This window comes from Streptomyces sp. HUAS MG56, from assembly GCF_058673395.1.
This window is the reverse complement of the sequence record NZ_CM178722.1, coordinates 6,548,669-6,605,032: the sequence shown is the minus strand read 5'-3', so window position 1 is coordinate 6,605,032 and position 56,364 is coordinate 6,548,669. Positions and strand designations below refer to the sequence as shown.

General features: G+C 70.8%; 52 protein-coding genes and 1 pseudogene (2 of these 53 only partly in view). 20 read left to right on the top strand and 33 right to left on the bottom strand.

The window, feature by feature from the left end; genetic code table 11:
- Both AC4OXY_RS31270 and AC4OXY_RS31265 read left to right on the top strand, forming a co-directional pair.
- On the top strand, positions 1-595 hold the 3' portion of the coding sequence (locus AC4OXY_RS31270; RefSeq protein WP_356029089.1) for a DUF1003 domain-containing protein. The gene continues 11 nt to the left of window position 1, outside the view; 595 of the gene's 606 nt are visible here — the last part of the coding sequence; its start codon lies off the left edge, out of view; it ends in the stop codon at positions 593-595.
- Positions 596-638: 43 nt separating this feature from the next.
- Positions 639-1,772, top strand: a complete 1,134-nt coding sequence (locus AC4OXY_RS31265) for an Mrp/NBP35 family ATP-binding protein (protein WP_356029091.1) — start codon at positions 639-641, stop codon at positions 1,770-1,772.
- An 84-nt stretch (positions 1,773-1,856) separates the two neighbouring features.
- Here the strand turns inward: AC4OXY_RS31265 and AC4OXY_RS31260 are convergent, their stop codons facing one another.
- From AC4OXY_RS31260 to sigE, 5 genes are all read right to left on the bottom strand, one after another.
- Positions 1,857-2,522 (bottom strand): hypothetical protein, encoded by a 666-nt coding sequence (locus tag AC4OXY_RS31260; protein ID WP_356029093.1) that lies wholly within the window; start codon positions 2,520-2,522, stop codon positions 1,857-1,859.
- Positions 2,523-2,751: 229 nt separating this feature from the next.
- The gene (locus AC4OXY_RS31255) at positions 2,752-3,222 is read right to left on the bottom strand and encodes a sec-independent translocase (protein WP_356029095.1); all 471 of its coding nucleotides are present in this window, start codon (positions 3,220-3,222) and stop codon (positions 2,752-2,754) included.
- Positions 3,223-3,306: 84 nt separating this feature from the next.
- Positions 3,307-5,082, bottom strand: a complete 1,776-nt coding sequence (locus AC4OXY_RS31250) for a S1C family serine protease (protein WP_491991450.1) — start codon at positions 5,080-5,082, stop codon at positions 3,307-3,309.
- Between the two features lie 135 nt (positions 5,083-5,217).
- Positions 5,218-6,297: a zf-HC2 domain-containing protein gene (locus AC4OXY_RS31245; protein WP_376288823.1), complete on the bottom strand. Its 1,080-nt coding sequence runs from the start codon at positions 6,295-6,297 to the stop codon at positions 5,218-5,220.
- The gene (gene sigE, locus AC4OXY_RS31240; protein WP_356029101.1) at positions 6,294-7,004 is read right to left on the bottom strand and encodes an RNA polymerase sigma factor SigE; all 711 of its coding nucleotides are present in this window, start codon (positions 7,002-7,004) and stop codon (positions 6,294-6,296) included. The genes AC4OXY_RS31245 and sigE overlap by 4 nt, the downstream gene beginning before the upstream one ends.
- Positions 7,005-7,238: 234 nt before the next feature.
- Here sigE and AC4OXY_RS31235 point away from each other — a divergent pair, with 234 nt between their 5' ends.
- Positions 7,239-7,937, top strand: coding sequence for an O-methyltransferase (locus AC4OXY_RS31235; RefSeq protein WP_356029127.1), 699 nt, complete (start codon positions 7,239-7,241; stop codon positions 7,935-7,937).
- 108 nt (positions 7,938-8,045) lie between these two features.
- Here AC4OXY_RS31235 and AC4OXY_RS31230 read toward each other — a convergent pair whose 3' ends face one another.
- The gene (locus tag AC4OXY_RS31230; RefSeq protein ID WP_003985072.1) at positions 8,046-8,213 is read right to left on the bottom strand and encodes a DUF3117 domain-containing protein; all 168 of its coding nucleotides are present in this window, start codon (positions 8,211-8,213) and stop codon (positions 8,046-8,048) included.
- 371 nt (positions 8,214-8,584) lie between these two features.
- On the opposite strand from AC4OXY_RS31230, the gene chcB reads away from it, so the two are divergent.
- On the top strand, positions 8,585-9,388 hold the full coding sequence (chcB, locus tag AC4OXY_RS31225) for a 2-cyclohexenylcarbonyl CoA isomerase (RefSeq protein ID WP_356029103.1): 804 nt from the start codon (positions 8,585-8,587) through the stop codon (positions 9,386-9,388).
- Positions 9,389-9,392: 4 nt separating this feature from the next.
- Here chcB and AC4OXY_RS31220 read toward each other — a convergent pair whose 3' ends face one another.
- Together AC4OXY_RS31220 and AC4OXY_RS31215 are read right to left on the bottom strand one after the other, a co-directional pair.
- Entirely contained in the window at positions 9,393-9,989 is a 597-nt protein-coding gene (locus AC4OXY_RS31220; protein ID WP_356029105.1) for a DNA-3-methyladenine glycosylase I, read from the bottom strand.
- The gene (locus tag AC4OXY_RS31215) at positions 9,986-10,342 is read right to left on the bottom strand and encodes a DivIVA domain-containing protein (RefSeq protein ID WP_362818490.1); all 357 of its coding nucleotides are present in this window, start codon (positions 10,340-10,342) and stop codon (positions 9,986-9,988) included. Before AC4OXY_RS31215 ends, AC4OXY_RS31220 begins: the two co-directional genes overlap by 4 nt.
- A gap of 123 nt (positions 10,343-10,465) precedes the next feature.
- Between AC4OXY_RS31215 and folP the strand changes: the two genes are divergently transcribed.
- Positions 10,466-11,326 carry a dihydropteroate synthase gene (gene folP / locus AC4OXY_RS31210; RefSeq protein ID WP_491991449.1) on the top strand — a complete coding sequence of 287 codons (861 nt, stop codon included), beginning with the start codon at positions 10,466-10,468 and terminating at the stop codon, positions 11,324-11,326.
- A gap of 22 nt (positions 11,327-11,348) precedes the next feature.
- Here the strand turns inward: folP and AC4OXY_RS31205 are convergent, their stop codons facing one another.
- Both AC4OXY_RS31205 and dapE read right to left on the bottom strand, forming a co-directional pair.
- Entirely contained in the window at positions 11,349-12,107 is a 759-nt protein-coding gene (locus AC4OXY_RS31205; protein ID WP_376288821.1) for an LOG family protein, read from the bottom strand.
- A 98-nt stretch (positions 12,108-12,205) separates the two neighbouring features.
- Positions 12,206-13,285 carry a succinyl-diaminopimelate desuccinylase gene (gene dapE, locus AC4OXY_RS31200; RefSeq protein ID WP_356029113.1) on the bottom strand — a complete coding sequence of 360 codons (1,080 nt, stop codon included), beginning with the start codon at positions 13,283-13,285 and terminating at the stop codon, positions 12,206-12,208.
- 118 nt (positions 13,286-13,403) lie between these two features.
- On the opposite strand from dapE, the gene AC4OXY_RS31195 reads away from it, so the two are divergent.
- A complete protein-coding gene (locus AC4OXY_RS31195; RefSeq protein WP_362818483.1) occupies positions 13,404-14,396 on the top strand; it encodes a VldE C-terminal domain-containing protein in 993 nt (330 codons plus the stop codon).
- A gap of 287 nt (positions 14,397-14,683) precedes the next feature.
- A complete protein-coding gene (locus tag AC4OXY_RS31190) occupies positions 14,684-15,106 on the top strand; it encodes an ATP-binding protein (protein WP_356029117.1) in 423 nt (140 codons plus the stop codon).
- Between the two features lie 70 nt (positions 15,107-15,176).
- On the opposite strand, the gene AC4OXY_RS31185 is transcribed toward AC4OXY_RS31190, so the two are convergent.
- Both AC4OXY_RS31185 and fdxA read right to left on the bottom strand, forming a co-directional pair.
- On the bottom strand, positions 15,177-16,268 hold the full coding sequence (locus AC4OXY_RS31185; protein WP_491991448.1) for a bifunctional succinyldiaminopimelate transaminase/glutamate-prephenate aminotransferase: 1,092 nt from the start codon (positions 16,266-16,268) through the stop codon (positions 15,177-15,179).
- 107 nt (positions 16,269-16,375) lie between these two features.
- The gene (fdxA, locus tag AC4OXY_RS31180; protein WP_356026564.1) at positions 16,376-16,702 is read right to left on the bottom strand and encodes a ferredoxin; all 327 of its coding nucleotides are present in this window, start codon (positions 16,700-16,702) and stop codon (positions 16,376-16,378) included.
- Between the two features lie 140 nt (positions 16,703-16,842).
- Here fdxA and AC4OXY_RS31175 point away from each other — a divergent pair, with 140 nt between their 5' ends.
- Entirely contained in the window at positions 16,843-17,874 is a 1,032-nt protein-coding gene (locus tag AC4OXY_RS31175) for a GNAT family N-acetyltransferase (RefSeq protein WP_491991447.1), read from the top strand.
- Between the two features lie 7 nt (positions 17,875-17,881).
- The gene (locus AC4OXY_RS31170) at positions 17,882-18,748 is read left to right on the top strand and encodes a transglutaminase family protein (RefSeq protein ID WP_491991446.1); all 867 of its coding nucleotides are present in this window, start codon (positions 17,882-17,884) and stop codon (positions 18,746-18,748) included.
- 18 nt (positions 18,749-18,766) lie between these two features.
- On the opposite strand, the gene AC4OXY_RS31165 is transcribed toward AC4OXY_RS31170, so the two are convergent.
- From AC4OXY_RS31165 to AC4OXY_RS31130, 8 genes are all read right to left on the bottom strand, one after another.
- Positions 18,767-19,381: a response regulator gene (locus tag AC4OXY_RS31165; RefSeq protein WP_356026559.1), complete on the bottom strand. Its 615-nt coding sequence runs from the start codon at positions 19,379-19,381 to the stop codon at positions 18,767-18,769.
- Positions 19,378-20,562 carry a sensor histidine kinase gene (locus AC4OXY_RS31160; RefSeq protein ID WP_491994667.1) on the bottom strand — a complete coding sequence of 395 codons (1,185 nt, stop codon included), beginning with the start codon at positions 20,560-20,562 and terminating at the stop codon, positions 19,378-19,380. Before AC4OXY_RS31160 ends, AC4OXY_RS31165 begins: the two co-directional genes overlap by 4 nt.
- Positions 20,563-20,567: 5 nt before the next feature.
- On the bottom strand, positions 20,568-21,308 hold the full coding sequence (locus AC4OXY_RS31155; protein ID WP_491991445.1) for an ABC transporter permease: 741 nt from the start codon (positions 21,306-21,308) through the stop codon (positions 20,568-20,570).
- Positions 21,305-22,258, bottom strand: coding sequence for an ABC transporter ATP-binding protein (locus AC4OXY_RS31150; RefSeq protein WP_376288818.1), 954 nt, complete (start codon positions 22,256-22,258; stop codon positions 21,305-21,307). The genes AC4OXY_RS31155 and AC4OXY_RS31150 overlap by 4 nt, the downstream gene beginning before the upstream one ends.
- Before the next feature lie 167 nt (positions 22,259-22,425).
- Positions 22,426-24,720: a hypothetical protein gene (locus AC4OXY_RS31145; RefSeq protein WP_402063841.1), complete on the bottom strand. Its 2,295-nt coding sequence runs from the start codon at positions 24,718-24,720 to the stop codon at positions 22,426-22,428.
- Between the two features lie 154 nt (positions 24,721-24,874).
- Positions 24,875-25,291, bottom strand: a complete 417-nt coding sequence (locus AC4OXY_RS31140) for a DUF6113 family protein (protein WP_356026551.1) — start codon at positions 25,289-25,291, stop codon at positions 24,875-24,877.
- Positions 25,288-26,145: an N-acetyl-1-D-myo-inositol-2-amino-2-deoxy-alpha-D-glucopyranoside deacetylase gene (mshB, locus tag AC4OXY_RS31135; RefSeq protein WP_402063844.1), complete on the bottom strand. Its 858-nt coding sequence runs from the start codon at positions 26,143-26,145 to the stop codon at positions 25,288-25,290. The genes AC4OXY_RS31140 and mshB overlap by 4 nt, the downstream gene beginning before the upstream one ends.
- Before the next feature lie 85 nt (positions 26,146-26,230).
- Entirely contained in the window at positions 26,231-26,425 is a 195-nt protein-coding gene (locus AC4OXY_RS31130) for a hypothetical protein (RefSeq protein ID WP_356026547.1), read from the bottom strand.
- A 164-nt stretch (positions 26,426-26,589) separates the two neighbouring features.
- On the opposite strand from AC4OXY_RS31130, the gene AC4OXY_RS31125 reads away from it, so the two are divergent.
- Complete coding sequence (locus AC4OXY_RS31125) at positions 26,590-28,710, top strand: S9 family peptidase (protein WP_362823623.1); 2,121 nt, start codon at positions 26,590-26,592, stop codon at positions 28,708-28,710.
- 128 nt (positions 28,711-28,838) lie between these two features.
- Here the strand turns inward: AC4OXY_RS31125 and AC4OXY_RS31120 are convergent, their stop codons facing one another.
- The 6 genes and pseudogenes from AC4OXY_RS31120 to AC4OXY_RS31095 all read right to left on the bottom strand — a co-directional run bounded on the left by AC4OXY_RS31120 (position 28,839) and on the right by AC4OXY_RS31095 (position 34,606).
- Positions 28,839-29,909, bottom strand: a complete 1,071-nt coding sequence (locus tag AC4OXY_RS31120; protein ID WP_356026543.1) for an ABC transporter ATP-binding protein — start codon at positions 29,907-29,909, stop codon at positions 28,839-28,841.
- Positions 29,893-30,876, bottom strand: coding sequence for an ABC transporter ATP-binding protein (locus AC4OXY_RS31115; protein ID WP_356026541.1), 984 nt, complete (start codon positions 30,874-30,876; stop codon positions 29,893-29,895). Before AC4OXY_RS31115 ends, AC4OXY_RS31120 begins: the two co-directional genes overlap by 17 nt.
- Before the next feature lie 7 nt (positions 30,877-30,883).
- Positions 30,884-30,991, bottom strand: a pseudogene (locus tag AC4OXY_RS31110) (ABC transporter permease); the annotation flags it as partial.
- A gap of 92 nt (positions 30,992-31,083) precedes the next feature.
- Entirely contained in the window at positions 31,084-32,064 is a 981-nt protein-coding gene (locus tag AC4OXY_RS31105; protein ID WP_491991444.1) for an ABC transporter permease, read from the bottom strand.
- Positions 32,057-32,980, bottom strand: coding sequence for an ABC transporter permease (locus AC4OXY_RS31100; protein ID WP_356026537.1), 924 nt, complete (start codon positions 32,978-32,980; stop codon positions 32,057-32,059). Before AC4OXY_RS31100 ends, AC4OXY_RS31105 begins: the two co-directional genes overlap by 8 nt.
- A gap of 6 nt (positions 32,981-32,986) precedes the next feature.
- Complete coding sequence (locus tag AC4OXY_RS31095; protein WP_402063849.1) at positions 32,987-34,606, bottom strand: peptide ABC transporter substrate-binding protein; 1,620 nt, start codon at positions 34,604-34,606, stop codon at positions 32,987-32,989.
- Positions 34,607-35,071: 465 nt separating this feature from the next.
- Between AC4OXY_RS31095 and AC4OXY_RS31090 the strand changes: the two genes are divergently transcribed.
- The 6 genes from AC4OXY_RS31090 to AC4OXY_RS31065 all read left to right on the top strand — a co-directional run bounded on the left by AC4OXY_RS31090 (position 35,072) and on the right by AC4OXY_RS31065 (position 42,270).
- Complete coding sequence (locus AC4OXY_RS31090; protein ID WP_356026533.1) at positions 35,072-36,103, top strand: ABC transporter permease; 1,032 nt, start codon at positions 35,072-35,074, stop codon at positions 36,101-36,103.
- Between the two features lie 76 nt (positions 36,104-36,179).
- Positions 36,180-37,964 (top strand): ABC transporter substrate-binding protein, encoded by a 1,785-nt coding sequence (locus AC4OXY_RS31085; RefSeq protein ID WP_356026531.1) that lies wholly within the window; start codon positions 36,180-36,182, stop codon positions 37,962-37,964.
- Between the two features lie 82 nt (positions 37,965-38,046).
- Positions 38,047-39,027: an ABC transporter permease gene (locus AC4OXY_RS31080; protein WP_356026529.1), complete on the top strand. Its 981-nt coding sequence runs from the start codon at positions 38,047-38,049 to the stop codon at positions 39,025-39,027.
- Between the two features lie 9 nt (positions 39,028-39,036).
- Complete coding sequence (locus AC4OXY_RS31075; protein ID WP_356026527.1) at positions 39,037-40,062, top strand: ABC transporter ATP-binding protein; 1,026 nt, start codon at positions 39,037-39,039, stop codon at positions 40,060-40,062.
- Between the two features lie 26 nt (positions 40,063-40,088).
- Entirely contained in the window at positions 40,089-41,147 is a 1,059-nt protein-coding gene (locus AC4OXY_RS31070) for an ABC transporter ATP-binding protein (RefSeq protein ID WP_491991443.1), read from the top strand.
- A 376-nt stretch (positions 41,148-41,523) separates the two neighbouring features.
- Positions 41,524-42,270, top strand: a complete 747-nt coding sequence (locus tag AC4OXY_RS31065) for a class I SAM-dependent methyltransferase (protein WP_402063851.1) — start codon at positions 41,524-41,526, stop codon at positions 42,268-42,270.
- Positions 42,271-42,292: 22 nt separating this feature from the next.
- On the opposite strand, the gene AC4OXY_RS31060 is transcribed toward AC4OXY_RS31065, so the two are convergent.
- The 7 genes from AC4OXY_RS31060 to AC4OXY_RS31030 form a co-directional block, all read right to left on the bottom strand.
- Entirely contained in the window at positions 42,293-43,423 is a 1,131-nt protein-coding gene (locus tag AC4OXY_RS31060) for an ABC transporter ATP-binding protein (RefSeq protein ID WP_491991442.1), read from the bottom strand.
- Between the two features lie 29 nt (positions 43,424-43,452).
- Positions 43,453-44,475, bottom strand: a complete 1,023-nt coding sequence (locus AC4OXY_RS31055; protein WP_356026519.1) for an ABC transporter ATP-binding protein — start codon at positions 44,473-44,475, stop codon at positions 43,453-43,455.
- A 22-nt stretch (positions 44,476-44,497) separates the two neighbouring features.
- A complete protein-coding gene (locus AC4OXY_RS31050; protein WP_356026517.1) occupies positions 44,498-45,478 on the bottom strand; it encodes an ABC transporter permease in 981 nt (326 codons plus the stop codon).
- Between the two features lie 87 nt (positions 45,479-45,565).
- Positions 45,566-47,374, bottom strand: a complete 1,809-nt coding sequence (locus tag AC4OXY_RS31045) for an ABC transporter substrate-binding protein (protein ID WP_362818456.1) — start codon at positions 47,372-47,374, stop codon at positions 45,566-45,568.
- Positions 47,375-47,443: 69 nt separating this feature from the next.
- A complete protein-coding gene (locus AC4OXY_RS31040; protein ID WP_356026513.1) occupies positions 47,444-48,427 on the bottom strand; it encodes an ABC transporter permease in 984 nt (327 codons plus the stop codon).
- A gap of 178 nt (positions 48,428-48,605) precedes the next feature.
- Positions 48,606-50,513, bottom strand: a complete 1,908-nt coding sequence (typA, locus tag AC4OXY_RS31035) for a translational GTPase TypA (protein ID WP_491994666.1) — start codon at positions 50,511-50,513, stop codon at positions 48,606-48,608.
- A 161-nt stretch (positions 50,514-50,674) separates the two neighbouring features.
- The gene (locus AC4OXY_RS31030; protein ID WP_356026511.1) at positions 50,675-52,861 is read right to left on the bottom strand and encodes an ABC transporter family substrate-binding protein; all 2,187 of its coding nucleotides are present in this window, start codon (positions 52,859-52,861) and stop codon (positions 50,675-50,677) included.
- Between the two features lie 289 nt (positions 52,862-53,150).
- Between AC4OXY_RS31030 and AC4OXY_RS31025 the strand changes: the two genes are divergently transcribed.
- The 4 genes in view from AC4OXY_RS31025 to AC4OXY_RS31010 are tightly spaced (at most 52 nt apart) and all read left to right on the top strand, a layout consistent with a single transcriptional unit that may run on beyond the window.
- On the top strand, positions 53,151-53,441 hold the full coding sequence (locus tag AC4OXY_RS31025) for an Rv0250c family protein (protein WP_356026509.1): 291 nt from the start codon (positions 53,151-53,153) through the stop codon (positions 53,439-53,441).
- A 28-nt stretch (positions 53,442-53,469) separates the two neighbouring features.
- Positions 53,470-54,291: a succinate dehydrogenase subunit SdhC gene (gene sdhC / locus AC4OXY_RS31020; RefSeq protein ID WP_376288810.1), complete on the top strand. Its 822-nt coding sequence runs from the start codon at positions 53,470-53,472 to the stop codon at positions 54,289-54,291.
- A gap of 52 nt (positions 54,292-54,343) precedes the next feature.
- Positions 54,344-56,293, top strand: coding sequence for a fumarate reductase/succinate dehydrogenase flavoprotein subunit (locus tag AC4OXY_RS31015; protein ID WP_362818447.1), 1,950 nt, complete (start codon positions 54,344-54,346; stop codon positions 56,291-56,293).
- Positions 56,290-56,364, top strand: partial view of a succinate dehydrogenase/fumarate reductase iron-sulfur subunit gene (locus tag AC4OXY_RS31010; protein WP_362818445.1) — the start only. 699 nt of this gene lie beyond the right edge of the window; the window shows 75 of its 774 coding nt (coding positions 1-75); it begins with the start codon at positions 56,290-56,292; the stop codon falls past the right edge of the window. Before AC4OXY_RS31015 ends, AC4OXY_RS31010 begins: the two co-directional genes overlap by 4 nt.

The following is a 56,364-nucleotide window of genomic DNA, read 5'->3' as shown; positions in this document are numbered from 1 at the left end:
GCGCGAGAGCGGCACCCGCGAGCGCACCCCGGTGGGCGCGACGGCGGCCACCCGGCACCGCACGCCCCGCCTGGACCAGCCGCGCCCGCCGCGGCGCCGGTACCTGCCCGAGTGGGACGCCGAGGCCTTCGGCGTGATGTCGGAGAAGATCGCCCGGTTCCTGGGCACGGGCCGCTTCATCGTCTGGATGACGGTCGTCATCATCCTGTGGGTGCTGTGGAACGTCACCGTGCCCATGGCCCTGCGCTTCGACCAGTACCCGTTCATCTTCCTGACCCTGGCCCTGTCCCTCCAGGCCTCCTACGCGGCCCCGCTGATCCTGCTCGCGCAGAACCGGCAGGACGACCGCGACCGGGTCAACCTGGAGCAGGACCGCAAGCAGAACGAGCGGTCGATCGCCGACACCGAGTACCTGACCCGGGAGATCGCCACCCTGCGCCTGGGCCTCGGCGAGGTGGCGACCCGCGACTGGATGCGCTCGGAACTCCAGGACCTGCTGAAGGAGCTGGAGGACCGCCAGGGCCGCAGCGACCGTGTCGTATTCCCGGCGGAACGGTCAGAACGGTCGCCGGGACGTGACACAGACGACCGCTGAGGGGCATCCCGAAGGCCCCGCGCCGCGCCGTACCATCGTCCTTATGGCTACGGAAGACGCGGTGCGCGAGGCACTGGCGACGGTGAACGACCCCGAGATCAACCGCCCCATCACCGAACTGGGGATGGTCAAATCGGTGGAGATCGGTGCGGACGGAGCGGTCGCGGTCACCGTGTACCTGACGGTCTCCGGCTGCCCCATGCGGGACACCATCACCCAGCGCGTCACCGAGGCGGTCTCCCGGGTCGAGGGCGTCACCCGCGTGGACGTCACGCTGGACGTGATGAGCGACGAGCAGCGCAAGGAGCTGGCGAGCGCCCTGCGCGGCGGCCAGGCCGAGCGCGAGGTCCCCTTCGCCAAGCCGGGCAACCTCACCCGCGTCTACGCGGTCGCCTCCGGCAAGGGCGGCGTCGGCAAGTCCTCCGTGACGGTCAACCTGGCGGCGGCCATGGCGGCCGACGGCCTCAAGGTGGGCGTGGTCGACGCCGACATCTACGGCCACAGCGTGCCGCGCATGCTGGGCGCGGACGGCCGTCCCACCCAGGTCGAGAACATGATCATGCCGCCGTCGGCGAACGGCGTGAAGGTCATCTCCATCGGCATGTTCACGCCGGGCAACGCCCCGGTCGTCTGGCGCGGCCCGATGCTGCACCGCGCCCTCCAGCAGTTCCTGGCGGACGTGTACTGGGGCGACCTCGACGTCCTGCTCCTGGACCTCCCGCCGGGCACCGGCGACATCGCGATCTCGGTCGCCCAGCTGGTCCCGAACGCCGAGATCCTGGTCGTCACGACCCCGCAGCAGGCGGCGGCCGAGGTCGCCGAGCGCGCCGGTTCCATCGCCGTACAGACCCACCAGAAGATCGTCGGCGTGGTCGAGAACATGTCCGGCCTGCCCTGCCCGCACTGCGGCGAGATGGTCGACGTCTTCGGCACGGGCGGCGGCCAGCTCGTCGCCGACGGCCTGACCCGCACCACGGGTGCGACGGTCCCGGTCCTCGGCTCGATCCCGATCGACGTCCGCCTGCGCGAGGGCGGCGACGAGGGCAAGCCGGTGGTCCTCACCGACCCGGACTCCCCGGCGGGCACCGCCCTGCGGGCGATCGCCGGAAAGCTGGGCGGCCGGCAGCGTGGACTGTCGGGCCTGTCGCTGGGGCTCACCCCGAAGAACAAGTTCTAGCCGTACGGGCACGACGCCCAGCAGTACGGGAAAAGGGCGCCGAAGACGATCGGCGCCCTTTTGTCATGCGGTCCCCGCCCATGGTCACGCGTAGGCGGCGACGTCCTTCACCACGGCGAACCCGAGTCCGTACGCGCTCATGCCCCGGCCGTACGCGCCCAGGTGCACCCCCGCCTCGGTCGTACCGGCGAGCACCCAGCCGAACTCGGACTCCCGGTAGTAGAAAGAGGCCGCGACCCCGTCCACCGGGAGGGACAGCGTGGACCACTCCGGTCCGTCGAGATCGTCGGCCAGCGCCCACGCGGTCTCGGTCTGCTGCTCCAGCCAGTCGTCCCGCAGGCTGTGGTCCATCTGTCCGGGCCAGGTGAACGACAGCAGCCCCACCCCGGCCAGCCACGCCGCCGAGGACACCGAGGTGGCCTCCAGCAGCCCCGTACCGTCCGCGCTGCGCCGCGACGGCTGCGCGGCGACCGTGACCACCACCGCGAACTTCTCCCGCGGCTCACCGGCGGAGCCTGTCTCGCCGCGCACGGAGGGCTCGTCGCCGTGCCCTGTCGATCCGTGCTCGACGGAGCCGTCCGCCGCCGTGGCGACCTGCATCAGCCAGCGCGGCCCGGTGAACGCCTCGTCAAGGCCGTACCACGGGAAAGACGCCTGAAGATAACCGTCGACCGTACGCCGGGCGGAGGGGGACTGCTGTCCGCCCTCCGCGGCCGGCGCCTGTACGCCCACCCGACTCGTCGTCTCCATCTGCCCGGACGCCTCCTCGCTCTCGTCGGACCGGGGCGGCCCGCCCCCCTTCGGGCGTACTCCTCCGGTCCGCACAACAACTCGGCAGCATATCCACACGAACGAGTGCGGCAGGGCAGGCAGTCGGTGCGTGGGTCGCACGAACGGCCTGTTCAGGACGCGTGCGCCGGGGGTGTGTTATGAAACGCGTCACGTGCGCGGCGCACGCCCGCGCGCGTGTCGGCGACGGTCAGGTGGCGTCCGCGTCGAAGGGCGGCCGGTCGTCGTTGCCGGGCTCCTCGGGCTTCTTGGTCATGTCGACTCGCCCGCCGGACCCGGAGTCCGGGGACGGCGAGGACGATGTCGAAGACGACGAGGCGGACGACGAGGTCTCGGTGTCCCGGCTGTTGACGGCGTCCGTGACCTCGGCCATCTCCTTCTTCAGGTCGAAGCCGTTGCGGATCTCCTTCAGCCCCAGTTCGTCGTTGTCCAGCTGCTTGCGGATGAACGTCTTGGGGTTGAGGTCCTCGAACTCGAAGTCCTTGAACTCGGGGCCCAGTTCGTTACGGATGTCCTGCTTCGCGCTCTCCGAGAACTCGCGGATCTTCCGGATCGTGCGCATCACGTCCTGGATGACCTTCGGGAGCTTGTCCGGACCGAAGACGAGCACGGCGATCACAACGATCGTGAGCAGCTCGAGTGGTCCTATGTCATTGAACACCTGACGCTCCTATTGATGTCCTCGGTCGCTCAACGGTACCCGGCGTTCCCGTCCGACCGGTACCGTCCCGAGGTGAGACTTGTGTCAGTTCTGCTCCGCCGCGCCCAGGACCAGCGGGACCTCCCGGTCGGTGCCGCCGCGCCGGACCGTCAGCCGTAGCCGGTCACCGGGCCGGTGGGCGCGGATCCTGACGATGAGCTCCCGGGCCGAGTGCACGGGCTGACCGTCGACCTCGCCGACGACGTCGCCCGGCTTCAGACCTGCCCGGTCACCGGGGCCTCCCGGGATGACGGCGGGACCGCCGCTCGCGCTCTTGCTGTCGATGCGGGCGCCGTCGCCGGTGTACGCCATGTCGAGCGTGACCCCCAGCACCGGGTGGGTCGCCCGGCCGTCGTTGATCAGTTCCTCGGCGACGCGCTTGGCCTGGTTCACCGGGATGGCGAAGCCGAGGCCTATGGAGCCGGCCTGGGCGCCGTCCGAGTCCGAGCCGCTGTCGGCGGACCGGATGGCGGAGTTGATGCCGATCACCCGGGCCTGGGAGTCGAGGAGCGGGCCGCCGGAGTTGCCCGGGTTGATGGGCGCGTCGGTCTGCAGCGCGTCGACGTACGACACGTCGCTCCCGTCACCCTTGTCGCCGCCGGCCGTGATGGGCCGCTCCTTGGCGCTGATGATGCCGGAGGTGACGGTGTTGGCCAGGTCGAAGGGGGCGCCGATGGCGACGACGGGGTCGCCGACCCGGACGCCGTCGGAGTCGCCGAGGGGCAGCGGGGTGAGTCCGTGCACGCCGTGCACCTGGACGACGGCGAGGTCGTAGCCGCTGTCCCGGCCGACCACCTTGGCCTGGACGCTTTCACCGCTGCTGAACGTCACGGATATCGCGCCGCTCGATCCGGCGGGGGCGACGACGTGGTTGTTGGTGAGGATGTGCCCCTGGGTGTCGAGCACGAAGCCGGTGCCGGTGTCGGTCTGGTCGGTCCCGCTGACATGCAGGGTGACGACGCTGGGCAGGGCGCGGGCGGCTATCCCGGCCACACTGTCGGGCGCACGCCCGGCGGGCACCCGCCCGGCCTGCGGCAGGCTCACCTCGCCGTCGAGCCCCTGCCGCTCCGCGTACGCGCCGACGATCCCTCCGACACCGGCGGCGACCAGGGCGACGACCACCGTCCACCCCACCATCAGCCGCCTCCCCCGCCCGGCCCCGGCGTACTGAAGCACGCCGCGCCGAACCGCCTGCTCCTGCGGAGACCCGGGCGCCCAGGGGTCATACCGCCCCCAGGGATCGTCATCGACCCCGACCAGCCCACCGGGCGCGGGAGCACCGAGAGCGGGGGCGACGGGGGTGACAGGGGCGGGTGCCTGGGCCGGGGCTTCGGAGGGTGAGGCCGGAACGCCGGGCGCGGGGGCACCCGGCAGGGGCGTGGCTGCGCTCGGCGCGTGTGTCCCCGGCGCCGTCGGTGCGGGCGTCTGCTGGGCCGCCGGGTGCTGGACGGGCGGTGCGGGGGCCCAGGGGCCCGGCTCGCCGTACGGCGGGGTGCCGTAGGGGTCCGGGTCGTGCAGGGGCCTGGGACGCTCGGTGGGGGCCGCCCAGGCGGTTCCTCCGGGGACGGTCTCGGCCGGTGCGCCGGCCGCCGGGGCGGTGCCCTCCCCGGCCCCGCCCTCCTCGACCCCGCCCGGCTGGGCCAGTTCGAAGTCGTCGTCGGCCGACCCGGAATCCGTCGGAACGGAGTCCGTCGCCCTGGAGGTCCGCCCCGAGTCGCCCGGTGCGGTCTCCCGGCGGTGCTCGGCCGGCCGGTCGGCCGACGTCGGCTCCGTCGGCCCCTGCGGCTCCTCCCCCGGCGGGACACGGTTCCCCTCGTTCATGCTCTCCCCACAGCTGGCCGCGGCCGCACGCTTCGGCGGCGGACACGGAACGTCGACTGCGCCCCCGGGTCATCGCCGCGGGAACGGCCCTCACAGGATTCAACCAGGTTCGCGGGGCCGGGGCGCAGTGGCCGGTCAGGGGGTCTGCGGCTGTGAGGAGGGGGAGGCGGATGCCGTGGGGGACGCGGGGGCGGGGACGGGGGCGGACAGCAGGCCGGAGCCGGTCGCTCCGGGGACCGCGGACCACGCGGCGAGCGGATAGGCCACGGTGTCGTCGAGCGGACGTATCAGCGGGGAGAGGGCGGCCACGCCGGCCATCACCGGCGCCGTGAGACCGCGAAGCGCGCTGGTCTGGGCCTGTCCGGTGCCGGGGGTCGGCACTCCGGGCACCAGCGGTGCGGACATCGAGGTCGGCGCCACCGAGGTCTGTCCGAGCAGCGTGCTGCCCTGGACGGCAGGCGGGCCGGTCGCGCGGCGGCGCTGGCCGTCGGGCGTGGCCGCGCCCGAGCCGGCCGAGCGGGCCGGGACGACGCTGCCGCTGCCGCCGCGCGCGTCCGCCGTCGCGTCGGAGGGCAGGGCCGTGGTGACGCTGCCGAGGGCGACCGCGGCCAGGGACACCGCACCGGCGGCGGCGACCGCGAACCGCAGACCGCGCGAGGCACCGCGTCCGTCGTCCGGGCGTCCGACGGGATGGATACGGAAGCCGCGCTCGTGGTCCGCGGGGACGGCGGGCCGCGAGGGGGCGGGCACGGAGGTGCCGGGCCGGAGGGGGACGTAGCCGAGGGCGAAGCGCTCACCGCGCCGCGATCCGAAGATGCCGGAGCCGCCGAGGACATCGCCCGGTACGGCGGTCAGACCACCGGACGGGCCGGATCCGTCGGCTCTTGTGGCGCTCTCCTCCCGGGGGTCGCCTCCGAAGAGACCGCCGCCGGGCGGGGATGTGCTGTCGCCGCCGGGCAGGCCCTGGAGGCGGGCCAGGAAGCTCGCCGAGGGCGGGGGCGGGGCCGCCTCCGCGAACACGTTCTTCAGCCGGCGCTGGGCGTCCGCCTCCGCCTTGCACCGGGCACACGTGGCCAGGTGCGCGAGGACCCGCTCACGCGACTCGTGACCGAGCTCTCCGTCCACCAGGGCGGAGAGTCGGTCTCCCAGATGCTGTTCGGCGAGATGCGCCTTCCGGTGCGCCTTCTCCACAGGTTTCGGCCGGGATCCACTCACGCGGTCGCGCCCCCTCCCCCCAGAGCGGGGACACGGGCCACGAAGGAGCGCCGCTCGGCCGCACGGGCCTCCGGGGAGCGGTGCGCAAGGGCCTTGCGGAGCTGGGAGCGGCCGCGGTGGATACGGGAGCGGACCGTGCCGAGCTTCACGCCGAGGGTCGCGGCGATCTCCTCGTACGACAGTCCCTCGATGTCGCACAGGACGACGGCGGCGCGGAACTCCGGCGCCAGGGTGTCGAGGGCCTGCTGGACGTCGGCGTCGAAGTGCGCGTCGTTGAAGAGCTGTTGCGGGGTGGGCTCGCGGCTGGCCAGGCGCTCGGCCGCGTCCTCGCCGAGGGCGTCGAAGCGGATGCGCTGCTTGCGCCGGACCATGTCCAGGAAGAGGTTGGTGGTGATGCGGTGCAGCCAGCCCTCGAAGGTGCCCGGCGAGTACGTCGACAGGGAGCGGAAGACACGGACGAAGACCTCCTGGGTGAGGTCCTCGGCGTCGTGCTGGTTGCCCGTCAGGCGGTAGGCCAGGCGGTAGACCCGGGCGCTGTGCGTGCTGACGATCTCCTCCCACGTGGGCGGAGTCCACGCCTGCCCGTCCGCGTCGGTGGAGAAGGTCGCGGTCTGGGTCTCGCCTGCGGCGAAACCGGCGTGGTGGTCAGCAGCGGTGTCGGTCACGGATTTCGGCCTGCCCGCCGATCCGAGGAAGCGCCGCAGCACTCCGCCCCGGTCCCCGGGCGCAGCCGCACCTCCCCTGTCGGCTCTGGTGGTGTCCAGTGGAGCCCCTACCATAGCCACCTCGCCCGTTAGCTCCGGATAAGCGGTTTTACGAGAATTTGATACTTGCCGGCACGGCTCGTGCGGCTGCGTCAGCAGTTGCTCGGTGTCCTGATCCACCTCATACCCCCCGTCGCGCATCCGGCCACCGTCTCTTCCCCTTAAACGTCCGGTCCCATCTGCGGGTTCCCGCCGCCAACGGATACAGTCACGCCCAGGCAACCACGGGGACAGGAGAGGGTCATTACCGGCAACCGGCAGACGAGCTGGGCGTTCGCCGACGCCTACGTCGCCGAGGACGAAGCGCTGCTCTGGGCCCGTGACCGGGCCCGCGAGGCAGGGCTGCGCTCGGTGTCGCCGGCCACGGGCGCCGCGCTGCGACTGCTCGCCGCCTCCGTGGACGCCAAGGCCGTCGCGGAGATCGGCACGGGCTGTGGGGTGTCCGGAATCCATCTGCTGCACGGCATGCGTCCGGACGGGGTGCTCACGACGGTCGATCCGGAGCCGGAGCACCAGCAGTTCGCCCGGCAGGCCTTCCGCGCCTGCGGATTCGCCAGCAACCGGGCGCGGTTCATCCCGGGCAGCGCGCTCGACGTCCTGCCCCGGCTCGCGGACGCGGGCTACGACCTCGTGTTCTGCGACGGCGACCGCCAGGAGTACGCGGACTATCTCGCTGAATCGTTGCGCCTGTTGCGGCCCGGCGGTCTCGTGGTCTTCGAGGGGGTATTCGCGGGCGGCCGTACGGTCGACTCCGGGCCGCAGCCGACGGAGGTGCTGCGCCTGCGCGAGCTGCTGCGCTCGGTGCGCGAGAGCCAGGAGCTGATGTCGTCGCTGCTGCCGGTCGGCGACGGACTGCTGTGCGCCGTCAAGAGGTGAGCACGGCGAGCACCCGGCCGCCGGGGCCGGGCGACGGGGCCGCGCATGCGTCTGCCCCGGCACCGCTTACGATGCCGGGGCAGACGCAAGGACAAGATCGCGGGCGCGTCAGACGGTGACCTTCTCCAGGGCCTCACCGAGCGCCTTGGCCTCGTCAGGGGTCAGCTCGACGACGAGCCGACCGCCGCCTTCGAGCGGAACGCGCATGACGATGCCCCGCCCCTCCTTGGTCACCTCGAGCGGGCCATCGCCCGTCCGCGGCTTCATGGCCGCCATGCTCGTTCCCCTTCCTGAAACCAGCTCATCGTCTGCCGAGAGCCCTCGGAGGGCACCCGCGGTTCCGAAGCGGACACGCGACACCGGCATCGAACACATTGCTTCCCGGCCATTATCCCGCATGGCAGGACCCGATGACCAACATCAGTCGGCATCGCTTGGGCAACGCGCGCGAGCAAAACCACTCAATTCGGGGATGTGGCTGCGATACTGCGCCACCGCACCGACGCCGACCGGCGGACTCCGCTCCGTTTTTCTTTGACGCAGGTCACACGTCCGGTCCGGCCCTTGGCCCGTGATCTCCGCCATGCTGTGCTTCGTACACGACGTACTGAGCGGTACGTCACCCGCGACCCGGAGGAAGATGTCCCATGGCAGACACCGTGCTCTACGAGGTGAGCGACGGACTCGCGACGATCACGCTGAACCGCCCCGAGGCGATGAACGCGCTGAACATCGCGACCAAGGTCGCCCTGCGGGAGGCGGCGGAAGCCGCGGCCGGGGACACGGCCGTACGAGCGATCCTGCTGACCGCGGCCGGGGAGCGGGCGTTCTGCGTGGGCCAGGACCTCAAGGAGCACATCGGGCTGCTCGCGTCCGACCGCGAGACGGGGGCCGGGCAGACGATGAGCACGGTCAAGGAGCACTACAACCCGATCGTGGCGGCGCTCGCCGGGGCGCCGAAGCCGGTGGTCGCCGGGGTGAACGGCGTCGCGGCCGGGGCCGGCCTCGGCTTCGCGCTCGCCGCGGACTACCGGGTGGTCGCCGACACGGCCGCCTTCAACACGTCCTTCGCGGGCGTCGCGCTGACCGCCGACTCCGGCGTCTCCTGGACCCTGCCCCGGGTGATCGGCCCGGGCCGCGCCACCGACCTGCTGCTCTTCCCGCGCAGCATCAGCGCGCAGGACGCCCTGGAGCTGGGCATCGCCAACCGGGTCGTACCGGCGGCCGAACTGCGCGCGGAGGCCGAGAAGGTGGCGCGGGCGCTGGCCGAGGGGCCGACGGTGGCGTACGCGGCGCTCAAGGAGGCGGTGGCCTACGGGCTGTCGCACTCGCTGGCGCAGACGCTGGAGAAGGAGGACGAGCTCCAGGCCAGGGCCGGGCAGTCCGAGGACCACGCGATCGCCGTGCAGGCCTTCGTGAAGAAGGAGAAGCCCACGTACCTGGGCCGGTGAGCGGTCAGCGGGGGTGCGGACCGGTGCGGCTCACGCAGGCCTCCAAGTGGTCGTCGACCAGCCCGCACGCCTGCATGAGCGCGTACGCCGTCGTCGGGCCGACGAACTTCAGTCCGCGCTTCTTCAGGGCCTTGGACAGGGCCGTGGACTGCGGGGTGACGGCCGGAACGTCGGCGAGGGTCTTCGGGGCGGGGCGGCCGGCCGGGTCCGGGGCGTGGGACCAGATCAGCTCGTCCAGCTCCCCCTGCGCCCAGTCGGCGAGCACGCGCGCGTTGGCGAGTGTGGCGTCGATCTTGGCGCGGTTGCGGATGATGCCCTCGTCCGCCAGCAGCCGCTCGCGGTCGTCGTCCGTGAAGGCGGCGACCTTCTCGATACGGAAGCCCGCGAAGGCCGTCCGGAAGCCCGGGCGGCGGCGCAGGATCGTGATCCAGGACAGGCCCGACTGGAAGGCCTCCAGGCTGAGCCGCTCGAAGAGGGCGTCGTCGCCGTGGACCGGGCGGCCCCACTCCTCGTCGTGGTACGACACGTAGTCCTCGGTGGACAGGGCCCAGGGGCAGCGCAGGGCGCCGTCGGGTCCGGCGAGGGCGGTTCCGTCGCTCATCGCCCCTCCTGCGGGTGGTCGGGCTTCTCCAGGTGGACGTGTGCCGCGGCGGCTCTGGCGCCGGCGAGCGCCGACTCCAGGTCGGCGATGCGGGCGTCGCGCTCGGCCAGCTCGGCGCCGAGGCGGCCGAGGGCGTCGTCGACGTCCGCCATGCGGTAGCCGCGCGGGGCGAGCGGGAAGCGCAGGCTCTCCACGTCGGCACGGTCCACGGGGCGGTCCGGGGGCAGCGGGTCCTGGACCCGCTCCGGCGCCACCTCGGGCAGCGGGGCGCTCTCGCCGCCGCCCACCACGGCGAGTGTCACCGCGGCGACCACGACGGCCAGCGCGACGACCAGGAAAAAGAACATCACCATCGCCAGGGCCCCACGCTCTCTGCCGGACACAGAAACTGTCAGGGTCCGATCGTGCCATGCGAGTCTGACAGTTAGGGTCGCAGGCGGCCGTACTGCGGGACGTTCTGGGAGAGGTCACAGCGAATGCTCAGGCTGGGCAGGCGGGAATTCGGGGCGCACGAGCCGGTGATCATGGCGATCGTGAACCGGACCCCCGACTCCTTCTACGACCAGGGGGCCACGTTCCGTGACGAGCCCGCCCTCGCGCGCGTGGAGCAGGCGGTGGCCGAGGGTGCCGCGATCGTCGACGTCGGCGGGGTGAAGGCCGGGCCGGGCGAGGAGGTCACGGCCGAGGAGGAGGCGCGGCGCACGGTCGGTTTCGTGGCGGAGGTCCGGCGGCGCTTCCCCGACGTGATCATCAGCGTGGACACCTGGCGGGCCTCGGTCGGCGAGGCGGTGTGCGAGGCGGGTGCGGATCTGCTGAACGACGCGTGGGGCGGGGTCGACCCCGCCCTGGCGGAGGTCGCGGCGCGGTACGGGGCGGGCCTGGTGTGCACGCACGCGGGTGGCGTCGAGCCCCGTACGCGCCCGCACCGGGTGACGTACGACGACGTCATGGCCGACATCCTGGACGTGACGGTCGCGCTGGCGGAGCGGGCGGTGTCGCTGGGCGTGCCGCGGGAGTCGGTGCTGATCGACCCGGGGCACGACTTCGGCAAGAACACCCGGCACAGCCTGGAGGCGACGCGGCGGCTGCCCGAGATGGTCGCGACGGGCTGGCCGGTCCTGGTCTCGCTGTCCAACAAGGACTTCGTGGGCGAGTCCCTGGGCCGCCCGGTGAAGGAACGGCTGATCGGCACGCTGGCGACGACGGCGGTGTCGGCGTGGCTCGGGGCGCAGGTGTACCGGGTCCACGAGGTCGCCGAGACCCGTCAGGTGCTGGACATGGTCGCCTCCATCGCGGGCCACCGCCCTCCCGCGGTGGCCCGCCGCGGCCTGGCCTGACCGGCCCGCCCGACGAGAGGTCCTAGCGGGCCGCCTCCTTGGAGACCAGGGCCACCGCCTCCGACACCTCGTCCGTGACGTGGAAGAGAAGGAGGTCCTTCTCCGCGGCCTTGCCCTGGGCGACCAGGGTGTTCCGGAGCCAGGAGACGAGGCCGCCCCAGTACTCGCTGCCGAAGAGGACGATCGGGAAGCGGGTGACCTTCTGGGTCTGGACGAGGGTCAGGGCCTCGAAGAATTCGTCCAGGGTGCCGAGACCGCCGGGCAGGACCACGAAGCCCTGCGCGTACTTCACGAACATCATCTTGCGGACGAAGAAGTAGCGGAAGTTCAGACCGATGTCGACGTAGGGGTTCAGGCCCTGCTCGAAGGGCAGCTCGATGCCGAGGCCGACGGAGGTGCCGCCGGCCTCGCAGGCGCCCTTGTTGGCCGCCTCCATGGAGCCCGGGCCGCCGCCCGTGATCACCGCCCAGCCCGCCTCCACCAGGCCCCGGCCGAGCCGGACGCCCGCGTCGTACTCCGGCGAGTCCACCGGGGTGCGCGCCGAGCCGAACACGCTGATCGCGGGCGGGAGTTCGGCGAGTGTGCCGAAGCCCTCGATGAACTCCGACTGGATCCGCAGGACCCGCCAGGGGTCGGTGTGGACCCAGTCCGTGGGGGCGCGCTCGTCCAGCAGCCGCTGGTCGGTGGTGCTCGGGATCACCTGCCCGCGACGTCGGAGGACCGGGCCCAGGCGCTGCTCGTCCGGCGGGATCTTCTTTCCCTCAGGGTTGCCGGTAGGCATGTGCGCTCCCTCCACTTGCGGGTAGTTCGATCTCAGACTAGATCGCCTCGGGTTACGGAGGGGGGACGTCCGCATGTCCGGTCCGGCACCGGCGGTTCCTACGCCGTCAGCCAGTTCCGCAGGCGCTCCTCGCCCGCGAGGATCTTGGCCGTCTCCACCCGCTCGTCACGCCTGTGCGCCAAGTGCGGGTTGCCCGGGCCGTAGTTCACGGCGGGGACGCCGAGCGCGGAGAAGCGGGACACGTCGGTCCAGCCGTACTTCGGCTGCGGGGTGCCGCCCACCGCCTCGATGAAGGCCGCCGCGGCCGGGTGGGACAGGCCGGGCAGGGCGCCGCCGCTGTGGTCGTCGATCACGAACTCCGTGACCCCGCAGTCGGCGAAGACCTCGCGGACGTGCGCGACGGCCTCCTCCTCGGTGCGGTCGGGGGCGTAGCGGAAGTTGACCGTCACCACGCACGCGTCGGGGATGACGTTGCCCGCGACCCCGCCGCTGATGCCGACCGCGTTGAGGCCCTCGCGGTACTCCAGGCCGTCGATGACCGGCCACCGGGGCTCGTAGGAGGCGAGGCGGGCGAGGATGGGGGCGGCCGCGTGGATGGCGTTGGAGCCCATCCAGGAGCGCGCCGAGTGGGCCCGCTCGCCCTCGGTCTTCAGCAGCACCCGCAGCGTGCCCTGGCAGCCGCCCTCGACCTGGCCGTCGGAGGGCTCCAGCAGAACGGCGAAGTCGCCCTCCAGCCACTCCGGGTGGGCCTCGGCGACGTGCCTGAGGCCGTTGAGGTCGGCGGCGACCTCCTCGTTGTCGTAGAAGACGAAGGTCAGGTCGCGGTTGGGGGCGGGGACCGTGGCCGCGATGCGCAGCTGCACCGCGACGCCGGACTTCATGTCGCAGGTGCCGCAGCCCCACAGCACGCCGTCCTCGTCCAGGCGCGAGGGGACGTTGTCCGCGATCGGGACGGTGTCGATGTGGCCGGCCAGGATGACGCGCTCGGCGCGGCCCAGGTTCGTCCGGGCGATCACGTTGTTGCCGTAGCGGTCGACCGTGAGGTGCGGCAGGGCGCGCAGGGCGGTCTCGATCGCGTCCGCGAGCGGCTTCTCGGTGCCGCTCTCGGAGCGGAGGTCCACGAGTTGCGCGGTGAGCGCGGCGGCGTCGAGCGTGAGGTCAAGCGAGGTGTCGGCCATGTCCGCGACCCTAACGCGTCACCCGCGGCCGCCGGGGTCCCCGCGCTGCTCCGGCCTGGTCGGCGGCACTGCCCGGACCCCCCGTGGGGACCGGACGGGGCTCCAGTACCTTGTACGCGTGTCAGAGCCGTCCCCCACTCGTATCAAGCGCCGCGGCCGTCTTTTCCGTTTCTCCGCGGCCCTGTTGGTCCTCTGCGGCGTCGCCGCCTATCTCGTGGTGCAGTACGTCACCGGAGGCGGTGGCGCGCACGGCTGCAAGGTGGTGTCGGCCGACGCCGACGGGACGTCGTACGAGTTCTCGCCGGAGCAGGCGCAGAACGCGGCGACGATCGCGGCCGTCGGCACCGGCCGCCACATGCCCGAGCGGGCCGTGGCGATCGCGCTGGCCACGGCCATCCAGGAGTCGGGGCTGCGCAACATCCAGCACGGCGACCGGGATTCGCTGGGCCTGTTCCAGCAGCGGCCCTCGCAGGGCTGGGGCACCGAGGAGCAGATCATGGACCCGGCGTACGCGGCGGGCATCTTCTACGCGCACCTGGCGAAGGTGCCGGACTACACCGACCTGCCCCTGACGGTGGCGGCGCAACGGGTGCAGCGCAGCGGCTACCCGGAGGCGTACGCCAAGCACGAGCCGGACGCCACGCTGCTGGCGGCGTCCCTGACCGGGACCGCGTCGGCCACGCTGACCTGCGACGGCCGCCCGCAGTCCGGGGTCTCGGCGACCGGTCCGGACGCCGTACGCAGCGCGCTGGTACGGGACTTCGGGCGCGACGCGCTCCAGGAGACCGGTGCGGAGGTGGGCGGCGTCCCGGTGCCCTCGCCGTCTCCCTCGCCGAGTGTGACCGCGACCGCGCAGGGGCGGACGGTGACCGTTCCGGTGGCCGAGGGCCAACGGACCGACGCGGGCGGGTACGGGGAGCGGCAGCGGGGCTGGCAGCTCGCCCAGTGGGCGGTGGCGAACTCCTCGGCGCTGCACATCCAGCGGGTGTCGTACGCCGGGCGCGAGTGGGTCGCCGGGAGCAGCGACAGCCAGTGGAAGCCGGCCGCGTCGGACGGGGCCGGCGGGGCGGAGCAGTCCGCGGGGGTCGTCCGGATCGTGACCGGACAGTAGTACGGGGGGTCACTCCTGAGGGTTGCTCGTGCCGCGGTTCACCGCGTCGGGCGGCCCGATTCCCCACCGGACGCGAGAACCCTTGGAAATCAAAGGGTGTAAGGATTCTGCGCCGTTTTCAGGGCGACCTTCTTTGCCCGTTTTTATCCACACCTGATTATGCGATGCGTTATCCATTCGTTACCCGAGGCGTCCGCAACCTTCGCGGGCTTCGAGCGGTAGTCACGGCGTCCGAGCCCGGACCCGAGCCCGGACCAACACCGTTCTCTCCCGTCGAATGGAGCATCATGTCCCTCCCTCTGACCCGCCGGATCGCCCGTACCGCGCTGCTCGTCGCAGCGGGAGCGGCAGCCGGGGTCGGTGCGGCCGGCTCCGCCAGCGCGGCCCCCAGCCAGCCCACGGTGGCCCCCAACCTGAGCGGCATGTCCGCCGTGGACGCGTCGCAGCTCGCCAACACCGCCGACGGTGCCGCACAGAACGCCACCACGCTCGCCGGCAACGCGGGCGGCCGAGTGGTCGGCACGGCGGTTCCGGCCGCGGGCCAGGCCGCCGGCGGCGGTCTGAAGAAGGCGGCCCCGGTGGCCCAGCAGGCCGCGGGCAGCGCGGCCGGGGCGGCCGGGAACGTCCTCGGGGACGCCGCGTCCGGCGCGACGAAGGGCGGCACCCTGCCGGCGTCCAACCTGCCGGTGCAGGGTCTGCCGCTGAGCTGACCCCCGCACGACGAAGGGGTCCGGGGAGCGTGCTCCCCGGACCCCTTCGTCGTGCGTGTACGGCACGCGGCTACAGGCGCTCCACCGCCGCGCGGATCCGTTCGTCCGTCGCCGTCAGGGCCACGCGGACGAAGTGCTCGCCCGCCTCGCCGTAGAAGTCGCCGGGGGCCACCAGGATGCCCAGGCCCGCCAGGTGGGCGACCGTGTCCCAGCAGGACTCGCCCCGCGTGGCCCACAGGTAGAGGCTGGCCTCGCTGTGCTCGATGCGGAAGCCGTGGCCGAGCAGGGCCGCGCGCAGGGCCGCGCGGCGGGCGGCGTAGCGCTCGCGCTGCTCGTGCACGTGCGCGTCGTCGCCGAGGGCGGCCACGACGGCCGCCTGGGTCGGCGACGAGGTCATCATGCCGCCGTGCTTGCGGATCTCCAGCAGCGGGCCGAGGACGGCCGGGTCACCGGCGACGAAGGCCGCGCGGTAGCCCGCCAGGTTGGAGCGCTTGGAGAGGGAGTGCACGGCCAGGATGCCGTCGTACGAGCCGCCGTTGACGTCCGGGTGCAGGACCGAGACCGGGTCGGCCTCCCAGCCCAGCTCCAGGTAGCACTCGTCGGAGACGACCAGGACGCCGTGCGCGCGGGCCCAGGCGACGATGCTCGTCAGGTCCTCCTTGCCGAGCACCTTGCCGGTCGGGTTCGACGGGGAGTTCAGCCAGAGGAGCTTCAGGTTCGCCGGGTCCAGGTCGCGCGGGTCGTCGTAGACCTCGTACGCGGCGCGGGCCAGGCGGGCGCCCACCTCGTAGGTCGGGTAGGCGAGGCGCGGGTAGGCCACCGTGTCGCCCGGGCCGAGGCCGAGCTGGGTCGGCAGCCAGGCCACCAGCTCCTTGGAGCCGACCACCGGCAGGACGTGGCGGTGGGTGACGTCGCGGGCGCCGAGGCGGCGCTCCAGCCAGCCGGTGATCGCGTCACGCAGCGCCGGGGTGCCCCACACGGTCGGGTAGCCCGGGGAGTCGGCCGCGTCGATCAGGGCCTTCTGGATCAGCTCGGGCACCGGGTCGACCGGGGTGCCCACGGAGAGGTCGACGATCCCGCCGGGGTGCGCGGCTGCCGTCTTCTTGTACGGCTCCAGCTTGTCCCAGGGGAAGGCGGGGAGCCGGTCGGAGACTGCGGACACGGGAATCAGGCTCACTTTCGTACGGTGCGGCAAACGCCTCGGTCCCGTGCGGCGTGATCGGGGCCGTACGGGACCGAGGCGATGCGAAGCGCGGGACGCTCGCGGGATTACTCTTCGCCGGCCCGCGGCGGCAGCGCGGCGACGAACGGGTGGTCACGCTCGATCAGACCCAGCTTGCTGGCACCGCCGGGCGAGCCCAGCTCGTCGAAGAACTCGACGTTCGCCTTGTAGTAGTCCTTCCACTCCTCCGGCACGTCGTCCTCGTAGAAGATCGCCTCGACCGGGCAGACCGGTTCACAGGCGCCACAGTCGACGCATTCGTCCGGGTGGATGTACAAGGACCGCTGGCCCTCGTAAATGCAGTCGACCGGGCACTCCTCGATGCACGCCTTGTCCTTGAGATCGACACAAGGCTCTGCGATGACGTAGGTCACGCTGTCGTTCCTCCTCGATAGGGCGCTGGCGGGCCTCCTCAGGCTCCGCCGCCTGGCGCGCGGGAGCGCGGCGTCGTCGATGCCCGCCCCTAGTATCTCCGTTCCGGAGCATGATCCGAACAGGAGGGGTGAACTGACCAGTGGAAATCTCGGCGGCAGGACGTCTGGTGGTCCGCATTACCCCTGCTGACGTGGGAAAACGCGTCTCTGTGCGGCGCTTGGAAGCGCCTGGAGCCGGATCGGAGAAGTTCACCGACACGGTGGGGGTTCTCACATCATGGACTGATGGCGTGCTCATGATCACACGACGGAACGGGGAGAGCGTCCGCATCGCGGAAGCCTCCGTGGTAGCGGCCAAGGTCGTGCCCGCGGCGCCCGCGCGCCGCCGGGGGCCCGCCGCCTCGTACGAGGAGCTGGCCCGCGTCGGCGCGCGCGGCTGGCAGCCCGTGGAGAGCGAGCGGCTCGGCCAGTGGGAGCTGCGGGCGGCTTCCGGATTCACCCGGCGGGCCAACAGCGTGCTGCCGCTCGGCGATCCGGGGCTCCCCCTCGACGCGGCCCTGGATGCCGTACGACGCTGGTACGGCGAGCGTGGTCTGCCCGCCTACGTCCAGACCGCCACCGGCGCCGAGGGCACACAGGAGCTGCTCTGCGCGGAGCTGGAGCGGCGCGGCTGGGTGCGGGAGGTGAGCGCCGAGGTGTGGACCGGCGCCCTGGCGCCGGTCGCGGACCGGGCCGAGGGCGCGGGTGTGGCCCTGGCCCGGGAGGCGGACGAGACGTGGCTCGCCCGGTACCAGCGCAAGGGAGTGAGCGAGGTGGCCCTGCGGGTGCTCGGCACAGGACCCTCGGTGTGGTTCGCGACCGTGCCGGGGGACACAGGAGACGCCGTCGCGCCGCCGGCCGCGATCGGGCGGTGCGTCGTGGACGGGCGGTGGGCCGGGTTCGCCGCCGTCGAGGTGGACCCCGCCCGGCGCCGCCAGGGGCTCGCCACGGAGGTGATGGCCGCGCTGGCCCGGCGGGCGCTGGACGAGGGCGCGTCGGCGGCCTGGCTCCAGGTCGAGACGGACAACGAGGACGCGCGGGCGCTGTACGCCGCGCTGGGCCTCACACCGCACCACACCTACCACCACTACCGGGCGCCGGACGCACCGGGCGAGCGCCGTGGAAGGGTCTGAGCCCGTCATGCCTCACCCGCACCTGCCGCCGCCGTATCCGCCGCCGCCGGAGCGCGCCACCGAGCTGCGCCGCAGGTTCGCCGAGGAGGCGCGCGCCGAGCGGCCGGACCTGTCCGCGCTGTGCCTGCTGATCGGCGCCGCGGCGGACGGCTCGCTGGACGAGACCGGGATCGACACCGCGCAGCTGGAGCTGGACCGGCTGGCGGGCGAGCTGCCGTACCGGCCGGGCGGGCCGCGCGCCTGGGCGGAGGCCGTACAGCGGCTGCTCGGCGGGTGCTACGCGTTCCACGGGACGCCCGGTGACTACCAGCGGCTGGAGTCCTCGCTGCTGCACGAGGTGCTGCGGCGCCGGCGCGGGCTGCCGATCCTGCTGTCGGTGGTGTGGCTGGAGGTCGCCCGGCGGGCGGGTGCCCCGGTGTACGGGGTCGCGCTGCCGGGGCACTTCGTGGTGGGGTTCGGCGCGGCGCGGGAGCAGGTGCTGGCCGATCCCTTCGAGGGCGGGCGGGTGCTGACCGGGACCGACGCGGAGCTGCTCGTGGTCGGGGCGACGGGGGCGCCGCTGGATCCCGCCGTGCTGGAACCCGCGCCGCCGCTGGAGGTCGTGCAGCGCGTCCTGAACAACATACGGGCCTGGGCCGCCGCCCGGCCCGAGCGGTCGGACGTGGCACTGTGGGCCGTGGAACTGGCGCTGCTGGTGCCGTCGCACCCGGCCCGGCTGCGCTACGAACGGGGCCAACTGCTGGTGCAGCGCGGCGAGTTCGTCTCGGGCGCGGCGGAACTGGACGCCTACGCCGAGCTGATCGAGGTCGTCGACGAACCGGCCGCCCGCAAGGTGCGGGAACAGGCGCACACCGCGCGGGCCATGCTCAACTGACCTGCCGGCCGGGCGCCTTCACAGCCACCCCTTCTCCCGGGCCGTCCGTACCGCCTCCGCGCGGTTGCGCACCGCCAGCTTCTGGATGGCGGTGGAGAGGTAGTTGCGGACCGTGCCCTGGGAGAGGTGCAGGGTCTTGGCCAGTTCGGCGTTGGTCGCGCCGTCGGCCGCCGCGCGCAGCACCTCGCGTTCGCGCTCGGTGAGGGGGTTGGCGCCCTCGGCGAGCGCGGCGGCGGCGAGGGTCGGGTCGATGACCCGCTCACCGGCGAGCACCTTGCGGATCGCCTCGGCGAGCTGGGCGGCCGGGGCGTCCTTGACGAGGAAGGCGTCGGCGCCCGCCTCCATGGCGCTGCGCAGATAGCCGGGCCGGCCGAAGGTGGTCAGGACGACCAGCTTGACCTGCGGAAACTCCCGGTGCACCCGGGCAGCCGCCTCGATGCCGGTGCAGCCGGGCATCTCGATGTCGAGCAGGGCCACGTCCACGCCGTGCTCGCCGACGGCGGCGAGCACCTGGTCCCCGCGCGCGACCTGGGCGACGACCTCGATGTCCGCCTCCAGGCCGAGCAGCGCGGCCAGCGCCTCACGGACCATCGACTGGTCCTCGGCCAGCAGGACCTTGATCGTGCACGTCATGCCCCGGATCCTACGTCCCCCGAAAGGGCCGTGGGGACGCGGGCGACGAGCCGGAAGCCGTGCTTGGCACGGCCCGCCTCCAGGCTGCCGCCGGCCTTCTCCAGCCGCTCGGTGAGCCCGGTCAGACCGTTGCCCGGGGCGCTCCCGACGCCGCCGGATCCGTTGTCCTCGACGGAGAGTTCGAGGACCGGCCCGTCGAGGGTCTGCCGGTGGGTGAGCTGGACGAGGCAGCGGTCGGCGCCGCTGTGCCGGACCACGTTGGTGACCGCCTCGCGCAGCCCCCAGGCGAGCGCGGACTCGGACTCCTCCGGGACGCCGGCGAGGTCGGGTTCGGCGGGCACGTCGGCGATGACGCCGGCGGCGGTCAGGGCGACCTGGGTGCCGGCGAGTTCGGCGGCGAGCCGGGGCCGCCGGTAGCCGGTGACGGCCTCCCGCACGTCGACCAGCGCCTGCCGGCTGACCTGCTCGATGTCGGCGACCTGCTGGGCCGCCTTGTCGGGGTGCTCGGGCAGCATCCGGCCGGCCAGCTCGCTCTTCAGCGTGATCAGCGAGAGGGAGTGGCCGAGCAGGTCGTGCAGGTCGCGGGCGAGGCGCAGGCGCTCCTCGTTGGCGGCGAGGTGGGCGACGGTGGCCCGGGCCTTGCGCAACTCGATGGTGGTGCGGACGAGTTGGCTGACGCCCACCATCGCGAAGCCGATGAGGACCACCAGGAGCAGCAGGCCGCGGGCCTCGGGCTCGTTGGAGCGCAGGCCGATCAGGTACATCACCACGCCGGCCGCCGGGATCGCCCAGTAGGTTGCCTGGACCGGCAGGGTCGCCCCGCACGCCACCGAGACGTAGACGAACAGGCCGAGCCAGGCACTGCCGAGGCTGTAGGCCAGGACGGGGGCGAGCACCCCGAGGACCGCGAGCAGCGAGACGGTCAGGCGCGGCGAGAACGGCCGGCCCATGCGGCGGAAGACCAGCGAGAGGTAAGTGCCGACGAACGCCGCGAGGCCGAGGGCGCCGGCGACGGTGGCGCCCGTGGTGTGCCGGCCGCTCGTGAGGTCGTTGACCGGCGAGCTGAGGAAGACCAGCCAGACGCCAATCCAGAGCAGCTTGACCCGCAGCTCGCGCCGGTTGCGGGGCGGTCGGCCCATGGCCGTGTCCTGCCAGGCGCCGTCCGTCCGTTCTTCCGCCATGGTGCTCACGCCTTCAGCGTGTCCTTCCGGTACAGCCAGGCCGCGCCGCCCGCGAACAGGACGAAGTAGCCGGCGAGGATGGCGATGTCCGTCGTGTGCGGGGCCTGGCTCTGCTCGATCGCCCGCCCGAGAGCAGCGTACGCGTGCGTGGGCAACCACTTCGCGATGTCCTGCATGATCTTCGGGAAGGTCGTCGTCGGCATCCACAGGCCGCCGAGGATCGACAGACCGAAGTAGATGATCATCGTGATGGGGCGGACCGCGTCCCCGGAGGCGACGTAGCCGATGGCGACGCCGAGGGCGGCGAAGACGAGGCTGCCGGCCCAGATGACCCCGGTGAGGGCGAGCCACTGCCAGGCGTCCAGGCGTACGTGCTTGATCGCGGCCGCGGCCGCGAAGACCACGACGATCGACGGCAGGCTCACCACGGCGGCGCCGGCGGTCTTGGCGAGGACGTAGCCGCGCCCGGGCAGCGGGGTCAGCCGCAGCTGCCGTACCCAGCCGCTCTCGCGCTCCTTGGCGATGCGCTCGCTGTTGCCCATGAGGACGGCGGTCAGGGCGCCGAAGGAGGCCATGGAGACCATCAGGTAGGTGGCGACGGTCAGGCCGGTGCCGTCGACCTTCTGGTCCGAGCCGGAGCTGCTGGAGAAGATCAGGTAGATGATCGAGGGATAGAGCACCGAGAAGAACAGGAACTTCTTGTTGCGGAAGGAGCGGATCAGTTCCAGCTTGATCAGGGCGTTCATGACTGCTTGGCCTCCTCGGCCTCCGTGATGGCGACGAAGGCCTGCTCCAGACCGAGGCCGGCGACTTCGAGGTTGCGGGGGTAGACGCCGAGGCCGTACAGGGCGTGGACGGTGGCGTCGGCGTCGGACGACTGGATGCGGACGGTCTGCCCGGACCCCGCGGCGGAGCCGCTGTTGGACACAGTGACCGAGGTGAGGAACGGCAGGGCGCGCAGGGCGGCCTCGTCGACGGCGCCCTCCAGGTCGAAGGCGATGCGCCGGGCGCCGGCCTTGGCCTTGATCTCGGCGGCGGTGCCGTCGGCGAGGAGCCGGCCGCGGTGCAGCACGAGCACCCGGTCGGCGATCGCGTCGGCCTCTTCGAGGTAGTGGGTGGCGAAGAGGACCGTACGGCCCTGGTCGGCCTGCTCGCGCATGGTGGCCCAGAAGGCCTGGCGGGCGGAGACGTCCATGCCGGTGGTCGGCTCGTCCAGGATGATCAGGTCGCTGTCACCGGCGGTGGCCAGGGCGAACCGCACGCGCTGGGCCTGGCCGCCGGAGAGCTTGTTGACCTTGCGGTCGGCGATCTGCGTGATGCCCGCGCGGGCCATCACCTCGGCCGCCTTGTACGCCTTGGGGTGCAGCGAGCAGGCCAGCTTCACCATCTCGCCGACGGTGACCTCGTCCATCAGGCCGCCGCTCTGGAGCATGGCGCCGACGCGCCCGGCGACGATGGCCTCGCGCGGGCTGGTGCCGAACACGTTCACCGTGCCGCTGTCGGCGTTCTTCAGACCGAGGAGCAGATCGAGGGTGGTGGACTTGCCGGCCCCGTTCGGGCCGAGGAGGGCGACGGTCTCGCCGGGGTGCAGGGCCAGGGAGAGCCCGTCCACGGCCCGCACACTGCCGTACGTCTTGGTCACCTGGTCGAAGCCGACCACCGGGGTGGCGGTGGCCGGTGCCGCAGTCGTTGTCATGCCCCCATGCTCGCCGAACGGGCGCCGGGCCCGGCAGTGTCGGCGGTCCTGAGAGGCGGATGACAGATGTCATGCGGATCGGGTGACAGGCACGGCGGGGCCGGGAGACGGGCACGGCGAAGGGGCGCCCGGTGTCCGCACCGGGCGCCCCGCCAAGTGCCGTGTGACTAGCTGGGGTTGGTCGAGATGACCGCGACCCGGTTGGTCCTGCTCATCAGCGCCTGGCGCAGGGCGCCGTACACGTCCTGCGGCGTGACCGGCGTCTTCTTGCCGTTGCCGCGGGTGATGAGCACGCCGTTGAAGGCGTTGCCGTAGAGCTGCTGCAGAGCGGCCATGTCGGGACTGTCGACCAGCTTGCCGTTGACGGCCTTCACCCTGAGGAACTTCCACAGCGACTTCTGCGGGCTCATCGGGATCGAGTGCGCGGCGTCCGTCATCACCGTCACCTTGCCCGACATCGCCGGCTCCGCGAACTCCTTCATCTCGCGGTCGACCTCGGCGTTCGGCACCGTCGGCTGCCGCGTGGCCGTCGGGACGGCGACCGGGGGCGCGGTGTCCGTCTCCACGGCGGTGCGGTAGGCCTGTTCGACCGCCTTGGTCGCGGAGGCCGCGTCGATGCCCTTGCCCGCCTTGCCGTAGACGGCGACGGCCCGGCCCGCCTCGAACCTGATGGTGCCGTCGGACGAGAGGCCGGAGCCGCCGCCGGCCTGCTGGAGGGCGGCCTGGAGCTTCTCCTCGTCCACCGGCATCTCGGGCGCGATCACACGTTTCTGCCCGAAGAGCGAGCCGATGACGTGGACGGGGTTGTAGTCGCTGGTCGCGGCCTTGCCGACGGTGGCCTGGAAGTCGAACTGGAGCCCCGCGTTCTCCGGCGCGAGGGTCACCGTCCTGCCGTCCACGGTGAGTCTCAGCGGCTTGTTCACCCGGCTTCCGAACGCGTCGTCGAGCTTCTTGACGGCGTCGTCGCGGGTGCCGCCGCCGATGTCGACGCCGAGCACGGTGGTGCCCTTGGGCACGTCGGTGTGGTTCATCAGCAGTCCGGCGCCGTAGGCGCCGCCCGCGACGACGACCACACCGGCGCCGAGCAGCACCAGCTTGCTGCGGCCCTTCTTCTTCGGCGCGGCCTGCGCCTTGGGCTTCGGCGCGGGGGCCGGCTCCGGCACGGCGGCCGGGTCGGTCTGGTTCCCGGCGCCGCCGAACGGGGAGTTGCCGCCGCTCGGGACGACCGGGATGCCGCTGGTGACGGTGTGTCCGGAGACGTTGTCGGCACGGCGGTAGCCGGGGGTGCCCGGTTCTGGAGCCGGCTTCTGCGGGGTGAGGATCGCGGTGTCGTCGCTGAGCCCGCCGCCGGGGCCGAGCCCGCCGGGACCACCCGGAGGAGCGGCCGGAGCGCCGGGCACCGCCGGACCGTCCAGGTCGGCGATGTCGGCGAGGGCGCTGTGCGGCGGCGGAGTGCTCCGGCCGCCGCTGCCCGGGGCCGCGAACGGGTCGGCGCCCGGGCGGGGGCCGCCGGCCGACGGGGCGAGGGCGCCGTCGCCGGTGACGGGGCCGCTGGTGGGGCCGGCCGGGCCGCCGCCCAGGCCGCCGGGGCCGTTCGGACCGCCCAGGCCGCTGGCGCCGCCGTGCCCGTTGGCACCGCTCGCGCCCGTGCCGAAGCCGTCGTGCCCGGGGGCGCCCGCACCGCCGTAGGTGTCCTGGCCGCCGTTCTCCGAGAAGTACGGCAGTTCGTCGCGGCGGGATTCGGCGTTCGCGGCCGGGCCGGGGCGGGAACCGCCTGCCAGCGGGCCCGCGTTCAGCGCCTCGGTCACGTCGAAGGAGCCGGTGCCGCCGCCGTGTCCGGGGGCGACGGGGCCGCCGGTGGCGCCGGGCAGGCCGGCGCCGTTCGTGCTGCCGGAGCGGGTGGCGCCGGGGACGCTCATGGAGCCGACGACGCCGCCGGGACGGCCGCCGCCGGAGCGTGCGCCGGTGGTACCCGTCGTACCGGACGCTCCCGCACCACCCGGACGGGCGGCCGGCGCACCCGTGGCGCCACCGGTACCGGTGGAACCGCCCTGGGTTCCGCCGCCGCCCGGACCGCCCTTGGGCGCCGAGGACTTGCGGGGTGCGAACCAGTCGCTGGCCTTCTCGTCGGCCTGGGCCGGCGGCGCGGCAGGGGCCTCGGCGGCCGGGCGCTCGGCCGCGGGCCGCGTGTCGGCGGCGGGCGCGTCCTCACCGGCGTCGGTGTCGCCGACGGGCTTGCGCACGACGACCGGCGGAATCGGCCGGGATCCGGGGATGTTGATCCGGATCCGGGTCGTCAGCGTGGTCTCGGTCTTCTTCTCCTCCGGCTGCGTGCCCGAACGGCCCGCACCCGAACCGTCATCGGTAGCCATGGGGGTCCCGTACGGCGGCGTGCCGGAGGGGTATGCGGCTCCTCCACGCCCGTTGGGCCCGGAGGACGGAGTGTCAGTTTCACGACTCAAGGCAGGTTCTCCCAGTTGGCTCCGCCGCCCGTTACGACCTCGCGGGCGGCTCGGCGGCGCGCACCACCATACTGGCCACTTCTGGCGCTTATCCCATGACCGCTGAGGAAACCCACACCGGACTCGCACGTGCGTGGTACGGCGAAGTGGTACGTCACTTCCCAAGTCGGGCGGGGCCGCCGCCAGGTTGCCGCCCCGCGCCGATGGTGGCGCAGATCACAGCGACCACCATGCCACCCAGCAGGAAGAGATAGGACGACCCCCCGGCACTGAACAGGAAGTCGCCCTCGGGGCGCGAGGTGGTGAGCAGGATGACGGCGATGATCCAGCCGGCCACCGGTGCCACGGCCCCGCCGCGCCCGCCGGTGGCGTACGCACCGCCGAGGAACAGCCCGGCCGAGCCGACGAGCGCGAGCAGCAGCCCGCCGGGGAACCAGCCGGCCTGCACCAGGGTCCCGGCGAGACCGACGACCGCACCGAGCAGGAAGAGGCCGGCGTAGGCGGCGACGCGTCCGGCGGAGGGCCGTTGCAGCGGCTGGGCGAGCATCGGTCCCTGTCCCGAGTTGCTCATGCCCCCGCCCCCTCGACGCCCGCGAACAGGTCGCTCTCCCCGGGCTCGGCCGTGCCGCGCACCAGCTCGTAGTACTCGGTGGTGAACAGCGGCTGGGCCAGCTCGTTGGAGAGCGCGAAGTACGGCTCGGCCACCTCGATCTGGGTGACGTGGGCGCGCATCGCGGCGGCCTTGGCGGCGGCGTACGGCGCGCCGTCGACGGCGGTGGTGATCCGCCCGTCGTCCACGACACCCGGCACGTCGGCCAGGGACGCGCTCTTGTCGAACGGCAGTGCGGACAGCTCCTCCTGGAGCCGCTCGAAGGCGGCCTCGGCGACGGAGCGCGGGACGCGGTTCCAGTAGACCTTCGCGATCCGGTGCCCGCGCTCGTCCGCCAGCTCGACGGCGCGCATGGCGACCCGGTGGGCCTGGATGTGGTCCGGGTGGCCGTATCCGCCGTTGTCGTCGTACGTCACGAGCACCTGGGGCCGGACGTCGAGGATCACCTCGGCAAGCCGCCCGGCGGCCTCGTCGACACCGGCCTGCCAGAAGCACCCCGGGTCCTCGTTGTCCGCGATGCCCATCATCCCGGAGTCCCCGTACCGCCCCGCGCCGCCGAGCAGCCGGGCGTCGCTCACCCCGAGCGCACGCACGGCGTCGGCCAGCTCGCCACGCCGGTGCAGGCCCAGCGCGGCACCGGTCAGATGCCGCAGCTCGGGCGGAATGACCTCGCCGCGCTCTCCGAGGGTGCAGGTGACCAGGGTCACATGGACCCCCTCGGCCGCGTACCGGGCCATGGTCGCGCCGTTGTTGATCGACTCGTCGTCCGGATGCGCGTGCACCAGGAGAAGACGCCGGTCGGGCAGTTCCGTCATGGGGTCCACCCTACGAGGCTGCGGCGCTCTTGCAGCGCGGCAGGCCGTCGGCGCGGCAGGCCGTCGGCGGTGACCTCCCGGCCCCTCAGAACTTGATGCTGCCGATCATGCTCGCGACGTTCGTCGTCAGCTGGCTGATCGTGGGTGCGATGGTCGAGGAGGCGAGGTAGAAGCCGAGCAGCATGCAGACGAGCGCGTGCCCGCCCTTCAACCCCGACTTCTTGATCAGCAGGAAGACGATGATCGCCAGCAGCACCACCGCCGAAATCGAGAGTGCCACGGCGGCTCACCTCCAAAGATCGCCAGATCCGGATCAGTTGACCAAGTCCACACGGACGCCAGCGGGTTCATACCCACACAGCGGTAGTGATCATAACTATGCGTGCTCGCGCATCGCTCGGCGCACGGCCGCACAAGGGGGCGCATGGCCAATATGGTCGAGGCATGACGACCGAGGCTGACTCCTTCCCCCGACGGCACGCCCGGACACAGCGGTTCACGCTCGGCGCGCCGCGTTCGTTCACCGTGGCGCCCGACGGTTCGCGTGTCGCGTTCCTCCGCTCCGGCTCCGGCGACGACCGGGCCAACTCCCTTTGGGTTCTCGATCTTCCGGACGGCGCCGAGCGGCCGGCCGCCGATCCGCGCACCCTCCTCGCCGGCGCCTCCGAGGAGCTGTCCGCGCAGGAGCGGGCGCGCCGCGAGCGCAGCCGGGAGGGCGGTGCCGGGATCGTCGGCTACGCCACCGACACGGCCGTGGAGCTGGCGTCTTTCGCCTTGTCAGGGCGGCTTTTCACGGCCGAGCTGCGGGCCGGCACCACGCGTGAACTCCGGGTCCCGGGACCGGTGATCGACCCGCGTCCCGCCCCCGACGGCCGGCACGTCGCGTACGTCGCGCGGGGTGCGCTGCGGGTCGTGGGCGCGGACGGGGAGCAGGACCGGGCCCTCGCGGAACCGGAGTCGGAGCACATCGCCTACGGCCTCGCCGAGTTCATCGCGGCGGAGGAGATGGGGCGTTCGCGGGGCTTCTGGTGGGCGCCGGACGGGCGCCGGCTGCTCGTGGCGCGCGTGGACGACACGCCGGTGAAGCGGTGGTGGATCGCGGATCCGGCCCACCCGGAGCGTGAGCCAGTTAACGTGGCCTACCCGGCCGCCGGCACCCCGAACGCGGACGTGCGGCTGTTCGTGCTCGGCCTCGACGGGGAGCGCACGGAGGTCGGCTGGGACCGGGAGCGCTATCCGTATCTCGCGCGTGTGCACTGGTCAGCGGCGGGTGCGCCGCTGTTGCTGGTGCAGGCGCGGGACCAGCGGAGCCAGCTGTTCCTGGCCGTGGATCCGGACACCGGGGCCACGCGGATGGTGCACGCCGACGAAGATCCGATTTGGCTGGAACTTTTCCCTGGCGTGCCCTGCTGGAGCCCCTCAGGGCAGCTCGTCCGCATCGTGGACGAGGGGGGCACCCGGGCGCTCGCGGTCGGCGAACGTCCCCTGACCAGCGGTCAGTTGCACATCCGGGCGGTGCTGGACGTGGGCGAGAGCGACGTGCTGGTTTCCGCCTCGACCGGCCACGAGGCACATGCCGGGGAAATTGGCGAAGTTCATGTGTACCGCGTGAACGAACTGGGTGTGGAGCGTGTGTCCCAGGAGCCCGGTGTGCACACGGCGACGCGTGCGGGCGATGTGACGGTGCTCGTGTCCACGAGCCTGGACCGGCCCGGCGCCCGGGTGCAGGTGCTGCGTGACGGAAAGACGGTGGCCACTGTCCGGTCATATGCCGAAGATCCCGGTCTGTCCCCTCGGGTGACCCTGGTCGAGGGGGGCGCACGCCGAATTCCGTGCGCCGTGCTTATGCCCCGGGACTACTCCGGGGACACGCCCCTGCCGGTCCTGCTGGACCCCTACGGCGGACCGCACGGCCAGCGGGTGGTCGCCGCGCACAACGCCCACCTCACCTCGCAGTGGTTCGCCGACCAGGGCTTCGCGGTGATCGTCGCCGACGGGCGCGGCACCCCGGGGCGTTCGCCGGGCTGGGAGAAGTCGGTCCGGGACGACCTCGCGGCCGTCGTACTGGAGGACCAGGTCGCCGCGCTGCACGCGCTCGCCGAGCGGTTCCCGCTGGACCTCGGCCGGGTGGCGATCCGGGGCTGGTCCTTCGGCGGCTATCTCGCGGCGCTCGCGGCGCTGCGCCGCCCGGACGTCTTCCACGCGGCGGTCGTCGGAGCGCCGGTCACCGACCTCCGGCTGTACGACACCCACTACCAGGAGCGCTACCTCGGCGACCCGGGCGAGCGGCCCGAGGTCTACCGGCGCAACTCGCTGGTGGACGACGCGGGCCTGGTCGACCCGGCCGAACCGCACCGCCCGATGATGATCATCCACGGTCTGGCGGACGACAACGTGGTGGTCGCCCACTCCCTGCGGCTGTCCTCCGCCCTGCTGGCCGCCGGCCGTGCGCACGAGGTCCTGCCGCTGTCCGGGGTGACGCACATGACCCCGCAGGAGACGGTCGCCGAGAACCTGCTCCGGCTCCAGCTGGACTTCCTCAAGCGGTCGCTGGGCATGGCATAGCGCCGCAAACACCCCTCAACCGCGTTAACACGCAGGCAACTTCACAGAAGCCGTACCGATATACGGACGCTGGATCCTGAACAGCGTACGGCCGTGCGGGTGCCGTAAGCGGGCCGGGATGCGCCATGTCATCCCGGCCCGCTGCCGTTCTCCCCGGCGGCGCCCTCCGCCGGGACCACCTGGAGCTCCTCCGCGAAGTGGCAGGCGGAGTCGTGGGCCGCCGGACCCGTGCCGCCCCGGAAGACCTCCGGGACCGCCAGCGCCGGGACCTCCACCACGCACCGCTCCCGGGCCTTCCAGCAGCGGGTGCGGAAGCGGCAGCCGGAGGGGATGTTCGCCGGCGAGGGCACGTCACCGGTGAGGATGATCCGCTCGCGCCGGTCGCGGGCCTCGGGGTCGGGGACGGGGACCGCCGACAGGAGCGCCTGGGTGTAGGGGTGTGTGGGATGGTCGTAGATCTCGGTGTCCCGGCCGGTCTCCACGATCCGGCCCAGGTACATGACCCCGACCCGGTCCGAGATGTGCCGCACGATCGACAGGTCGTGGGCGATGAAGACGTAGGAGAGGTCGAACTCGGACTGGAGCCGGTCGAGCAGGTTGATCACCTGGGCCTGGACCGAGACGTCGAGGGCGGAGACGGGTTCGTCGGCGACGATGACCTCCGGGCGCAGCGCCAGCCCCCGGGCGATGCCGATGCGCTGGCGCTGGCCGCCGGAGAACTGGTGCGGATAGCGGTTGACGTACTCCGGGTTGAGGCCGACGACGTCCAGCAGTTCCTGGACCCGGCGGCGGCGCTCGCCCTTCGGGGCCGCCTCGGGGTGGATGTCGTACGGCTCCCCGACGATGTCGCCGACGGTCATGCGGGGGTTGAGGGAGGTGTACGGGTCCTGGAAGACCATCTGGATGTTGCGGCGTACGGCCTTCAGGGCGCGGCCGGACAGCCGGGTGATGTCCTCGCCCTTGAACCGGATCGACCCGGCCGTCGGGCGTTCCAGGTTGCACAGCAGCTTGGCGACCGTGGACTTGCCGCAGCCGGACTCGCCGACGATGCCGAGGGTTTCGCCCCTGCCGAGGGTGAAGTCGACGCCGTCGACGGCCCTGATCGCGCCGATCTGCTTCCTGAAGAGGACGCCCCGGGTGAGCGGGTAGTGCTTGACGAGCCCGCTGACCTGGAGGATCGGCTCACTGCTCGGGGCCATGCAGGCACTCCCTCCAGAAGTGGCAGGCGCTGCCCCGGGCCGGGGACACCGCGTACAGGGCCGGTTCGTCCGTACGGCAGACGTCCTGGGCCATCGGGCAGCGGGGGTGGAAGGCGCAGCCGGGCGGGATGCTCGTCAGGTTCGGCGGCAGGCCCTTGATGGCGTACAGTTCCTGGCCCTTCTGGTCCAGGCGCGGGATGGAGTCCAGCAGGCCCCGGGTGTAGGGGTGGGCGGGGGCCTTGTACAGGTCGAGGACGGGCGCGGACTCGACGATGCGGCCCGCGTACATCACGGCGATGCGGTCGGCGACGTCGGCGACGACGCCGAGATCATGGGTGATGAGGATGAGCCCCATGCGGTACTCGCGCTGCAGCTCCGCGAGCAGGTCCATGACCTGGGCCTGCACGGTGACGTCGAGGGCGGTGGTGGGCTCGTCGGCGATGACCAGCGCGGGCTCCAGGGCGAGCGCCATGGCGATCATGATGCGCTGGCGCATGCCGCCGGAGAACTGATGGGGATAGTCCCGCACCCGCTGCGCGGCCCCCGGGATCCGCACCCGCTCCATCAGCTCGACGGCCCTGGCCCGCGCGTCCTTCTTCGACATGCCCCGGTGCACGACGAACATCTCGCCGAGCTGATCGCCCACGCAGACGACGGGGTTGAGGGCCGACAGGGCGTCCTGGAAGATCATGGCCATGTCGGCGCCCCTGATCTTCCGCCGCTCCTCTTCCTTCAGCCTCAGCAGATCCTGTCCCTGGAAGAGGATCTGTCCGCCGGTGATCCTGCCGGGCGGCATGTCGAGGATCCCCATCACGGCCTGCGCCGTCACCGACTTGCCCGACCCGGACTCCCCGAGCACGGCCAGCGTCTCGCCCGCGTCCACGGCGTACGACACCCCGTTGACCGCCCTGGCGACCCCGTCCCGGGTCCGGAACTCCACGTGCAGGTCCCGCACTTCGAGCAGCACGGCACGATCACCTCAGCTTCGGGTCGAGAGCGTCGCGGACCGCGTCGCCGAGCATGATGAACGCCAGCACCGTGACGGCCAGTGCCCCCGAGGGCCACAGGAGGGCGTGCCCCGCCCACCCCCGCCCACTCCACGCCACCGGCCCGGACCGGCACCGCCCTGGACCCGAACCTCCACGCCACTCCCGCACGTCAAGAAGCACACCCCTCACCTCAACTTCGGATCGAGAGCGTCGCGGACAGCGTCGCCGAGCATGATGAACGCCAGCACCGTGACGGCCAGTGCGCCCGAGGGCCACAGGAGGGCGTGGGGGGCGTTGCGGATGTAGGGGGAGGAGGCGGAGATGTCGATGCCCCAGGAGACGCTGGGGGGTTTCAGCCCCACGCCGAGGTAGGACAGGGTCGCCTCCAGGGCGATGTACGTGCCGAGGGCGATGGTGGCGACCACGATCACCGGGGCCACCGCGTTGGGGGCGATGTGGCGCAGCAGGATGCGGGTGTCCGAGGCGCCGAGGGCGCGGGCGGCCTGGACGTAGTCGTGCTGCTTGGCGGTGATGACCGAGCCGCGCGCGATGCGGGAGATCTGCGGCCAGCCGAGCAGCACCATGAACCCGATGACCGGCCAGACCGTATTGCTGGTCACCACGGAGAGGAGGACGAGACCGCCGAGGACGACCGGGATGGCGAAGAAGATGTCGGTGATCCGGGACAGGATCGCGTCCCACACGCCGCCGAAGTAGCCCGCGAGGCCCCCCAGGACGGAGCCGAGGACGGACACCCCGAGCGTGGCCAGCACGCCGACCGTGACGGACGTACGGGCGCCGTAGACGGTGCGGGTGTAGACGTTGCAGCCCTGTCCGTCGTACCCGAAGGGCGCGCCCGGTCCCGGGCCGTCCTGGGCCCTGGCCAGGTCGCAGGTCAGGGGGGAGCCGGAGGCGATCGCCGAGGGCCACAGGGAGACGAGGACCAGGAAGACGATGACCAGGGCGGAGAGCAGGAAGACCGGGTTGCGGCGCAGGTCGCGCCAGGCGTCGGACCAGAGGGAGCGCGGCTTGCCGACCGGGCCGGCAGGCGCCGGGCCGGTCGGCGTCGGTTCCAGGGTCGTCGCCTCGCTCGCCGCGAGGTCCATGGCACCGCCCATACCGGTCCCGGCGATCGCGCGCTCGGGCTCGTACGGCTGCTCAGGCATAGCGGATCCTCGGGTCGAGTACGGCGTACAGGAGGTCGACGACGAGGTTGGCGACCAGGAAGACCAGGACGAGGACCGTCACGAAGCCGACGACCGTCTGGGTGTTCTGGCGCAGGATGCCCTGGTACAGCTGGTAGCCGACGCCGTGGATGTTGAAGATGCGCTCGGTGACGATCGCGCCGCCCATCAGCGCGCCGACGTCGGTGCCGATGAACGTGACCACGGGGATGAGCGAGTTGCGCAGCAGGTGCCGTACGACGACGCGGTGGCGGGGCAGGCCCTTGGCGACGGCCGTGCGGACGTAGTCGGACCGTTTGTTCTCGGCGATCGAGGTGCGGGTGAGCCGGGTGACGTAGGCGAGGGAGACCGAGGCGAGGACGAGGCCCGGCACGATCAGCTCGTCGATCGGGGCGGCCGGCGAGACGGACGGTTTGATCCAGCCCCACTGGACGCCGAGGAGCAGCTGGAGCAGCAGGCCGGTGACGAAGGTGGGGACGGAGATCACCACCAGGGTGCCGAGGAGGACGCCCGTGTCGACGGGTCGGCCGCGGCGCAGGCCGGTCACGACGCCGAGCGTGATGCCGATGACGATCTCGCAGACGACGGCGACGATCGTCAGCCGGACGGTGACGGGGAACGCCGTCGACATCAGCTCGGTGACCTTCTGCCCGTTGAACGCCGTACCGAAGTCGCCGGTGAAGACGTTCCCCATGTAGGTCGCGTACTGCTGCCAGACGGGCTTGTCCAGGCCGAACTCGCGGCGCAGCTGGGCGGCGGTGCCCGGGTCGCAGGCCCGCTCGCCGCACAGGCCCGCGACGGGGTCGCCCATCACGTTCACCATGAGGAAGATCAGCAGCGTGGAGCCGATGAACACCGGGACCATCTGCAGCAGCCGCCTGACCACGTAGCGCCCCATGCCGGCTCAGCTGACCTTGATCGCGTAGTAGACGGGGACGCTGAACGGATTGAGTGCCACGTCGGACAGCCGCTCGGAGTATCCGCCGCTGCCGTTCTGGTACCAGAGCGGGATGGCGGCCATGTGGTCGCGGACGACCTCCTCGGCCTGCTGGAAGTCGGCGATGGCCCTGGGCCGGTCCGTCTCGGCGTTGGCCCGGTCGATGAGCCGGTCGAAGTCCTGGTTCGACCACTTGCCGTCGTTGGAGGAGGCGTCGGTGTAGTAGAGCGGCTGGAGGAAGTCCTGGATGAGGGGGTAGTCCATCTGCCAGCCCGAGCGGAAGGGGCCGGTCATCTTGTGCTGCCCGATCTGGTTGCGGTAGTCGGCGAAGGTGCCGACGGGGTTGCCGACGCAGGCCTTGCCGTTGCCGAGGGCGTTGTTGATGGAGTTGCACACGGCGTCCACCCACTGTCTGTGCGAACCGGTGTCCGCGTTGTACGTGATCCTGACCTGGCCGCCGGGGATCCCGCCGCCCTCTTTGATCAGCTTTCTGGCCTCGGCGGGGCGGTAGCCGCAGGCGCTGCCGCACAGGCCGGGCCTGTAGCCGCCGGCCAGGCCGAGGACGGGGGAGGTCCAGTCGGTGGCCGGGGTGCGGGTGCCACGGAAGATGGTCCGCGTGATCTGTTTCCGGTCGATGGCCATGGAGAGTCCGGTGCGTACCTTCTCCGAGCCCGGCCTGTTCCAGCCGGGTTCGTAGTAGGGGAAGGCGATCGTCTGGATGATGCCGGCGGGCGTGTTGATGTAGCGGTTGCCCAGGTCGCTCCTGACGTTCTTCAGCTGGGCGGCCGGGATGTCGTCGACGAGGTCGAGGTTGCCGGCCATCAGGTCGGTGTAGGCGGTGTTGTTGTCCGTGTAGACCCGCAGGGTCACGCCGCCGTTGCGGGCCCTGTCGGGGCCGGGGTAGGCGTCCCACTTCCTCAGGGTCATCTGCGAGCCCTTCGTGTAGGACTCGATGGTGTACGGGCCGTTGCCGACCGGCTTGTCGAGCCAGGCCGCGTGGTGCGTGAAGAAGGCGCGGGGCAGCGGGGCGAAGGCGGCGTAGCCGAGGGTGTCGGGGAAGCCGGAGAACTTCTGGTTCAGCCGGACGGTGAAGGTGTGGTCGTCGACGACCCTGAGCCCGGACAGGGTGCCGGCGCTCTGGGTGCCGCTCTCGGGGTGGACCTTGTCGTACCCGTCGATGTAGCCGAAGAAGTAGGCGTTCTTCTGGTTGTTCCGCAGGCTCGCCCCGTAGTTCCAGGCGTCCACGAAGGAGCGGGCGGTCACCTTCTCGCCGTTGGAGAAGCGCCAGTCCTTCAGCCGGACGGTGAAGTTCTGCGAGTCCGTGGTGTCGATGGACCGCGCGACCCAGTTCTCCGCCCGGGCGGTCCTCGGGTCGTACCTCTTCAGCCCGCGGAAGACCATGTCGAGGACCTTGCCGCCCTGCACCTCGTTGGTGTTGGCCGGCTCCAGCGGGTTCTGCGGGTCGCCCCAGGAGGAGCTGAGCACGGCGGTGCCGACGCTGCCGCCGGTGCCGCCCCCGCAGGCCGTCGCGACGAGCGCCAGGACCCCCGCTCCGGCGGCCCATCGCGCGAGCGCGATTCCACCCATGGCCGCCTCCTCCACGATCAACAACCCGGTACCGGTCAATATCGGCTGATTGCGAGCATTCCGCATGCGCGCCGCCGGATTGAGGGGCCTTTAGGGGGACACGTCAGCCGAATGCAGGCACCCGTCCGCGGACGGTCGGACGATCTTGCGGGAGGAGCGCAACGGATCTTCGCGTAACGATGCCGAAACGTTGGATTGCGACGGGTCGATGTACGCATGTCGACACACCACCGTCCGCATATCGAACTCATTGACCGATTTGCCTAGTTGGTCCGATGTGAAGCACGGATTGATTGCAGTGCACTACCCGCGTAGCTACGGAATGGTCAAGACAGAGTAAATAAGGTAAAGACGCAACCAAGGCGACCGAGAATTTATTGACCTTGAATGAATTGCGTTGAAAAAGTCCGGCGTAGCCCGTAGGGAGCGCCCTGCGGAGCCTTGACCCACAAGGCACGGAGCATCATGACCACCCCCGCATCCCCTTCCCCGGCCGCCCCACTCGAGGTGACCGACGAAGACAGCGCCGCATCGGCGAAGCCCGGCGACCCCAAGGGCTCCGAGAGCCGCTCCCCGGGGCGCCTGGCCTGGATCCGCTTCAGGCGGGACCGGACGGGCGTCATATCCGCCTTTGTGGTGATCTTCTTCTTCGTCGTGGGCGTCGGCGCGCCGCTGATCGCCAAGCTGTACGGGAAGGACCCGTACACGACGTACGGCATGAACATCCCGGGCCTGTTCAACCAGTTCAACTACCCGGTCAAGCCCAACGGCGGCATCAGCTCCGACTTCTGGTTCGGCATCGAGCCGCAGCTCGGCCGGGACGTGTTCACGTTCCTGCTCTACGGCATCCGCAACTCGCTGATGATCGCCACCGCCGCCGCGCTGCTGACCACCGTGCTCGGCGTCGTCATCGGCATCACCGCCGGCTACCTGGGCGGCAAGACGGACTACTTCGTCGGCCGGATCATCGACATCCTGCTGGCGTTCCCGCAGACCCTGTTCTTCATCGCCTTCTGGCCCGTGGTCATCGCGATCTTCGTCTCGTCCGAGGAGAACACGCCGACCTGGCTGACCGTCGTCAGCCTCATCACGGTGATGACGGCCTTCGGCTGGGCCTCCATCGCGCGACTGCTGCGCGGCGAGGTACTCGCCCTGCGCGAGCGCGAGTTCGTCGAGGCGGCCAAGGTCACCGGCGCCTCCCCGGCCCGCATCATCTTCAAGGAACTGCTGCCCAACCTGTGGACCCCGATCCTCATCCAGGCAACGCTGCTCCTCCCGACCTACGTCACCGCTGAAGCAGGTCTCGCGTTCCTCGGCGTCGGGCTCTCCGACCCGACGCCCGACTGGGGCGTGATGATCCAGAACGGCGCCAAGGTCTACCAGGACGACATCACCTTCATGCTCTTCCCGGGTGTGTCCATGGTGATCTTCGTCGTCGCCTTCAACCTTCTCGGCGACTCGGTCCGCGACGCACTGGACCCGAAGACCAAGCGCTGAGTTCCACCCCGACCGGGCGACGGGGCCCGGCCGGGGTCAAGCACCTCTTGTCATCCACTAAGAAAACGGGTCAGCCATGTCTCTCTCCCGCAGAAACTTTGTCATCGCCACCTCTGTCGCGGCCGCGGGCTCGACGCTGCTGTCCGCGTGCAGCAGCGGCGGCGGGGGCGGCACCGGCAACACCCCGACCGACGGCGCCACCTCGTACACCGGCGCCAAGGTCACCATCGGCACCAAGGCCGACTCGACCGGCCCGGCCCCGGAGATCCCCGGCGCGAAGAAGGGCGGCACGATCTACGGCCTGGCGCCGCAGGACTTCTCGCACCTCGACCCGCAGCGCATCTACTTCGCGTACAACTCCACGGCCGCGCTGCTCCTGCACCGCTGCCTGACCGGCTACAAGATCGACTCCACGGGCCACCAGAAGCTCGTCGGCGACCTCGCCACCGACACCGGCACCGCCTCCGCCGACAACAAGACCTGGACCTTCACGCTGAAGGAGGGTCTGAAGTGGGAGGACGGCAGCGAGCTGACCGTCGACGACGTCCGCCACGGCATCGAGCGTCTGTGGGCCCCGTTCATCACCGAGGGCGCCACCTACGTCCAGGCCGCGCTGACCGGCAGCAGCGCCAAGTGGCGTGACGCGTACGAGGGCCCGTACAAGGGCAAGCACCTCGACTCGATCGTCACCGACAAGACGAAGCGGACGATCACCTTCAAGCTGGCCGAGCCCAAGCCGGACTTCAACTTCACGCTGGCGATGCACTCGTACGCCGCCACGTCCGTGAAGCTGGACACCAAGGAGAAGTACGACAAGCAGCCGGCCTCCTCGGGTCCGTACAAGATCAAGGCCCACACGACCGACAAGTCGATGGTCCTGATCCGCAACTCGAACTGGGACCCGGCGACCGACTCGATCCGCAACGCCTACCCGGACGGCTTCGAGTTCACCTTCGGCATCGAGTCGCTCGACTCCACCGACCGCTTCATCGCGGACCAGGGCAACGACCAGTTCGCCGTGTCGATCTACAAGGGCGTCCCGGCCGAGCGCATCCAGAAGGTGCTCACCGACCCGCAGCTGAAGGCCCGCAGCTTCAACGGCCTCACCCCGGGCGTCTACTACTACGCGATCAACACCAAGCGCGTCACCGACCTGAAGGTCCGCCAGGCCCTGAACTACGCCTGGCCGCTGCAGCAGATCCGCCAGATCTACGGCGGCCCGTCCGCCGGCGACCTCGCGACCACGATCATGAGCCCGGACCTCATCGGCTACACGAAGTACGACCTCTACGGCAAGGACACCAAGCCGCAGGGCGACCCGGACAAGGCCAAGGCGCTCCTGAAGGAGGCCGGCAAGCTGGGCATGAAGGTCGTCTACGCGTACCCGAAGGACCCGACCTACGACAAGACCAAGGTCGTCATCGAGAACGCGCTGAAGGCGGCCGGCTTCACGCCGGTCATCAAGGCGGTCGACAACACCACGTACTACGACCAGATCCAGCAGATCAACAACAGCTACGACGTGATGTGGTTCGGCTGGTCCCCGGACTGGCCGACCGCCTACACCGTGATCCAGCCGCTGTTCGACGGCGGTGCCATCGGCAACGGCCAGAACAACATCTCGCAGACCAACATCAGCTGGATCAACGACGGGATCAAGAAGAACGCGGTGATCGCCGACCAGCAGGAGGCGGGCAAGGCCTGGGCCGCGCTGGACAAGCGGATCATGCAGGAGGTCGCGCCGATCATCCCGGAGACGTTCCAGCGCCGTTACTACCTGTACGGCTCGAAGGTCGGCGGCGCGCAGTACGACCCGAACTTCTCGGCGACCCTGCTGTACAAGACCTTCGTGAAGGCCTGACGTTCCACCCCCGGCGGGGCGGCCACGACGCCGCCCCGCCGTCTCACCCCCTACGGCATCCCGTCAGGAAAACCCAACTGCCATGCTCCGCTTCCTCATCCGCCGGACCCTCGGCGCCGCTGTGATCCTGCTGATCATCAGCGCCCTGGTGTTCGTCCTGTTCTACGCCGCTCCGCGTGACCCCGCCCGCATCGCGTGCGGCAAGGTCTGCACCCCCGAGACCCTGGCCCTGGTGAAGAAGAACCTGGGGATCGATCATTCGCTCCCCGTGCAGTACTGGGACTGGCTCAAGGGCGTGTTCACGGGGCGTGACTACGCCTCCTTCGGGCACTGCAACGCGCCGTGCCTCGGCTACTCGTTCCAGAACCGCGAGCCGGTCATGGGCACCATCCTGGACCGCTTCCCGACCACCATCTCCCTGGCCATCGGCAGCGCCGTGGTCTTCGTGATCTTCGGTGTCGGCACCGGCATGCTGGCCGCGGTGAAGCAGGGCAAGGCCCTCGACAAGATCGCCAGCTCGGCCTCGCTGATCGCGTCGTCGATGCAGATCTACGTCGTCGGCGTCTTCGCCACCTACCTCCTCGTGGACCAGTGGCACCTGCTGGTGCGGGCCAACTACACGCCGTTCACCCAGAATCCCGGCCAGTGGTTCGAGGGCCTGCTGGTGCCGTGGCTGGTGCTGTCGCTGATCTTCACCGCCAACTACACCCGTATGACCCGCTCCCAGATGGTCGAGTCGCTCAGCGAGGACTACGTCCGCACCGCCCGCGCCAAGGGCCTCTCGCGCCGTACGGTGTTCTTCCGCTTCGCCTGGCGCGGCGCGATGGGCCCGATCGTCACCATCTTCGGTCTCGACCTCGGCACGCTGCTCGGCGGCGCGATCATCACCGAGTCGACCTTCAGCCTCCAGGGCATCGGTGCGCTGTCGGTGAAGGCGGTCAACACCAGCGACCTGCCGATGCTGCTCGGAGTCGTCCTGGTCGCCGCCGCGGCGATCGTCGTCTTCAACATCATCGTCGACTCCGTGTACGCCCTCATCGACCCGCGCGTGCGCCTCGCTTAAGGAGAGACCATGAGCACCCCCTTCCTCTCCCTGCGCGACCTGAAGGTCCACTTCTCCACCGAGGACGGCGTCGTCAAGGCCGTCGACGGGCTGTCGTTCGACCTGGAGAAGGGCAAGACGCTCGGCATCGTCGGCGAGTCCGGCTCCGGCAAGTCCGTCACCAACATGGCGATCCTGGGTCTGCACGACCCGCGGAACACCACGATGGACGGCGAGATCGTGCTCGACGGCAAGGAGCTGATCAGCGCCACCGAGTCCGAGCTGGAAAAGCTGCGCGGCAACAAGATGTCCATGATCTTCCAGGACGCGCTGGCCTCGCTCTCGCCTTACCACACCATCGGCGCGCAGATCGCCGAGACGTACCGCAAGCACACCGGCGCCTCCAAGAAGGAGGCCCGGGCGCGGGCGATCGAGATGCTGCGCCGGGTCGGCATCCCCCAGCCCGACACGCGCGTGGACGACTACCCGCACCAGTTCTCCGGCGGTATGCGCCAGCGCGCGATGATCGCCATGGCGCTGGTCTGCGACCCCGAGCTGCTGATCGCCGACGAGCCGACCACGGCCCTCGACGTGACGGTCCAGGCCCAGATCATGGACCTGCTCAAGGACCTCCAGCAGGAGTTCGGCACCGCCATCATCTTCATCACCCACGACCTCGGCGTCATCGCCGACATCGCGGACGACGTGCTGGTGATGTACGGCGGCCGGTGCGTGGAGCGCGGCACCAAGAAGCAGGTGCTGAGCGCCCCGGACCACCCCTACACCCTGGGTCTGCTGAACTCGATGCCGAGCCTGGAGGGACCGGTCGACGTGCCGCTCTCCCCCATCCCCGGCTCCCCGCCCTCGCTGCTCAACCCGCCGTCCGGCTGCCGCTTCCACCCGCGCTGCGCGTTCGCCGAGAAGGTGTCGGACGGCCGGTGCTCCACCGAGCGCCCGACGCTGGAGGTGGCCGAGGGCCGAGGCTCCGCCTGCCACCTCACCGCGGAGCAGAAGCAGGACCTCTTCGCCGACTTCGCCGGAACCCGGCACAACTGACGGACACCAGACGGGACTTCACGACCATGAGCAACACGAACCCCCTCCTGGACGTCTCCGGGCTCACGAAGCACTTCCCGATCAAGGGCGGCTTCCCCGTCCGCCGTACGGTCGGCGCGGTGCAGGCGGTCGACGGCCTGGACTTCCAGGTGGCCGAGGGCGAGAGCCTGGGCCTCGTCGGCGAGTCGGGCTGCGGCAAGTCGACCACGGGCCGGCTGATCACCCGCCTCCTCGAACCGACCGGCGGCAAGATCACATACCGCGGGCAGGACATCACGCACGCGGGCCGCAAGCAGCTGGCGCCGATCCGCTCCGAGATCCAGATGATCTTCCAGGACCCGTACGCCTCGCTGAACCCCCGGCAGACGGTCGGCAAGATCATCTCCGGCCCCATGGAGATCAACGGCATCCGGCCGGAGGGCGGCCGGGAGAACCGGGTCCGTGAACTCCTGGAGATCGTCGGTCTCAACCCCGAGCACTACAACCGCTTCCCGCACGAGTTCTCCGGCGGCCAGCGCCAGCGCATCGGCGTGGCCCGGGCGCTGGCCCTGGAGCCGAAGCTGATCGTCGCCGACGAGCCGGTCTCGGCCCTGGACGTCTCGATCCAGGCCCAGGTCGTCAACCTGCTCCAGAAGGTCCAGAAGGAACTGGGCATCGCGTTCGTCTTCATCGCCCACGACCTCGCGATCGTCCGGCACTTCTCGCAGCGCGTCGCGGTGATGTACCTGGGCAAGATCGTCGAGATCGCCGACCGCGCGGACCTGTACGACAACCCCCGTCACCCGTACACCCGGGCCCTGCTCTCCGCCGTGCCCGAGGCGACGGTGGACGCGGAGCCGCGCGAGCGCATCCGCCTGGTCGGTGACGTCCCCTCCCCGATCAACCCGCCCTCCGGCTGCCGCTTCCGCACCCGCTGCTGGAAGGCGACGGAGAAGTGCGCGACGGAGGCACCGCCGCTGGTGCAAGTGGACGGCAACAAGCCTGGCCACCTCACGGCCTGCCACTACCCGGAGACGCAGGAGACGGCCCCCGCCCCCCGCCCGGCCAAGGCCGACCTCGTCAAGGACACCGAGACGGCAGCCTGACCCGAACAGGCCCCACCCGAAGGCCCGCGCCCGCCCAGGCGCGGGCCTTCGGCGTTGGCCGCCCCTCTCCCCCTTCGGCCCCCGTCGCCCACGCCCCTTCCTGGAACGAATGCGGCCCCCTCCCTCCAGCCGACAGCCCTGCACAGCCGGCTCCAGGGCCCGGCACCGGCCAGGCCCACCGCCCTTCCGGGCCGCTCTCTGAAGCGAGCGGCCCCACGACCACGCTCCGACTCAGGCCACGCCCGAGCCGCCCTCGCCCTCCCACCCGCCACCTTCACCACCTTCGTCGACGCCTTGAGGCGCCAGAGTTGAGAGACCCTCAAGAACTCCACCGGAACCTGACACACCGTTCAGTTTCGTGTGTCACACTGCCGCGGTGGTAGATCATTCGTTCGCCGATCTCTCGCTCGCCGCGCTCTACGACAGCCTCAACCCCTGGGGGCCGGGTGACGACTTCTACCTCGGTCTGGTGCGGGAGGCCCGCGCGGTGCTGGACATCGGATGCGGGACCGGGCGCCTGCTGCGGCGGGCCCGGGCCGAGGGGCATCCGGGACGGCTGACGGGACTCGATCCGGCCGCCGCCATGCTCGTCCAGGCGCGCAGAGCCCGGCCGGACGGCGTCGAGTGGGTGCTCGGAGACACCCGAGTGCGAAGCTGGGACGGCGAGTTCGACCTCGTCGTCATGACCGGACACGCCTTCCAGGAGCTGACCGGGGACGAGGAGATCCGCCGCCTGCTGCACGCCGTGCGGGAGGCTCTCGGGCCCGGCGGGCGGTTCGTGTTCGAGACCCGTAATCCGGCCGCCCGGGCCTGGGAACGGTGGACCCCGGAGCGGGTGCACGAGGTCACGGCGGCCGACGGCACGCCGGTGCGGATGTGGCACGAGGTCCAGGGCGACGGGCTGCACCGCGGGCGGGTGCGGTTCACCGAGACGTACGAGGGCGACGGCTGGCCCGCGCCCCGGGTCAGCCACGGCGTCCTGCGGTTCCTCGACGACCACGCCCTGCGGGACGTCCTCGGCGAGGCCGGGCTGAGCGTCGTGGCGCAGTACGGGGACTGGCAGCGCGGGCCGCTCACCGCCATCGGCCCCGAGATCATCACCGTGGCCGAAAGGGCGCGCTAGCCCGGCTGCCCGCAGAAGCGCCTCAGGCGCCCGGCTCGCCCGGCCGCTCCTCCAGCGCCGCCAGTGCCGGGTCCAGGATGATGTCCTCGTCCCGCGCCTCGATCGTCGGCTCCTCCGGGAAGTGGCAGGCCGTCAGATGGCCCTCGTGGTTCCCGGAGAGCCGGACCAGCGGTGGCTCCTCCGACGCGCACCTGTCCTGTGCCTTCCAGCAGCGGGTGCGGAAGCGGCAGCCCGAGGGCGGGGCGATCGGGGAGGGGACGTCACCAGCCAGCCGGATGCGCTCGCGGCCCGCGCTGTCGTCGTCCGTGAGGTTCACCTCGGGTACGGCGGACAGCAGGGCGTGGGTGTAGGGGTGGCGGGGACGGACGTAGATGGACTCGCGGTCGCCCACCTCGATGATCTTCCCGAGGTACATCACGGCGACGCGCTGCGAGAAGTGCCGGACGATCGCGAGGTCGTGGGCGATGAAGAGGAAGGCGATGCCGAGCTCGTTCTGGACCTTCTGGAGCAGGTTTACGACCTGGGCCTGGATCGAGACGTCCAGGGCCGAGACCGGCTCGTCGGCGACGATCAGCTTCGGCTCCAGGGCCAGCGCCCGGGCCACGCCGATGCGCTGGCGCTGGCCGCCGGAGAACTCGTGCGGGAAGCGGTTGTAGTGCTCGGGGTTGAGACCGACGATCTCCAGGAGTTCACGGACCCGGTTCTCCCGGCCGCCCTCCGGCCGGATGCCGTTGATCTCCATGGGACCGGAGATGATCGTGCCCACCGTCTGCCGGGGGTTCAGCGACGAGTACGGGTCCTGGAAGATCATCTGGATCTCGGAGCGGATCGGCGCCAGTTCCCTGCGGCCGGCGTGGCTGATGTCCCGGCCGCGGTAGGTGACCGATCCGGACGTCGGCTCCAGCAGCCGGGTGATCACCCGGCCGGTGGTGGACTTGCCGCAGCCCGACTCGCCGACCAGGCCGAAGCTCTCCCCGGCGTGCACGGTCAGGTCGATGCCGTCCACGGCCTGGACGTGGCCGATGGTCCGGCGGATCGGGAAACCGCCTTTGACGGGGAAGTACTTGGTCAGCTTCGAGACCTGCAGCAACGGCTCCCCGTCCGTGCCGCCGCCCTGTTCGCGCGGTGCCGGAAGGACCAGGTCCTCTGTCATGCCGGTGACCTCCTGGAACGTCTGACGACCTAGCCCAGTCGGGGCTTGATCTCCTCGATGAAGATGGTCCGCTTCTGGTCCGCGGTGAGATGGCAGGCCGCTGCCCGGTCGGGGGCGAGGAGCGGTCGCTCCCCCGCGCAGCGGCCGGTGCCCGCCACCCGGTCCTGGAAGGTGCAGCGGGGGTGGAAGCGGCAGCCGGACGGCGGGCGGAGCAGCGAGGGCGGCGTGCCGGGGATCGGGGACAGCCGGCCGCCTGGATCGGAGTCGAGGCGCGGCATGGAGTTCAGCAGGCCCCAGGTGTACGGGTGCTGGGGCGAGCGCAGCACCTCGTGCGTGGTGCCCCGTTCCACCGCTCCGCCCGCGTACATCACCATGATGTCGTCGGCCATGTCGGCGATCACCCCCAGGTCGTGGGTGATGAAGATGATGCCGGATCCGAACTCCTGTTGCAGGTCCTTGAGCAGATCGAGAATCTGCGCCTGCACGGTCACGTCGAGGGCGGTCGTGGGTTCGTCGGCGATGAGCAGGTCGGGGTCGCAGACCAGCGCCATGGCGATCATCGCACGCTGGCGCATACCGCCGGAGAACTGGTGCGGATAGTCCTTCGCCCGCTCCTTCGGGTTCGGGATGCCGACCTTGCCGAGCATCTCCACGGCCCGCTCCCAGGCGGCCTTCTTGGAGGCGCCGTTGTGCTTCATGTACGGCTCGGCGATCTGCCGGCCGACGGTGTAGTACGGGGAGAGCGCGGTGAGCGGGTCCTGGAAGATCATGGCGACCTTGTTGCCGCGCAGCTTCTCCAGCTCGGACTCGCGCGCGGTGGTCAACTCCCTTCCGTCGAGCAGGATTTCGCCCTCGACCGTGGTGAACATGGGGTTGTGCAGCCCGAGGACGGTCAGGTTGGTCACCGACTTGCCCGAGCCGGACTCCCCCACGATGCCGAGCGTCCTGCCCCGCTCCAGGTCGAAGGAGAGCCCGTCCACGGCCCGTACGACGCCGTCCTCGGTCCGGAAGCTGACGTGCAGGTCCCGTACGGAGAGAAGAGGGTTGCTCATGACGTCTGCTTCTCCTTCGGCCTCAGGACAGCCGCACGCGCGGGTCGATGAAGGCGTACGCGGCGTCGACGATGATGTTGAACAGCAGGATCATGCTGGCCGAGAAGAGCATCACGCCGAGCAGCAGCGGCAGATCGCTGAAGTTGACGGCCTGCACGGCGAGGTTGCCGAGGCCCGGCAGGCCGAAGGTGTACTCGGTGATGATGGCGCCGCCGAACAGCGAGCCGAGGTCGATGCCGAAGATGGTGACGATCGGGATGAGCGAGCCGCGCCAGGCGTAGCGGAAGAAGACGTAGGCCCGGGACATGCCCTTGGCGCGGGCGGTGCGGACGTGCTCCTCCTGGAGCTGTTCGATCATCGAGGAGCGGGCCATACGGGTGTACTGCGCGGCGAAGATCGTGGACAGCACCACCCAGGGGATGACCAGGCCGCTGAACCAGCTGACGGGGTCCTGGCTGATCGGGGTGTAGGCCGGCTTGTCGAACCAGTGGGTCTGGTAGACGAGGACCGCGAGGGCCAGCGGGCCGAGGAAGTAGATCTGGAGCGAGCTGACGACCATGGCGCCGGCGGTGGCCGTCTTGTCGACCAGCGTGCCGCGCCGCCAGGCGGCGAGCAGTCCGGTGCCGAGGCCGACGAGCAGGAAGCACGCGGCCGCGCCCAGGGTGAGCGAGACGGTGGTGGGCAGGCGGTCCATCAGCGTGCCCCAGACCTGCTCGTCGGTGTGGTACGAGTAGCCGAAGCAGGGGGCGGGGCACGGTCCCTGGGCGAACTGGCCGCTGCCCAGGACGAGGTTGTGCAGGAAGATCCCGTACTGCTCGGTGAGGGGCTTGTCGAGGCCGAGCACATGGTGGATGTTCGCGATGCTGTCCGGGTTGCAGGTCTTGCCGCACATCAGGAGTGCCGGGTCCCGGGGCACCCCGAAGAAGAGCAGGAACGCGACGATGCTCAGCAGGAACAGGATGACGACGGCGCCGATGATCCGGCGCACGAGGAAGCGCAGCATGACAGGGCAGCTCTCAGACGTCGGCGGCCGGGCCGGCACCCGGCGCGCACCCCGACCGGGAGCGCGCCGAGTGCCGTACGGGGACGGTTACTTGATGAAGAGTCGGCGCGGGTCGACGCCGCCGATCACGTCGTCGTAGACGAACCCGCCGACGCCCGAACCGGCGATCTGGACCTGCTTGTAGTAGCCCGTCGGGACGACGTTGACCACCTTGGTCAGCAGGTACTTGTCGAGCTTCTCCCACTCGGCCGCGGCCTTGACCGGGTCGGTGATCGCGCTGATGCGGTCGATCTCGCTGTTCACGTGCGTGTCGTTGACCTGCGAGTAGTTCGCCGCGCCGTCGGCGATCTGCCGGCCGTCGAAGGAGGGCGGGATCACCGTGGAGGCGGACGGCCAGTCGGCGCCCCACGCGCTGTGGAAGATGTCGTAGTTGTTGTTCAGCTTGGAGACCTGGTCGTAGTAGGTCTCGGACGGGATCTCCTGGCGCTGCACGTTGAATCCGGCCTTGGTCAGGCCCGCGGCCATGGCGGTGGAGTACTGCTGACCCTCGTTGGTGTTGATGTAGCCGAAGGTCAGCTTCATGTTGAGCTTGCCGGCGTCCTGGAGCAGTTTCCTGGCCTTGGCCGGGTCGCCGCCGGGGTTCTTCTTCTTGCCGAACGGGTCGAAGGAGGCGTCGTAGCCGGAGACGGTCGGGGAGATGATGCCGCCCGCGACCTCCATGGCGTCGCTGCCGCCGTAGGCCCGCACGAACGGCGAGATCGGCAGGGCGTAGGCGATGGCCTCGCGGACCCGGATGTCCTTCATCTCGGGCTTGCTCATGTTGATGTTCATCTGGCCGACGTACGGCTGGTAGCCGGAGACCGTGCGGGACTTGAGCTTCGGGTCCCCGAGCACCTTGGAGAGGTTGCCCGCGTCGACCTGGTTGCTGAAGCTGACGCCGGTCCGGTCGGGCCCGCTGTCGGCGAGCAGCGCCTTGGTGGAGGTCTCGTACTGCTGGTTGAACGTGATGTTGAACCGGTCCACGTACTGGTGCCGGATCGGGTCCGTCTTCGGGTCCCAGTTCGGGTTCCTGACCAGCACCATCGACTTGCCGGACTGGAACGACTGGATCTTGTACGGGCCGGTGGTGACCGGGTTCTTGTCGTACTTCTGCTGGGTGTCGCCCTTGGCGGAGACGACCGCGTAGCCGGCCATCGCCAGGGTGTACGGCAGGTCCGGGTGCGGCTTGGCGAAGTGGAAGACGACGGTCTTCGCGTCGGGCGTCGACAGGACGCTGTCCGGCAGGTGCTTGCCCTTGTACGGGCCGTCGGGGAGCAGCTTGCGGTAGCCGGTGCCCGAGGTGTTCGCGAGCCACTGCTGGAGGTAGCTCGGGCCCTGGGTGATGAAGGGCGCGAAGAGACGCTCGACGGTCTGGCGGACGTCCGTGGAGGTGATCGGCGTGCCGTCCGCGAACTTGATGCCGTCCTTGAGCGTGTACTTCCAGGTCTTGCCGCCGTCGGTGGTGGTGCCGGAGTCGGTGGCGAGGTCGCCGACCACCTCGTGCTGGTGGCCGTCGTCGCTGGTCGCCTTGTAGCCGGTGAGGCCTCTGTGGATCAGCTGCGCCATCGCCATCTGGTCCTGCACGTAGATCTGGGCCGGGTCGAGGTGGGCGTAGCTGTCGCGCGCGAGCACCTCCATGGCTCCGCCGGACTTGGCGCCGGGCACCGGGGCCGCGGGGCCGGTGGAGTCGGCGGCGTTCCCGAACTTGATGGGCGCCTGCTGGCTCTTGGCGTTCTGCTGGTCCTTCTTGTCGTTCGTACCGGTGTCGCTGCCGCCCTTGCTGCAACCGGTGAGCACGAGAGCTCCGGCCGCGAGCACGGAGAGTGCGCCGTATGCGTGGCGTCCGCCCCTACTCATCACGAGATCCCACCCATCTGTGAAACTGACGTTCCGTCGGATTGCGGTACGGGAGTTGCGGTACGGGGGTCAGCGCGCGGTCTTGGGATCGAAGGCGTCTCTGACCGAGTCCCCGAGCAGGTTGAACGCGACGACGAAGATGATCATCGAGATGCCGGGGAAGAACATGTAGGTGATGTCGTTCTCCATCACCAGTTGGGTGGACGCCTTGGAGAACATCTGCCCCCAGTCAGGCGTCGGTTCGACGATGCCCACGCCGAGGAAGGACAGACCGGCCTCGGCGGTCACGAAGTTGGGCAGCAGATAGGTCGCCTGCACCAGCAGCGGGGTCACGATGTTCGGCAGGATCTCCCTGCGGATGATCCGCCACGGCGAGGCGCCGCTGACCTTGGCCGCCTCGATGAACTCCCGTTCGCGCAGGGCGAGTGCGGTGCCGCGCAGGATGCGGCCGAGGCCCATCCAGCCCAGGAACCACTGGACGAGGATGAGCGCGATCACCCGGACGTAGGTGGGGGTCTGGTCGCGGGGGCTGACGAACAGGGAGACGACGACCGGCATGCTGGCGATGAAGAACAGCTGGGCCGGGAAGGCGAGCAGGAAGTCGATGACCCGGCCGAGGAGGTAGTCGGTCCTGCCGCCGAGGTAGCCGGCGGTGACCCCGAGCAGGATGGCGGTGACGACGACCGCGAGGGTGACGGCCACCGAGATCGTCAGCGAGGTGCGGATGCCGTAGATCAGCTTGGTGAAGACGTCGTAGCCGTTGCCGGGTTCGAGTCCGAACCAGAAGTCGCCGCTGATACCGCCGTTGGGTTTGACCGGCACACCGGCGCTGTCGAACAGGTCCGGGCGCTCGTCCGCGTACACCGTGTACGGATCCTTGCCGTACACCTTGGAGATCAGCGGGGCGAGCAGGCCGATCAGGAAGAAGAAGCCCACGACGTAGGCCGAGATGACACCCGTGCGGTCACGCTTGAAGCGCATCCACATCAGGCGGCCGGGTGACCGGCCCTCTAGCTTGACGGCACTGGCTTCTGTCTCGACAGTACTTGCCACGGTTTATCCGTTTCAAGGTGTGAGTGATCCACGCATGCACCAACAGGAGGGGGTTTCGCGGCTAACTATCTGCCATGGCTCGACCACCGACCACTGCCTGCAGATCTCAATTCAGTCACGGGCAGCAAAGAGCCCGGGCACCCCACCCTCGGGGCACCCGGGCTCAACTGCCGGTGGATCAGCCGTGCTTGGCGCGGCTCGCGGCGCGGGCGCGCTCACGGGCGTCCAGGTTCACCTTGCGGATGCGAACGGCCTCCGGGGTCACCTCGACGCACTCGTCGTCACGGCAGAACTCCAGCGACTGCTCCAGCGACAGCTTGCGCGGAGGCACGATCGACTCGGCCACGTCGGCCGTCGAGGACCGCATGTTGGTGAGCTTCTTCTCCTTGGTGATGTTGACGTCCATGTCGTCGGAGCGGGAGTTCTCACCGACGATCATGCCCTCGTACACCTCGGTGCCCGGCTCGGTGAACAGCACGCCGCGCTCCTGGAGGTTCGTCATCGCGAACGCGGTGACGGAGCCGGAGCGGTCGGCGACCAGCGAGCCGTTGTTACGGGTCTGGAGCGTGCCGAACCAGGGCTCGTGGCCCTCGTGGATGGAGTGGCCGATACCCGTGCCGCGGGTCTGGGTCAGGAACTCGGTCCGGAAACCGATCAGACCGCGGGACGGCACCACGAACTCCATGCGCACCCAGCCGGAGCCGTGGTTCGACATGTTGTCCATGCGGCCCTTGCGGACACCCATGAGCTGCGTGACCGCGCCCATGTGCTCCTCGGGCACGTCGATCGTCATGCGCTCGACCGGCTCGTAGACCTTGCCGTCGACCTCCTTGGTGACGACCTGGGGCTTGCCGATGGTCAGCTCGAAGCCCTCGCGGCGCATCTGCTCGACCAGGATGGCGAGCGCCAGCTCACCACGGCCCTGGACCTCCCAGGCGTCGGGGCGGTCCGTCTCCAGGACACGGAGGGAGACGTTACCGATCAGCTCGCGGTCCAGACGGTCCTTGACCTGGCGGGCGGTGACCTTGCGGTCCTTCACGGCCGACTTCGCGTCGGCGCCCTTGCCGGTGCCGCCCCGGCCGACCAGCGGCGAGGTGTTCGTACCGATGACCATGGAGATCGCGGGCTCGTCGACCGTGATCAGCGGCAGCGGGATGGGGTTCTCGGTGTCGGCCAGGGTCTCGCCGATCATGATGTCCGGGATACCGGCCACCGCGCAGATGTCACCCGGGCCGGCCACCTCGGCGGGCCTGCGGGTGAGCGCCTCGGTCATCATCAGCTCGGAGATGCGGACGTTGCTGACCGAGCCGTCGCGCTTGATCCAGGCAACCGTCTGGCCCTTGCGCAGCTCGCCCTGCTCGACGCGGAGCAGCGCGATACGGCCGAGGAAGTTGTCGGCGTCGAGGTTGGTGACGTGGGCCTGGAGCGGGGCGGCCTCGTCGTAGGTCGGGGCCGGGATGTGCTCCAGGATCGTGGAGAAGAACGGCTCCAGGCTGTCGCTGTCGGCCGGGACCGTGCCGTCGGCCGGCTTGGTCAGCGAGGCGACGCCGTCACGGCCGCAGGCGTAGACGATCGGGAACTCGATCTGGTCCTCGTCCGCGTCCAGGTCCAGGAACAGGTCGTAGGTCTCGTTGACGACCTCGTCGATCCGGGAGTCCGGGCGGTCCGTCTTGTTGATGCACAGGATGACGGGCAGGCGCTGCTGGAGCGCCTTGCGCAGCACGAAGCGGGTCTGCGGCAGCGGGCCCTCGGAGGCGTCCACGAGCAGCACGACACCGTCGACCATCGACAGACCGCGCTCGACCTCGCCGCCGAAGTCGGCGTGGCCGGGGGTGTCGATGATGTTGATGGTGATGGGCTCCCCGCCGTCCTTGGGGTGGTACTTCACCGCCGTGTTCTTGGCGAGGATCGTGATGCCCTTCTCACGCTCCAGGTCGTTCGAGTCCATGACTCGGTCGTCGACCTGGTCGAGCTGGTGGGCGGCGAACGCGCCGGCCTGCTTCAGCATGCCGTCGACGATGGTGGTCTTGCCGTGGTCGACGTGGGCGACGATGGCGACGTTGCGGATGTCGTGGCGCGTGGCCATGAAGGCGTACTCCCGGAGTGTGAGGAAGGCCGTCGCGTACGTCCGTGTGACGCGGGCCCTGCCGGGCTTCACACGCCACGGCCTCACCCCATGGTACGTGGCCCCGGGACGGTCGGCCTCCTCAGGGCCGTGTGATCATCACCGCGCAGGCCGGGCGGCCCTCACCTCGTGGGGCTCGGGGAGATCTTCGCGCCCTTCTTCAGATACCCCATGTCCTCGTAGACGGGCGTCTGGAATCCGAACGCCCCGACGTTGACGAGGTTCTTCCTCGTCCCCACCAACTGCGGCCGCTGGTACAGCGGAATCGATCCGGCAGCGGCCCAGATCCTGGAGTCGGCCTTCCTGATCAGGTTCCGCGCCTCCTCCTCGTCCAGGGTCGCCGCGGCCTGGTCGAAGAGCTGGTCCACCTGGTCCGTGCCGACCCGCGTGTAGTTCTGCTCGACGTTCACCGAGCCGTCGGCGGCGGGCACCGGCTTGGCGTAGATCGGGCGGGCGTCCGTCGCCGGGAACGCGGAGGACGGCCACGAGTACAGGGCGAGGTCGTAGTCGCCGGAGGCGATGTGGTCCTTGAAGTAGCTCTCGTCCGGGACCTTGCTGATCGTCGTGCGGATGCCGACCCGGTCCAGCATCGCGGAGATCCGCTCGGCGACCGTGTGCAACGTCTCGGAGCCGGGCCCGGAGGGGAGCACGAAGCGCAGCGCGAGCGCCTTGCCGTCCTTGGCGAGCGGTCCGGCCGGGACGCCGGCCGGGGCGGCCGTGCCCTTGGGGGCGTACGCGCCGGGCACTCCCCCCTGCCGGCCCTCCTGCGCGAGGTGCCGGTCGCCGCCGTCGCCGCTCTTGTTGTCCTCGCCGACGATGTACTGCCCGTCCTTGCCGCCGTCCGACGGCTTCTCCTTGGCGCTCTTGTCGCTCTCGGGACCGGCCGCCTTCTTGCCCTTCTTCTGCTCCTTGACCGGGCCGCCCGCCACCCAGCCGGCGTCGGCGAGCAGCGCCGCCGCCTCCTTGGTGTCCGCCTGCCCGACGGCGCCGCTGCTGTCGGCGTAGTCGCTCTGCCCGGACAGCGCGAGATGGCTGCCGACCGGGACCGCGGGCAGGCCCAGCGGGGTGAGGACCAGTTTGGCCAGTTCCTTGCGGTCCAGGGCGCGGGCGACCGCCCGGCGGACCCGCTCGTCGGCGAGGGGGCCCTCGGAGCCGTTGAGGGCGAGCTGGGTGTAGGCGGGCTCCAGCGACCTGCGGACGTCGAAGCCGCGCAGCGCCTGCTGCTCGTTCAGGTACGCGCCGACGTCCTTGCGCAGTTCCTCCTCGTCGGCCTTGACCTTGTCGGGGCCGAAACCGTGCGCCCGCGCCCAGGAGCGCAGCTTCTTCACGGAGGTCCTGCCGGAGCCCTGGAGCGGGCTTCCGGCGCCCTGGGCGGCGAGCCCGATCAGCTGCGCTTCGGCGGGGTCGACGTCGGCGGCGTCCAGGCTGCCGTCGGCGAGCGCGGCGGCCCGCTTGTCGCGGGGTACGGCGTGCAGCTCGATCTGGGACAGCTTGGCCGGCCTGCCCCACCAGCGCGGGTTGCGGGTGAGGACCACGTCCTTCGCGGCGGTGTCGACCTTGTCGACCCTGAAGGGTCCGGCGGTGATCTGGAGCTTGCGCCGGGCGCCGTCGTTGAAGGCGTCCGGGCTGCCCATGACCTGCTTCGGGTACAGCGGTGAGAACAGCGACTTCCAGTCGGCGTAGGGACGCGAGAAGGTGACCCGGACCTGGAGGTCGCCGGCGCCGCGCTCGATCTTCTCGATGCGGTCGTAACCGGCGTTGCGGGCGGTCCAGTAGGAGCTGTCCTTGCCGGACAGGGCGCGCCACTGGGCGACGAAGTCGGCGGCGCCGATCTCCCGGCCGTCGCTCCAGACGGCCTGCTGGTTCAGCTTGTACTCCACCACCTGGCGCGGCTCGGTCTCGATGACCTTGGCCGACTCCAGGTAGGCGGGGTTGGGCGCCGGCCGGCCCTGGGCGTCGAGGCGGAACATCGAGGGCAGGACGGCCTGGGCGATCCGGGTGGTGCCGGCGTCGGCGTCGGCCTGGAAGGTGTTCAGCGTCTCGGGGACGGCGTCGACAGCCCACTTCAACGTCCCGCCGTCGGCGATCAGGTCCCGGGCGGCCGGGGCGATGTCCTGCCCGGCGAGCGGCTTGCCGGCCTCGTCGACGTCGGCGCCGCAGCCGGTGAGGAACGGCACGAGGGCGCCGGCCGCCAGGAAGGCGACCGAGCGCGTGAAGTGCCGCGAAGCGCACTCGGCCGTCCGCGGCACCGTCGTGGCCGAGCGCGCAGTTCCCCGCGCCCCTTCGGGGCGCCAGCCCTCGTTGGACATTTCTGCTACCTCCGGGAAGCCGCGGGCGTTATGATCACGTTTGGCGGTATATGGAGCTGATCAGATCTATGCGGCCCACTGAAGAGGAAAGGATCCGGCAACCGAGGGCGACACGGCGATGACGGGTGGTGACCTCACCCGTGTGGCGCAACACCACCGCTGATGCATCCGTACGCCTCCGCCAATCGCTGCACATGCCTTCACATCGGCACGTGTGACGCGCAACACTCCAAGGCGCATGAACGTTGCCGCCCAAGGCCCGCCGGACCCGCGGAAGTGAGGGCACACCATGTCCGTGCACGACGACATCGCCTCGGTCCAGCGCTCCCTCGACGAACTGAACCGCTCGCTGGGGCGCCTGGAGCACCAGCTCGGCAGCAACGGCCTGGAGATGCGCCGGGTCCGAATGGACGCCGACCATCTGCGCGAAAGCCTCGGGCTGCTGCGCGACACGGCCGACAAGGGCACCGCGCCCCGCCGGCCCGACCTCGTCACCATCTCCGACACGCCGTACGACCGCTCCCTGTGGGTCGACACGGACGACGAGGGACTGGGGGCCCGCGACCGCCACGCCCCCTGAACCGACCCGAACCGACCGGAGTCATCCCTTGGCCACTGGTACGGAACCCCAACAGAACAGCGGCGGCGTACGGGCCCGTACGCGCGCCGCGATCGCCGCCCCGCATCTGCGGACCGACCGCTGGTGGCTGGCCCCCGCCGTCACCGCGGCCGGTCTGTTCGCCTTCGTCGTCTACTCGACATGGCGGGCCTTCGCGGGCACGGACTACTACGCGGCGCCGTACGTCTCGCCGTTCTACTCGCCCTGTCTGGCGCAGAACTGCCGGACCATGCACGCCGGTCCGAACGCCGACCTCTTCGGGAGCTGGTGGGGCCTGTCCCCCGCCATCATCATCCTGATCTTCCCGCTCGGCTTCCGGCTGACCTGCTACTACTACCGCAAGGCCTACTACCGCAGCTTCTGGGCGTCCCCGCCCGCCTGCGCCGTCGCCGAGCCGCACGCGAAGTACACCGGCGAGACCCGCTTCCCGCTCATCCTCCAGAACGTCCACCGGTACTTCTTCTACGCCGCCCTGCTGGTCGCCGGCGTACTGACCTACGACACCGTGCTGTCCTTCCGCGACACGCACTACCGGTGGGGCCACATGGGCCTCGGCACCCTGGTGTTCCTGGTCAACATCGTGCTGATCTGGGCGTACACCCTCTCCTGCCACTCGTGCCGGCACATCGTGGGCGGCAAGCTCAAGCACTTCTCCAAGCACCCCGTGCGCTACCGGGCGTGGCAGTTCGTGGGCCGGCTCAACGCCCGGCACATGCAGCTGGCGTGGGCGTCGCTGTTCAGCGTGTGGCTCGCCGACTTCTACGTGTATCTCGTCGCGTCCGGGGTCTTCGCCGACCCGCGCTTCTTCTAGGAACAGACCCTCTAGAAACAGATCGATCTCTAGAAACAGGTGGAGCCGACTGATGTCCGTGGTGGACCGGCAGGAGTGGGACGTCGTCGTGGTCGGTGCCGGCGGCGCCGGGCTGCGGGCCGCGATCGAGGCGCGCGAGCGGGGCGCCCGTACGGCAGTGATCTGCAAGTCGCTGTTCGGCAAGGCGCACACGGTGATGGCCGAGGGCGGCATCGCGGCGGCGATGGCCAACGTCAACGAACACGACACCTGGCAGGTCCACTTCCGCGACACGATGCGCGGCGGCAAGTTCCTGAACCAGTGGCGGATGGCCGAGCTGCACGCGCGCGAGGCCCCGGACCGGGTGTGGGAACTGGAGACCTGGGGCGCGCTGTTCGACCGCACGAAGGACGGGAAGATCTCGCAGCGCAACTTCGGCGGCCACGAGTACCCGCGCCTCGCTCACGTCGGCGACCGTACGGGCCTGGAGCTGATCCGCACGCTCCAGCAGAAGATCGTCGCCCTCCAGCAGGAGGACTTCAAGGAGACCGGCGACTACGAGTCCCGGCTCAAGGTCTACCAGGAGTGCACGGTCACGAGGATTCTGAAGGACGGTTCGCGGGTCAGCGGGGTCTTCGCGTACGACCGTGAGTTCGGCCGCTTCTTCGTCCTCGAAGCGCCCGCCGTCGTCATCGCGACCGGCGGCATCGGCAAGTCCTTCAAGGTGACGTCGAACTCGTGGGAGTACACCGGCGACGGCCACGCGCTGGCGCTGCTCGCGGGCGGCTCGCTGCTGAACATGGAGTTCGTGCAGTTCCATCCGACGGGCATGATCTGGCCGCCGTCGGTCAAGGGCCTGCTGGTGACCGAGTCGGTGCGCGGCGACGGCGGGGTGCTCAGGAACTCCGAGGGCAAGCGGTTCATGTTCGACTACGTCCCCGACGTCTTCAAGGAGAAGTACGCCGAGTCGGAGGAGGAGGGCGACCGCTGGTACGAGGACCAGGAGCACAACCGGCGCCCGCCCGAGCTGCTCCCCCGTGACGAGGTCGCCCGCGCGATCAACTCCGAGGTGAAGGCGGGCCGCGGCTCCCCGCACGGCGGGGTCTTCCTGGACGTCTCGACGCGCATGCCGGCCGAGGTCATCCGCCGCCGACTGCCGTCCATGTACCACCAGTTCAAGGAGCTGGCGGACGTCGACATCACGGCGGAGCCGATGGAGGTCGGGCCGACCTGTCACTACGTGATGGGCGGCGTCGCCGTCGACTCCGACACGGAGGGGGCACGCGGGGTGCCGGGCCTGTTCGCGGCCGGTGAGGTGGCGGGCGGCATGCACGGCTCCAACCGGCTCGGCGGCAACTCGCTGTCCGACCTGCTGGTGTTCGGGCGCCGGGCGGGCTGGCACGCGGCGGAGTACGCGGCGGGCCTCGCGGACGCCCGCCCGCCCGTGGACGAGACCCAGGTGGACATGGCGGCGGCCGAGGCACTGCGGCCCTTCTCGGCCGAGGCCGAGGCGGAGGCGGACCGGGCGGGCGAGGCGGGCCCGCCGGAGAACCCGTACACCCTGCACCAGGAACTCCAGCAGACCATGAACGACCTGGTCGGCATCATCCGCCGCGAGGGCGAGATGACGCAGGCCCTGGAGAAACTCGCCGAGCTGCGCCTGCGTGCCCGGCGGGCCGGGGTGGAGGGCCACCGCCAGTTCAACCCGGGCTGGCATCTCGCCCTGGACCTCAGGAACATGCTGCTGGTCAGCGAGTGCGTGGCCCGCGCGGCGCTGGAGCGCACCGAGTCGCGCGGCGGCCACACCCGCGAGGACCATCCCACGATGGACCGCCGGTGGCGCAACGCCAACCTGCTGTGCGCCCTCGCCGATCCCACCGGCGGCCTCGCGGCCACCGACCCCGCCCGCGGGCAGATCCGTCTCACCCGCGAGACCACCGAACCCATCCGCCCGGACCTGCTCGCCCTCTTCGAGAAGGAGGAGCTGGTCAAGTACCTCGCCGAAGAGGAGCTGTACGAGTGAGCAGCTACGAGGCCCGCTTCAAGGTGTGGCGGGGTGACGTCGAGGGCGGAGGCCTTCGGGACTTCACCGTC

Excerpts from the sequence above, each read along its gene's own strand:
- dapE (WP_356029113.1), bottom strand. The coding sequence starts at position 13,285 with ATGGCCGACACCTCGCTTGACCTCACGCTCGACGCCGCCGCGCTCACC.
- AC4OXY_RS31025 (WP_356026509.1), top strand. The coding sequence starts at position 53,151 with ATGTCCGTGCACGACGACATCGCCTCGGTCCAGCGCTCCCTCGACGAA.
- AC4OXY_RS31085 (WP_356026531.1), top strand. The coding sequence starts at position 36,180 with ATGTCTCTCTCCCGCAGAAACTTTGTCATCGCCACCTCTGTCGCGGCC.
- AC4OXY_RS31160 (WP_491994667.1), bottom strand. The coding sequence starts at position 20,562 with ATGGCGGAAGAACGGACGGACGGCGCCTGGCAGGACACGGCCATGGGC.
- AC4OXY_RS31105 (WP_491991444.1), bottom strand. The coding sequence starts at position 32,064 with ATGCCTGAGCAGCCGTACGAGCCCGAGCGCGCGATCGCCGGGACCGGT.
- AC4OXY_RS31015 (WP_362818447.1), top strand. The coding sequence starts at position 54,344 with ATGTCCGTGGTGGACCGGCAGGAGTGGGACGTCGTCGTGGTCGGTGCC.
- AC4OXY_RS31045 (WP_362818456.1), bottom strand. The coding sequence starts at position 47,374 with ATGAGTAGGGGCGGACGCCACGCATACGGCGCACTCTCCGTGCTCGCG.
- AC4OXY_RS31165 (WP_356026559.1), bottom strand. The coding sequence starts at position 19,381 with ATGACGTGCACGATCAAGGTCCTGCTGGCCGAGGACCAGTCGATGGTC.
- AC4OXY_RS31030 (WP_356026511.1), bottom strand. The coding sequence starts at position 52,861 with ATGTCCAACGAGGGCTGGCGCCCCGAAGGGGCGCGGGGAACTGCGCGC.
- AC4OXY_RS31060 (WP_491991442.1), bottom strand. The coding sequence starts at position 43,423 with ATGACAGAGGACCTGGTCCTTCCGGCACCGCGCGAACAGGGCGGCGGC.
- AC4OXY_RS31095 (WP_402063849.1), bottom strand. The coding sequence starts at position 34,606 with ATGGGTGGAATCGCGCTCGCGCGATGGGCCGCCGGAGCGGGGGTCCTG.
- AC4OXY_RS31170 (WP_491991446.1), top strand. The coding sequence starts at position 17,882 with ATGCCTCACCCGCACCTGCCGCCGCCGTATCCGCCGCCGCCGGAGCGC.
- AC4OXY_RS31050 (WP_356026517.1), bottom strand. The coding sequence starts at position 45,478 with ATGCTGCGCTTCCTCGTGCGCCGGATCATCGGCGCCGTCGTCATCCTG.
- AC4OXY_RS31100 (WP_356026537.1), bottom strand. The coding sequence starts at position 32,980 with ATGGGGCGCTACGTGGTCAGGCGGCTGCTGCAGATGGTCCCGGTGTTC.
- AC4OXY_RS31080 (WP_356026529.1), top strand. The coding sequence starts at position 38,047 with ATGCTCCGCTTCCTCATCCGCCGGACCCTCGGCGCCGCTGTGATCCTG.
- AC4OXY_RS31120 (WP_356026543.1), bottom strand. The coding sequence starts at position 29,909 with ATGGCCCCGAGCAGTGAGCCGATCCTCCAGGTCAGCGGGCTCGTCAAG.
- chcB (WP_356029103.1), top strand. The coding sequence starts at position 8,585 with ATGGCAGACACCGTGCTCTACGAGGTGAGCGACGGACTCGCGACGATC.
- typA (WP_491994666.1), bottom strand. The coding sequence starts at position 50,513 with ATGGCCACGCGCCACGACATCCGCAACGTCGCCATCGTCGCCCACGTC.
- AC4OXY_RS31190 (WP_356029117.1), top strand. The coding sequence starts at position 14,684 with ATGTCCCTCCCTCTGACCCGCCGGATCGCCCGTACCGCGCTGCTCGTC.
- AC4OXY_RS31150 (WP_376288818.1), bottom strand. The coding sequence starts at position 22,258 with ATGACAACGACTGCGGCACCGGCCACCGCCACCCCGGTGGTCGGCTTC.
- folP (WP_491991449.1), top strand. The coding sequence starts at position 10,466 with ATGCTCAGGCTGGGCAGGCGGGAATTCGGGGCGCACGAGCCGGTGATC.
- AC4OXY_RS31205 (WP_376288821.1), bottom strand. The coding sequence starts at position 12,107 with ATGCCTACCGGCAACCCTGAGGGAAAGAAGATCCCGCCGGACGAGCAG.
- AC4OXY_RS31250 (WP_491991450.1), bottom strand. The coding sequence starts at position 5,082 with ATGAACGAGGGGAACCGTGTCCCGCCGGGGGAGGAGCCGCAGGGGCCG.
- AC4OXY_RS31055 (WP_356026519.1), bottom strand. The coding sequence starts at position 44,475 with ATGAGCAACCCTCTTCTCTCCGTACGGGACCTGCACGTCAGCTTCCGG.
- AC4OXY_RS31215 (WP_362818490.1), bottom strand. The coding sequence starts at position 10,342 with ATGGTGATGTTCTTTTTCCTGGTCGTCGCGCTGGCCGTCGTGGTCGCC.
- AC4OXY_RS31090 (WP_356026533.1), top strand. The coding sequence starts at position 35,072 with ATGACCACCCCCGCATCCCCTTCCCCGGCCGCCCCACTCGAGGTGACC.
- AC4OXY_RS31220 (WP_356029105.1), bottom strand. The coding sequence starts at position 9,989 with ATGAGCGACGGAACCGCCCTCGCCGGACCCGACGGCGCCCTGCGCTGC.
- AC4OXY_RS31125 (WP_362823623.1), top strand. The coding sequence starts at position 26,590 with ATGACGACCGAGGCTGACTCCTTCCCCCGACGGCACGCCCGGACACAG.
- AC4OXY_RS31260 (WP_356029093.1), bottom strand. The coding sequence starts at position 2,522 with ATGGAGACGACGAGTCGGGTGGGCGTACAGGCGCCGGCCGCGGAGGGC.
- AC4OXY_RS31140 (WP_356026551.1), bottom strand. The coding sequence starts at position 25,291 with ATGAGCAACTCGGGACAGGGACCGATGCTCGCCCAGCCGCTGCAACGG.
- AC4OXY_RS31265 (WP_356029091.1), top strand. The coding sequence starts at position 639 with ATGGCTACGGAAGACGCGGTGCGCGAGGCACTGGCGACGGTGAACGAC.
- AC4OXY_RS31230 (WP_003985072.1), bottom strand. The coding sequence starts at position 8,213 with ATGGCGGCCATGAAGCCGCGGACGGGCGATGGCCCGCTCGAGGTGACC.
- AC4OXY_RS31070 (WP_491991443.1), top strand. The coding sequence starts at position 40,089 with ATGAGCAACACGAACCCCCTCCTGGACGTCTCCGGGCTCACGAAGCAC.
- AC4OXY_RS31075 (WP_356026527.1), top strand. The coding sequence starts at position 39,037 with ATGAGCACCCCCTTCCTCTCCCTGCGCGACCTGAAGGTCCACTTCTCC.
- AC4OXY_RS31155 (WP_491991445.1), bottom strand. The coding sequence starts at position 21,308 with ATGAACGCCCTGATCAAGCTGGAACTGATCCGCTCCTTCCGCAACAAG.
- mshB (WP_402063844.1), bottom strand. The coding sequence starts at position 26,145 with ATGACGGAACTGCCCGACCGGCGTCTTCTCCTGGTGCACGCGCATCCG.